Raw genomic sequence first — 57,671 nt, forward strand, 5'->3', positions numbered from 1 at the left:
TTTACTTCTATATCCATAGGAAGAATTGATTTTAAAGCGTGAATAGTCCCGTTTAAAATAGTTTGAAAGTACTTCGAATTACTCATCATTACCGCATCCTTTTTCCGACTTTTCTACATCTTACCATGTAAAAAGGGTAAGATGAAAGTATGTCTTGACGAATTAACAGGAAATTTATAATATATTAGTGAGAATGATTTTCAAATTCAATGTATTGATCTGAAAGCCAAGAGAAAAACACTAAATTTATATGAAAAGGAGCGGTCAGCAATGACATTCGTATTGATTGGAACAGCTGTAGCCATATATATTGGAGTAGGGAAATACGTCATGAAACAGGCGACTGCACATTTGAAATAAGAAATTATACAAGAAAAAAACGTTAAAAGCATGGTCCGAGCACTTGGGACCATGCTTTTTTGTATTTTTCGAAAGGTAGGAAGATTTCTTGCTGGTTTATAAACGTAGTTAATTGTTTTTTCGGAATAATTATAGTAAATAGAATTTTTATTTTTTTCTGAAAACTATTGAAATAACCTATTAATCTCTGATAAGATTTTAAAAAATGGAATCGCGTTTCATAATATGGAACGGAGGGGGAAAAATGGGATTGAATATTTTAGAAGTAAAGGATTTGAAAATAGGTATTCAGCAAAATAAAAAGGATATTTCCATTGTGAATGGGGTGTCATTTCAACTTGAAAAAGGCAAAACATTGGGGATTGTAGGGGAATCTGGTTGTGGAAAGAGTATGACATCATTATCTCTTATGGGGTTATTGCCTTCTGGGGTTGAATGGCAAAGTGGAGAGATTTACATAGATCAACAACAAATTCATAAAAAATTGAAGAAGGAATGGCGAAAGATTCGTGGGAAAAAAATCTCAATGATATTTCAGGAACCGATGAGCTCCCTTAATCCAGTATATAAAGTTGGCTCCCAAATCATTGAAATGATTCATAGCCATGAAAATATTTCAAAAAAAGAAGCGCATGAGCGAGCAGTTGATATGCTTCGTCTTGTTGGTATTCCACGTCCCGATAAAGTGGTTAATGAATATCCACACCAATTATCTGGCGGTATGAGACAACGAGTAATGATTGCCATGGCATTGGCTTGTGGACCAGAAATATTAATCGCAGACGAGCCTACTACAGCATTAGATGTAACTATTCAGGCACAAATTTTAGAGTTAATGAAAGATATACAAGAAAAACTGGACATGTCCATTATTTTAATTACCCATGATCTTGGAGTTGTTGCTGAAATCTGTGAGAAAGTGATTGTGATGTATGCGGGTGAAATAGTTGAAGAAGCAAATGTATTGGAATTATTTGATCATCCGCTCCATCCCTATACTAAAGGGTTACTAAACTCATTGCCGGATATTGAGACAGAACAAGAGTATCTTCCGTCTATTGATGGTGTGGTACCATCACCATCCGATATGCCAGCAGGTTGTAGATTTTTCGATCGATGTGAATTTGCAACTGAAAAATGTAAAAGTAAACCAGAGCTATTTACTACGTCCATTGGTAGCACAGTTAGATGCTGGTTATATGAAAAGGATGATGTGGGAGGGGGAATTGTAAATGAGCAGTCCATTGTTAGAAGTTAAACACTTAAAAAAATATTTTCCAGTGAAAGGATCACGCTCGGGAAATTTAAAAGCAGTAGATGATGTTTCATTTTTTGTAAACGAAGGTGAAGTTTTAGGAATAGTAGGGGAATCTGGTTGTGGAAAATCCACAATGGGCAAAACACTCATTCAACTTCTAACAGCTACTGAGGGCGAAATTTTGCTGAACGGAGAAAATATAGCCACACTTAGCGCCAAAGAGGTCCGCCAAAAACGTCGTGATATGCAAATCATTTTTCAGGACCCTTTTTCGTCCCTTAATCCTCGTATGAAGGTTTTCAAAATAATTGAAGAACCTTTAGTGAATTTTGGAATCGGTACAAAGGAAGAACGGAAACAACGTGTTTATGAGGTTGCCAAACAAGTTGGGCTTACAGAAAAGCAGCTAGATCGTTTTCCACATGAATTTTCAGGCGGCCAAAGACAGCGCATTGGAATTGCGAGGGCACTAGTATCCAATCCAAAATTGATTGTTGCAGATGAGCCGGTATCGGCACTAGATGTATCCATTCAGTCTCAAGTGCTTAATATTATGAAAGATTTAAAAAGGGATATGAATCTTACCTATATTTTTATATCCCATGATTTAAGTGTCGTGCATCATTTTTGTGATCGTATAGGGGTGATGTACTTAGGTAAGATAGTGGAATTAGCTGACAAACATGAATTGTTTAATAATCCGAAACACCCTTACACGAAAGCATTACTTTCTGCATTACCGAAGTCCCATCCTTCAAAGGTTAAAGAACGAATTGTCCTTAGCGGAGATGTGCCAAATCCAGCAAATCCGCCATCAGGATGTACCTTCCATACGCGGTGTCCAAACTGTATGGAGATTTGTAAAGTGACACCCCCAAAATTAAAAAAAATTAGTGATCAACATGAAGTTTCTTGTTTACTTTATGAAGAACAAATGGAGCGATTAATATGAGCAAAACATTGGAAAAAGGGATCAATATTTTAACGTTATTTACGGAAGAAAAACCTTCTTGGCGGTTAGACGAACTAGCTATAGAAACTGATATTCCTAAACCGACCTTACATAGATTTCTAAAAACATTTACGGATTTAGGCGTATTAAAACGTCCATATGTTCAAAGTGGCGGACAGGTAGTATTAAGTGATCATTATTTACTGGGGAATAAACTAATTGAATTAGGGGCAATAGCTGCTAATTCAATAGAGATTCGTTCGTTAGCCATTCCGTATATGAAAATGTTACAACAGAAATTTGATTTGGCTGTTCAACTAGTAGTATTGGATGAAACTGATGGCCTTTATATAGAAAAAATAGAAAGTCTAAAACCGGTTCTGTTATATACAAGAGTCGGAAGAAGAGCACCACTATACGCAGGTGCTTGCTCACGTATTCTTTTATCTTTTCAAGGTGAAGAGAAAATTAACGAGGTCCTTCATAAACCTCGAAAAAAATATGCGAGCGGAACCCCTCATACGGATAAAGAAATTCATGAATTAATTGAATTAGGTAAGAAAAATGGCTATGCCTACAGCGTGTCAGAACTAGAAGAAGGAACTGTATCAATAGCGGTGCCGATTTTTAATAGTGATCGAAAAGTAGAGTACTCCATTAGTATTGCTGGTATAGAATCACTACTTCCACAAGAAAAAATAACTATGTTTTTAGAGGGACTGTGGGAAACTGCTGCGTTAATTTCGGCTGAACTAGGTTATTCGATGCCATATCCTTATGGCGTATAAATAGCACAAATATAAAAGGGGATGAACAATAATGAAGAAACAAAAATGGCTTGCGCTATTACTAGTATCCATGATGATTATTTTATCAGCATGTAGTGGCGGTACATCAACAAAAGAGGACAGTAAAAATAATAGCAAAACTTCTGGAGAAAACGCTGCACTCACAAGAGGTAATGAATTAGTTATCCGTGTGGCAGGAGATCCTCAAAACTGGGACCCTATTGATACGTTTTTACTGTCTTGGAGTACAGTAGCAACATCTGTATTTGAAGGATTAGTCAGTCGTTCTTTAGATTTAGAAATTCAACCTGGGTTAGCGGAATCTTGGGAATATAAAGATGACAAAACAATTGTCTTTCAATTACGCCAAGGCGTTACCTTCCATAATGGTGAACCATTTAATGCGGAAGCCGTTAAATTTACTTTTGATCGTCTGCTAGGGGATGAAGGTCAAAAAGGTCCTCAATATTCAAATTACACTTCCATCGACAATGTTGAAGTAACGGGTGAATATGAAGTAACTATGCACTTAAATTCGATAGATCCAGTATTACTCACAAAACTATCAGGTTATGGTGCTGTAATCGTGCCACCTAAATATATTCAAGAACAGGGAGCAGAGAATTTTGATATGAAACCTGTTGGTACAGGTCCATTTAAAATGACAGATTATCAACGAGATAAACAAGTGGTAATTGAACGTTATGCAGAATACTGGAATAAAGATGCTATTAAACTAGATAAAGTTACATTTAAAGTAATACCGGAAACAGCAACAGCACTTGCAGAATTACAAACAGGCAATATTGATCTTATGACACGTTTGGAAGTTTCCCAAGCTGCAACAGCAGAAGGAACTGACTTTATTGAATTAATGGAAGTGTCTACACCTACAGCTTATTCAATTCGTTTTGATACGGCGCAAAAGCCAGTTGATGATGTACGTGTCCGTCAAGCTATTAACTATGCTATCGATAAAGAAACGATTGTAAAAGAAATTTTAGGTGGCTATGGAAATCTTATAAGCTCATTCCAAAGTGATTTATCATTTGGCTATAACAACGATTTAGAGCCATATCCATATGATCCTGAAAAGGCAAAAGAATTATTGGCTGAAGCGAAAGTCCCTGAAGGTACTACATTAGATTTCTTTATTCCAGGTACAGATGGAACATTTAAAGAGATTGCACAAGCAGTAGCGTTTTATTTAGAGGAAGTCGGAATAAAAGTATCTATTAATAGTGTGGAAAATACGACATTCCAATCAGAGTTAATCCCTCAAGGAAAAGCCGGCCATATGTATAAAAATGGCTGGGGCGGATGGACGCTGGACTTTGATAATACAGCTTATTTAATGTATCACGAGGGAGAATTCTGGAACCCATCCTATAAAAATGACAAAGTTGAACAATTATTAGCAGCAGAGCGTTCCACTATTGATAATGACGAAAGACAAAAGGTTTTTAAAGAGCTTACAGAAGTATTATATGAAGATGCAACTGAAGTCAACTTATATTCCGAAGTTGAAATATACGCAGTGAATAAACGAATAAAAGGCTTCCAACCACCACATGATGGCCGCTTTAATTTTGCAGGTGTCACTGTCGAGTAAGTAAAAAATTATGAGATAGTATGCTAGCATACTATCTCTTTCATTTCACATTAGGAGGATGGAATTATGCTTTCCTATATTCTACGACGTTTGTCGCATACCGTTCTGGTAATCATTGCGGTTTCATTAATTATATTTTTCTCCATTCGTTTGACAGGTGATCCCGTAAGTATAATGTTTGGGGCTGGTGAACCTTCACAGCAGGCAGTAGAAGAACTGACAGCAAAACTCGGTTTAGATAAGCCTGTTTGGGAGCAATACATCATATTTATGAAGGATTTAGTCACACTTGATTTTGGCACTTCCTATCGTTCCAATAGCCCAGTTTTAGAGATGTTACTCGAACGAGCGTGGCCGACAATTGCACTTGCTTTAGGGGGGATGGCAGTGGCATTGTTAATAGCTGTTCCGTTAGGTATTCTATCCGCTATTTATAAAGGAAAATCCATTGATGTGTTTAGTCGTATTTTTTCTTTGTTAGGTATTTCTTTTCCTAATTTTTGGTTGGCGTTCATGCTAATTTTAATTTTTGCTGTTCAACTAAAATGGCTGCCAGTATCCGGCTTTGATGGGGTTAGCTCATTAGTTTTGCCATCCGTTGCCTTAGGACTTATCCTATCTGGTATTTTAGTTCGATTAATTCGTACGTCTATGCTGGAAGTACTTAAAATGCAATACGTCACAACTGCACGGGCGAAAGGAATAAGAGAATGGCTAGTTATCATTAAACATGCTTTCCGCAATGCCTTATTGCCAACTGTAACATTTGTTGGTTTACAGTTTGGGGGGCTATTAGGAGGTGCAGTTATTGTCGAGCAAGTCTTTTCTTGGCCTGGAATTGGAAGGTTAATTGTTGATTCTATTAATCAACGAGACTATCCAGTGGTCCAGGGAGGAATCATACTTTTAGCACTTATTATGATTTTAGTCAATCTAATCGTTGATTTATGCTACTCATTGATTAACCCGAAAATAAGAACTGGAAGAGGTGAGCAATAATGACTCAAATAATGGAAACAGAAGCAATCGAAATAAAAAAAGCCAATAAAATAGTAACCGTTCTTAAATTCATGAAGAATAATCCAACGGGCATAATTGGCTTATTATTGGTTGTCACTACGATACTATGTGCTATATTTGCGCCTTATATTGCTCCCTATGATCCGGGGGCGGCTAGCTTAGGACATCGGCTTGACCTACCCAAATGGCTAGATGATACTGGTAAATCCCAATACTTACTCGGAGGAGATCAGGTTGGGCGTGATTTGCTAAGTAGAATTATTTACGGAGCACGTATATCTCTATTAGTCGGGATTTGTGGCGTAATTATTTCATTAGTACTTGGTACATTTCTGGGAATTATTTCAGGTTACTTTGGGAAGTGGATGGATGATTTAATAATGCGGTTAGCCGAAGTTCAAATGGGGTTACCGTTTATTTTACTAGCCATCGTAATCATGAGTGTTTTTGGAACAGGTATTGAAAAAATTATTATTATCCTAGGACTTACATATTGGGTTAGTTTTGCGAGATTAATTCGAGGAGAGATTTTGGCTTTAAAGGAACAAGAGTATATCCAAGCAGCAAAGGCAATTGGTGGGACACATTTCAAAATAATCATTAAGCATATACTTCCTAATGTTGCTTCCTCCATTTTAGTGTTAGCAACGATGTGTATTGCAGAGTTTATTTTATTGGAGGCCTCTTTAACATTTTTAGGTTTAGGCGTGGAGCCTACAGTACCTTCATGGGGAGGAATGTTAGCGGATAGTCGAAATTATATGACCTCTGCTTGGTGGATATCTGTTTTCCCAGGCGTTGCTATTATGCTAACTGTTTTAGGCTTTAATTTATTGGGAGATTGGTTGCGAGATCGCTTAGATCCAAATATGAAAGTTTAGGTGATATGATGAACTCAATAATTTTTTCTAGTTTATTTCAAAAGAACGAAACGAAAAAAAAGCCTTCTTTATTTATAGATTTACCTAAAGATTTAGTTCCATTAGGATTAATTGATTTTTGTTTACGCTTAGGCTTTGAATCAAATGAATTAGACTTTGATTTATTTCAGCCAGTTAATCAGTCCTATACAATGAAGTTTTTACAACATACTAGCACATTTATTTCAGAAGAAGAGTCTACATGGATCATTTATTATGAGAGTGAATCAGCACTTTCTACATTGTTAAGTGCAATAGCCAGTGAAGATATGGTCGAAACTAAAACGGACAGCCCATTAACGTATTATGAAAATTTAAGTCATCTATGGTCAGCCTATGGCACGGGTGAAAAGGATGAGGCACATCCCCAGCAACATGTAAGTGTGAAAATGGATATACAAGAAGAATTAAAGACTAATGCTCTGTTAAAAGAAGTTTGCTATCTTGCTTTGCGTTTAGGCTTATATGCCACATCTATTTCATTACCAGCTATAACAACAAAAGAGCGACATGTAACCATTTCATTTAAGCACGAAAACGAAAGTTATATGGAATTGACCGCCAAAAACGCCATTCAAATCTGTGGTAGGAAAGAAAGCCTTCCAGCCGTTGTTCATTCCGTTGCAACAGCAAAGCATGTGTCTGAGGGTGGGCTGCTTGGAGTTTGGGAGCTAAACGAAAAACAAGTGAATGAAGCGGCTATTTTAATGGAAGAAAAATGGAGCGATGAATCTGAGGCTTCATACATTATAAAAGCATTAGAAAAAGAACCAGATAGAGCGTTAGAGGCTGAAATTTATATGACGGCCACTAAAAAAAACCGTGATCAATTCAAGCTAGATTTATATGAAAAATTTTCAAATTTGACAACAATTAAAGTTCGCTCTGCCTTTAAAACAGGTTTATACTGGATATTAGAGGAAGTTCTTCCATCTGTGGAGGGCCGCTTTGAAAACGTAAAAATAGTTTGTAAGGATGGGGTAAGTGTAGACGGCTTAGAGCAACATAATCGCTGGATTATGGAGCTATATCCTGTGGATGAAATGATTGAAATGCAATATGGCATACCTAAAGAGCAGGTACAATTTGAGCTTTCAAGCACCCAACAATATGTGTATAGAGTATTTGTAGATGATCAGTTAATGGCTGAGCTCAATCCACTTATTAGTGAAGTGGATTATGTTGATGGTCAGAAAAAAGCTTATCCAACTACCGCTGGGTATAGACTATTCAACAAGATAGAGCGAGTGCAAGAGAACATCATATTTTCTGATCGTGAACGTTTCTATAAATACTATGTGAAAGAATTATTGCCACGCATGGTGAAAAAGTTAAAAATAGATACCCATAATGTTAATCAAGGACAGCTATTTCCATTATTCGATCGAATTGAAATTGACTTTACTTCTTCTGGAATCGAAGACGAAATCGACGTTCAGCAAGAAGCAAACTCATCGTTTGAGGCGTTATACGAGGATTTATACTTTAATACTTTAGACTATTTTCATGAGCTTGGCCGTCAATTAGTAAATCAGCCTTACAAAGCTCCAGGTGGCGTAATTCCTTATATTCATATAGAACAAGATTTGTATAAGCCTATTAAAAGTGCCATAAAGGTTTACCAGTGGAATGACAAGCCGATGACTGAACCAGTTATAAAGCGAATCTTGTTTAATCAAGAAGGACAGTTTGAATCTGTAGAAATGTCTATAGGTAATGAACTGAAAGTAACTGAGGCAAAAACCATTTTAAAACACAGCATGAAAAATACATCTCCATTATTAGAACGTTTTAAACAATATTCGGAGGTCAAATCAAATTATGGAGATATATCTTATAAAGGTACTGTCATTCCATTTTTCGAAGTGACTGAACCTATTACGAGTGAATATTATTCAGGTCTAAAAAAATCAGATGAAAAACATACGATTGTTTTTGAAGCTGGGCATCATCCAAATGAAGTATCTAGCACTCCTGCAATTTTAGCGCTAATGGAAGATATTATTTGTCATCATCCAGAAATATTAAAAAAAATGAATGTCATTATTATCCCTTTAGCGAACCCTGATGGCTATGAAATCATGGAATGTTTGACAAAGGAGCATCCAAAGTGGAAGCATCATGCTGCGAGATTTAATGCGGTGGGATTAGAATTTGCCCATGTGAAATTCCGAAAAAGTGTGTTCGGTGAGGCAAATGTATTACCACTTATCTTAAAAAAGTGGGCTCCAGATATTGTTATTGATGACCATGGAATACCTGCTCGTGAGTGGGTTCAACCGTTCGCAGGTTACGCCTGTCCACCTATTTTCCCAGTTTCTTATACGCTTCCAAGTGCCAAAATTTATGGAATTGGTCGTTATGCAGATGATCATACGAAGGAAATCCAGGCCCAAAATCTGGAGCTAGTAGCGGAAAGAGTTAATAGGATGTTTGAAGGATCAACGTTTGCTCAAGAAAATGCGTATTGGCGCGATCGATACTATAAATATGGAACAAAGTGGGATCCAAATAAATACCCGATTGAGGGAATGGGTAATATTAACTTTTATCGTAGTATGGAAGTAACGCCTACGTATTCATCAGTTAGTATTTTACGTTATCCTCAGTGGGTCGCTTTAGATATAATTTCGGAAGTTGCAGATGAAATCGTTTATGGTGAGGAATTACTTTCGTGTATGGCAGCCCATCAATTATTTAATCAGGCAATTTTAGAAGCTGCACTTGCTACTCCAGTAAATAAACAAAAACAATCTGGACGCTACATAAAAAAACGTCCGATAGAAATTAGGTGACTAACATGACAAAAATATTATTAACGGGATTTGAGCCATTTTTGGATTATAAGCTTAATCCAACTATGCAAATTGTAGAAAACTTAAATGGTGAAAAGATAGAAGATTATCATATTATAGGAAGAATTTTATCTGTAGATTTTCAACAATCTGCCGAGCAGCTAAAGCGACATATTGAGGAAATAGAACCGCAAATCATTATTTCGTTAGGGCTGGCAGGGGGGCGTTATAAACTAACGCCTGAACGAATTGCTATTAATGTGAAAGATGGGGAGCCCGATAATAACGGCTACACACCTGTTGATGAGAGCATTCAAGAGGAGGGGGCAGATGCTTATCTGACGAATTTACCAATTCGCCAGATGGTTAATCGCCTACAAGCAGAGGGCTATCCGGCTGAAATCTCTAATACAGCAGGTACTTACTTATGTAATAACATTATGTATGAGGGGCTTGTGTATGCGCAGCAACATGAAGGGGTACGTGCTGGCTTTATTCATATACCTGCTTCCTTTGAATTAGCCATTCAACATGGCAAAATCCCAGGCTGGCATATTCGTGATTTAATCGCTGCTGTGAAGCTTTGCATTGAGGAGACAATACGTGCAGGTAATCATTGAATTTCCTCAGTCAATGTGGATTAGCAAGAATACGATTCGTTTTTCCTTTAAGGAAGAAATATCCCACCAAAACTTTTATGCAGTACAAGCATTTAATCGATTTCTGAAAAAACAACTACGACATCATCTTGTCGAGTGTGTTGCAAGCTATCATACAGTTACAGCTTATGTGAAACAACAAATAGATATAGACCTTTTAAGAAGGCAATGGCTGGACAGTCAAACATCCACAACCATTGATGACAGAACGAATAGACTATTAAAAATCCCAGTTTGCTATGATGAAGAATTTGCCTTAGATAGGCAACGAGTGATGGACTATACAGGTCTATCATTTGAGGACATGAAAATGCTACACATGTCCAAAAGCTATTATGTTTATTTAATTGGCTTTTTACCAGGCTTTCCGTATCTTGGAGAACTTGATTCTAAATTATTTGTACCTCGCTTAGAGAAGCCGAGAGCGTCGGTGTCTGCAAGTTCTGTTGGAGTTGGAGGTGGACAAACAGGAATCTATCCTGTCGATTCACCTGGTGGCTGGAATATTATCGGAAAGACGCCATTTGAGCTTTTTAATGTCAATTGTAAAGAGCCATTTCTATTTGAACTTGGTGATGAAGTTCAGTTTTATGAAATAACTAAGCAACAATATTGGGAAATGAAAAGCAAAGGAGTGTAGCGATTGAAGCCACTTCTGCTCATAACAAAACAAGGGGTTTATGGTAGCTTACAAGATAAAGGAAGGTTTGGCTATCGAGCATTTGGTATTCCGTTATCTGGACCAATGGATCATGTTTCATTTCAAACGGCCCAGCTGATTTTACAAAATCATCATAACCAAACTTCTTTCGAAATGTTCGTGGGTGGTTTTGAATTTGAGGCATTGGCTGATGGGCTCTATGTTTTAACAGGCGGTCATGGTGTATGCATGATCAATGATGCAGCCATTGAAATGTGGAAAACATTCCACTTAACAAAGGGCGATAGGTTAACGATTAAGAGTGTGAGTCAAGGCTCTATCATTTACTTGACACCGCTTGGAGGGTTTACTTCAACATTGGAGCTTGGTAGTACCTCATACCTCTCTCAGGGGAATCTAGGTACGGAGATGACAAAAGGAAGTATCTTATATGGACAAATAGCCTCTCCGTTAAAATATAATAGAGGTCTTTATGCTCCATATCGACCGACTTTTGACAATACGATTACTGTTAGAATTTTTAAGGGTCCTCATTTTCATTTATTTACGGGAGAGAGTCAGCAACAATTTTTGCAAAATCCTTTCCAGTTTAGCGGTGGTAATCGAATGGGCTATTATTTAAAAGGCCCTGTTTTACAGCTAAAAGAAATGAAGGAAATTCTATCTGAAGCGACACAGTTTGGCTCAATCCAAGTGCCTCAAAATGGGAATCCCATCATCTTAATGGCCGATGCTCAAACAGTAGGAGGCTATCCTATTATGGCCACTGTTCATGAAGATGATTTACATAAAGTAGCCCAAATGCGTATGTTTAACACAATACATTTTGCACTGGAGGAAATGTGATACGAATGGATATTAATTGTGATCTAGGAGAAAGCTATGAAGCGTTTTTGACGGGAAGAGACGAAGAGATATTAGATTATGTGACATCAATCAATATTGCGTGTGGCTACCATGCGGGTGATCATTCCATTATGCACCAAACAGTTCGTCATGCAATTGGCAAAAATGTTCATATTGGTGCACACCCAGGGTATCCTGATCGTGAAGGATTCGGACGAAGGGATATGGCGTTTAGTCCAGCAGAAATTTACGATATGATTGTCTATCAGGTAGGGGCACTGCAAGCGTATGTCCATATCGAAAAAGGGACATTACATCATGTCAAGCCACACGGAGCACTATATAATCAAAGTGCAAATGATAGGGAGAAAGCTTCAGCCATTGTTCATGCGGTGTACGATCTCGATCCTCAGCTTATTTTATATTGTTTAGCAGGTAGCCAGATGGCAGAAATCGCAAGGGGTAAGGGTCTTCAAGTATATGAGGAGGTTTTTTCTGATCGCCGTTATCACTCTGATGGCACATTAGTGAGCAGACAGGAACTGAATGCCTTAATACAAACTGATGAAGAAATGCTTGAGCATGTAAAAGGTATTTTAATGGCAAATGAAGTATTGTCTGTACAGTCTCAAATAATAAAAATAGCGGCGCACACCTTATGTATTCATGGAGATGGTCCTCATGCATTGGATTTTGCTAAAAAGATTGCAGCACTTAGAAAGCAGCTACATCAACAATAAAGTAGATGGCTTCATGCATAACGGATTAAAACGCAAAAAAGTTCGCATAAAGAGCGAACTTTTTTGATTGGAAGAGCATTATTATTTCACATACATTTTCCTGTGATTTTTGGAGTCTTCAAAAAGACGAATGAGCCACATCACTATGTAAGTTACCCCTAATCCAATACAAGCACCTGCTAACACATCTAGCGGGTAGTGTACACCGATAAAAATTCTCGAAAATGCCATGATGCTGGCCATCAAGATGAGTACAGCTCCAATTTTTCTTCGTTTCCAAAACAAAGCAAACGCTAAGGCAAATGCACCTGCCGCATGATTACTTGGAAAGGATGGGTCTAGATTTGATTTTTCAAGTAACAATATTACGCTATGATTGACGAATGGACGTGGTCGAAAATACACCATCTCAATGATTTTATCGATACCAAGTGTAAGAATAGCAATCGTTACAGCGTATACTACTATTTTTCTATTTTCAAGCTGATTTTGAGAGTTTGAAAACCATAGCCATATCAAAATTAGTCCAAATAGGATAGGGCCATATTTTGAAAATAAGAGGACAAGTTGATCTAAAATAGGGTATTGTCCAGCAAATTGGTTGAGTAGTTTAAAAAGTTGATAATCTATCGTCATATTTTCTTTAAGAGGAAACTCCTTCTAGTTTAGACATTTGTACATCATCCTCAGTGGATAAAAACTTTTCTAATTCACTTTTATTCTTTTCCAAATCAATATCTAGTACTGCGCCTACATTTACATGTCTGTTTTCAAAAGAACTGGCAACTGGAATCCGTAAAGTATTTACCCCATTAGAGTGCCCATCCATTAAACCTTTCCCAATCGCAAGAATTGTTTTTTTGTCAACATTTGTATCGATGTATGCCTCTGCCACACCTAATATTTTCGGTAAATTCATGAAGCTTTGAAAGCTAATTTGATCTTTAACCTTTGTCATAATTTCCTGCTGACGTTCCACTCGTCCAAAATCACTTAAACGATCGTGACGGAATCGTACATATGCTAATAACTGGTCACCATGTAAAGTTTGTTCTCCCGGAAATAATGTCATGCCAATGCCATATGACATTTCATAAGGAATGTCGACATCAATCCCATTGGGTGCTAAAAGATCTACAATTTTAGGGAATCCTTCAAAATCAACGATAGCATAGTAATTTACATCAATATCAAAGTTTTGCTTAATGGTCTTCCTAACAAGTTCTGGACCTCCAAAAGCAAACGCAGCGTTTATTTTATTCTTTCCGTAATCTGGGATATCAACATACGTATCTCTCATAATGGAAACGATTTTTACTTGATTCGTCGTTTGATTATAGTGTCCAATCATTAAGGCATCAGATCTACCTTCATCGCCTCTAGTATCACTACCTATCAATAGGACATTAATCTCCCCAAATTGTAGGTCTGCGCCTTGGAATGGCTCAAAAGTTTCTTCAGCCTCAGCTTCATTTTTACTGTCGTCTTCTGCCATGGCCAATCCACTATTGTACTGATAAAACCAATAAATAATCCCCAATATGATCATCAATACGAATATGAAACATGAATTTTTTAGCCATCTACGGCTTGTTTTACTACTTTCCATAAATTAATGAATCCACCTATCCGTTATTTTTCAACAAAGATTTTCCGGTAAGTTGTACAGCTATTGCATCATCCAAATAACCAATAGGAAAAACATAATCCGGAATTACATCTACAGGAATAATAAAATATAATAATGTGCTTCCTATTATTGTTAATTCAAATAGTGTACCTTTATCTGTTGTAAATTTTTCATATAACTCTTTTAACTTATTTATAAATGGACCAACACTACCTACTTTTTGAATCTTTTCATTAAAACTCGTATGAATGGTATGTTTGCCTTCTTCCGTTTGAGAAAATAGACCATAATCGTCTAATTTTTTTTCAACATCCTGCACTGAAAACTGGTTGTCGTACACATTTGATGCCTTAAGAAAGGTTTGTATGGCATCAACAGAGGTATGAATATCTGATTGTGACTCTTCTTGTCTTTGTTCCATAGGATATCCCGCTGCTTCAAATAGCTGAATAAAAGGAACACCAAGGCAGTCAGCGAATTTTTCTAAATGTTGTGGGGTAGCTTTGCGTTTATTGTTGATAATCCGTGAAATCGTAGCCGTATCGATTCCTGTTAGTTCACTAAACTTCCGCATAGATAATGAACGTTCTTTCAATAGCTCTTTCAACAATAAACCTAGAGTCGTATTTTCTTTCATTTCCGTCATATTCGATTCTCCCTTCTTCATGTAAAAAGATCATTGAACAGAAGTGTATAATGATGTTGACGAAATGTCAACACTTAGCGATTATAATACTGCCATATAGTAATAACAGTAGCATGCCTGCATTTGATTAGTTAAAGGTTTATTAGCATTTTGGAGCGTCTTCAATTGCGGTGATAGCCTGATAAATCTAGAAAGGATGCACTTAATTGTAAGAAGCGGATAAGCTTTATATTCAGACTTTTCTAAAGAAAACAAAAGTTTTTTCATCGGATTTTGTCGGATTCTATAAGTATCTCTTATTATTAGGCAAGACAAAAAAATAATATTAGGAGGTACGAAGGATTGAAAAAGATATTTAAAATTAGTTTAGCCAGTCAAATTTTAATCGGTTTGATTTTAGGGATTATTGTTGGCGGTATTTTTTATGGAAATCCTAAAATTGAAACCTATTTACAACCATTAGGGGATATTTTCCTGCATTTAATTAAGATGATTGTGGTGCCGATTATAATTTCGACGTTAATCGTAGGTGTTGCTGGTACTGGAGACATGAAACAGCTTGGACGATTAGGCGGGAAATCCATTATTTATTTTGAAATTATTACAACAGTAGCTATCGTAGTTGGATTACTTTCCGCGAATATTTTCCAGCCTGGCGCAGGTTTAAACATGAACGAGCTTTCTCAAGGTGATATTTCGAAATACGTGTCAACTACAGAAGAAGTACAGCATGAAGGACCGTTTGATATTATTGTAGGCATTGTACCGACCAATATCATTCAGTCAATGGGTGAAGGCGACATGCTTGCGATTATATTCTTTGCTGTTATTTTTGGTTTAGGTGTTGCGGCCATTGGTGATCGGGGTAAACCAGTTTTAGACTTCTTCCAAGGGGTTGCAGATGCGATGTTCTGGGTAACTAACCTTGTGATGAAATTTGCACCACTCGGGGTATTTGGGTTAATTGGTGTAACCGTTTCCAAATATGGATTCGCCTCTCTAATACCTTTAGCTAAACTGGCTATCCTTGTTTACGCTACAATGCTATTCTTTATATTTGTTATTCTTGCACTAGTTGCAAAATTCGTAGGTGTCAATATATTATTTTTAATTAAAGTATTAAAAGATGAGCTCATTTTAGCATTCTCGACTGCAAGTTCAGAGGCTGTGTTGCCACGAATTATGTTGAAAATGGAGAAATTAGGGGCTCCGAAGGATATTGTATCCTTTGTTATCCCAACCGGTTACTCCTTTAACTTAGACGGATCAACGCTGTACCAAGCGATCGCTGCATTATTTATAGCGCAAATGTACGGTATTCACCTAAGCATTGGTGAACAAATTACGTTAATGCTTGTATTGATGGTTACATCGAAAGGGATTGCAGGTGTTCCTGGGGTATCTTTCGTAGTACTTCTAGCCACTTTAGGTACTGTCGGCATTCCATTAGAAGGTCTAGCATTTATCGCTGGTATTGACCGTATTCTTGATATGGGACGTACAGTTGTTAACGTAATTGGTAACTCATTAGCGTCATTAGTAATGGCGAAATGGGAAGGCCGTTTTGATACAGTTAAAATGAAAAATTACTTTAAGGATAATGAAAATTTAGCCTAAACTTTATCACAATGTTTAGCGTTAGTTAACATAGAAAACACCTTTCGTCGATAAATGGTTTTTAACCATTATCAATCAACGTAAAGGTGTTTTTCAGTCTACTTGATTAGTATTGCCTATAGACTTTAAAAGATTAAACTTAATCTCTTTTTCAATAGTTGGAATTATGTTATGTGCATCCTTCATCTGCTACATTTCTTTTTACGTTCACTGGATTTACCATGACGGAAGAGGATGACTCACATAAACCCCCTAATTTCTCTAGATAAAGTTTTCACGCTCTCCATATTAACTCCAGATAGGTCAAATATATTTGAACTACCAAGGAGGTAAGGAAATGAATTTTATCAAACGTGCATTTTTAAGTGTGCAGGCAAGGAAAGGGAAATCGATTATATTATTTACAGTATTTTTAGTAGTTTCCAATTTAGTATTAGCCGGTTTCGCCATACAAAATGTGTCACAGAAGGCGAATGACCATGCTAGACAAACATTAGGTGTAGACGTAAGTCTTCGAATGGATGAAGAAAAGCTTATGGAAAACGTCGCAAAGCAGCGACAAGAAAATCCAAACGGAAAAATACAACACCCTGAGCTTTTTGCAGATGATGCAGATCAGTTAGCTAAATCACCATATGTAATAGACTATAACTATCTTAAAAGTGACATGGTTATAGCAGATGATTACACACCTATTAACGATGCTGAAGGTGATGATGGGGTAAGCGGTGCAGTCGGTAGTAGTGTCTCTGGAAATATGAAAATGCCTAATACGTTTCTTCAAGGTGTGAGAAGTTCTGAATTATTACAAGAATTTACGGATGGAACACATGAAATAATGGAAGGTCGTTCAATTACATCTGAGGATAAGAATAGGAAAGTAGTGCTAGTTGAAAAGCGATTAGCAGAACAAAACGAGCTTCAAGTTGGTGATATGATAAAGGTCCAATCAATGGAAGGGACAACTGAAGTAGAGTTGGAAATAATAGGGGTATATAAAAACTCTGGTATAACTGACTTCGAGGAAAACTTACCAGCTATGATGCATCCATCTAACAAACTATACACAAATTATGACTCGACGAAAGAAAGCGATGAAAAAAATTCAGTCATTAATGAAGCAATCTACTACTTAAATGATCCAGAAAATATAGCAGATTTCAAAACCGACGCAAAGAAAAGCAATATTGATTTTGATTTGTTCAAGTTAGATGCACATGATGCTTTATATCAGAAAATGGTTGGTCCTATTGAGAATATTGCTGCTACTTCAAAATGGATGGTCTATTTAGTATCCATTACAGGATCAATTATTTTAGCTCTTATTATTATGTTAACAATAAAAGAGCGACGTAAAGAATTAGGCATACTCTTAGCAATCGGTGAGAAAAAGAGAAAATTAATTGGTCAATTATTAGTAGAAGTATTATGTATAGCCGTACTAGCATTTGGTATTTCTACAATTACAGGTGAAACAGTATCTCAAAAAATGGGAGATAGTTTATTACAGCAAGAGGTTATTGCCTCTCAAGAAAATCAACAAGAATCTAATAATTTAGGATTCTCATTTGGCATGATGAATAAGCAAGATAATGATGTGGAGCCTATCGATGATATTGATGTAAGTATAACTTCACAAGATGTGTTGAAGTTAGGTGGATTAGGACTGTTAATTGCCATATTATCAACGCTTCTTCCAGCACTATCCATTCTTCGCTTAAATCCAAAAGAAATACTATTAAAAGATGAGTAGGAGGAGTCCCACATGGACACAATATTACAATTTAAAAACCTATATTATTATTATGTAAGCAATAACAGGAAGAATATTTTACTGGAGAATGTGAATTTTACGTTTGAGAAAGGCTGTTTCTATAGCGTTTTAGGTCCTTCAGGCTCAGGAAAAACCACAGCACTTAGTTTGGCAAGTGGCTTAGATAACCCGAAGGAAGGACATGTGCTCTATAAGGGGAAAGATATAAGGAAAATTGGTTTAGATAAATATAGAAATAAATTTGTATCGGTTATTTTTCAATCCTATAATCTGATAACGTACATGACGGCCCTTCAAAATGTAGTAACAGCTATGGAAATTACAGGGGTTAAAGTAAAAGATAAAAAGAAAAGAGCTCTCGAATTATTAGAAATGGTAGGCTTGACCGAATTAGAAGCAAAAAGAAAGGTTTTACAGCTTAGTGGTGGTCAACAACAACGTGTAGCTATTGCTCGTGCATTATCTAGTAATGTGGATTTATTAATTGCGGATGAGCCGACGGGTAATTTAGATGAGAAAACCTCGGCTGAAATCGTTGAACTATTTCAGGAATTAGCCCATCAAGAAAATAAATGTATTATTGTTGTGACGCATTCACAGGAAGTGGCCAAACAATCTGATAAGATTATTTACCTTAAAAACCGCAATTTAGTTTGTGAAAATTTGAATAAGTAAACTTAGCTAATCAAAGAATGGGAGTGGTATAAATGTGGACAAAAATAGTAACCTCATTAGGCTTAGTCTCTATAGGTGTCGCTATTGGAATGCTTACTGGCCTTCAATGGTGACTTAGGTGACAATGAAAGCAATATGTATCAGGATTATAATTCGTATTTAGATGAAATGAATCCGGCTCAGGGGGATTGGGAATCTCCAAATCCGAGAGGTGAACTGACCCCAGAACAATGGGAGGAGTTCACATCAAAATCGGGTGGACAAATGCCTGAGCAGTGGGATCCCTCCACACCTCATTCAGAAGAAAGTATACAAGGTTCTACATCTCCATATTAATTTTCTTTCATAATTATCGTAAAAAATAGCATAAAACCTCCAAAGATTTGATGGATCTTTGGGGGTTTTTGTACCTGAAGGTTACCCTGTTCTTATGAAATGGATGTATGACTTTGATCGTAGGATTCATATAAAATTTTTTAGGAATAATGTAGGTATCTTCACATAAACTACAGATTGCGTGGTTATAATGGCTAACTAGGGGGGATATCTTAATGAACTATAATATTTTAGTAGTAGAAGACGATTTAGAAATTCAAGAATTAATTAAGCAGTTTTTGATGACACAAAATTATACGATTGAAGTGGCATCTGATGGAGTAGAGGGAATAAAAAGATTAAATACACAATCATTTGATTTAATTCTCCTTGATGTCATGATGCCGAATCTCAATGGATTTGAAGTGGCCAAAATGCTACGCAACCAATCTAATATACCCATAATATTTTTAACTGCGCTAGAAGAAGAACAAGATCAAATGAAAGGCTTTGATCTTGGTATTGATGATTATATAACTAAGCCGTTTTCATTTCATGTGCTGATCAGACGAGTACAAGCGGTTCTTAGAAGAAGCAATCATAAAAATTGGGGAAATCATTTAAATTTTAATGAACTGAATGTTGACTGTGACGGGTATAAAGCTTATGTAAATAAGGAGGAAATACCATTAACTACAAAAGAATTCGAAATTTTACAACTACTACTCCATAATGAAAAAAAAGTGCTTACTAGAGAAATCATAGTAGAAAAAGTTTGGGGCTACGATTATTCGGGAGAAACACGGATGATTGATACTCATATAAAAAATTTAAGAAAAAAATTAAATTTACCCTATATTAAAACAGTGAAGGGTATCGGATACAAAATCGATGAATAGGATTGTGAACTTCATGAAGATGAAAAAAATAACCTATAAGCTCTTTATGATTACTTCACTTATATTGCTATCGTTTGCGGTCTTAATTTATTTAACTTTATACTTCTTCCTTCCAACATTCTACGAGCAATATAAAACAAATCAGCTCCAATCCGGCATAGCAGAAATAATTGATAAATCTAAGAGTTTAACAGTAAGAGAAGCGAAAGAGCTATTGGATGAGTACTCCAAAGAAAATAATGCAATCATTTACCTACAAGAAAAGAACGGAAATATTATCTATTCGCCTTCTTTTAATTTTCAAGGAAATACGCAATCATCCATTATTACCGGAAAAACATCACAAAATGAAGAAACTGTTAATGCCTATAATCATTCATTGCCCATACAATTTCTGAATGAACGTAATTTAATGGTTACTGTATTCGCGACATTTCAACCCATCGATGAGGCCTCTCAGGTTTTAGTACGTTTTCTTCCTTATATAAGTATCATTGTTGTTTGTATTGGTTTGGGCAGTGCCTATTTATATTCAAGGTTCATTACAAAACCACTTCTCTATATAAATGAACGTGCACAAAAGATGGCAAATCTTGATTTTTCAGAAAATATAGTAGTTCGTTCTAATGATGAGTTGGAGGAGCTATCTAATAGTTTAAATGAGATGTCGAATAATTTGCAAAAAACAATGGATGATTTACGAATAGCCAATGAACAATTAAAAGATGATATTGAAAGAGAAAGAAAAATCGAAACAAAACGGAGGGAATTTTTTGCTACAGTTGCACATGAGTTAAAAACTCCACTCACTGTAATGAAAGGGTATATAGAAGGGATGATTTATAAAATTGGACCTTATGAAAATCGTGACTTCTATTTAGAAAAAAACCATAAAATTATAGAAGGTATGGATCAACTTGTCCGTGAAATTTTGAGTATGTCCAAACTAGAACAAAATATATTTAAAATACAAATGAAAGAAACAAATCTCTCAAATTTAATTGAGACGATAACGAAAGACCTCGTTTTTTTTGCATCTCAAAAGGAGATTACTGTTATAAATAAAATCCCCCCGAATCTTTACGTATTTTCAGATAATGATTTACTAGAAAAAGCATTTAAAAATATTATCCATAATGCAATTATGTATTCACCACAAGGAGAAACAGTCTATTTAGAATTGACGGAGGATTCCAAAGAAAATCAAATTCAAATCCAAGTCGTTAATACCGGTGTACACATTAAAGCAGAGGAACTACAACAATTATTTCAGCCTTTTTATAGACTCGAAAAATCAAGAAATAGGAACACTGGTGGGAGTGGATTAGGCTTATATATCGTCAAGCAAATATTTATATCACTCTCAATAAATTATTCTTTTAATAATGTTGAAAATGGCATTCGATTTTTAGTTACATTTCCTCAAATTAAATAAATGGTACGAAGATTGGCGTCTCAGAAGCATACACAGATGACTCAATAAAGTAATTAGATTTATTGAGTCTTATATTAGATAGGAGATCTACTGAAAATGAAGATAAGAACAAAGTTAATTATTATTTCATTGAGCCTATTATTAATCCCAGGTTTAATTATAGGCGTTAGCAGTTATAATTCTGCTAACAAGCACTTGGATGATTTGGGAGAGAGGATGCTAAAAAATAATGTAGAAATGGCACTTCAATTAATTGATTCAATGAATTATGTCGTTCAAATTGGTGAAATAACTTTAGAAGAAGCTCAAGAAAAAGTAAAACAAAATTTAATTGGCGATTTACGAAGTGATGGTACTCGTGAAATAACGACAAATGTTGATTTAGGTGAGGACGGCTATTTTGCCATTTACGGGGCGGATGGAGATAGGATCGCTCATCCATTCTCTGAAGGAGAAAATGCGTGGGAAAGCGTTGATAGTCATGGGGTGTATATGGTACAAAATATGATAAACGCAGCACAAAATGGCGGGGATTTTACATATTACGCTAGAGCAATGCCCAACGACCCTGATGCAGAAGAGGATAAAATAGCCTACTCTGCATTAGATCCGAACTGGGGTTGGGTGGTAAGCGCTAGTAGCTTCATGACATCATTTAATCACGGCATTCATTTAATTCAATATACGATTATCATTACTCTTGGCATCAGTATTTTAATAGGTGGAATCGTTATATTTTTATTTGCCAGACATTTAGCCATTCCAGTTCAAATGGTTACTGATAGAGTTGAAAAGATCGCCAATCAACATTTAACCTTTACGTATTTAAACGTTAAAAATAAGGATGAGTTAGGTATTTTAGCAACAGGAATAAATACGATGACTACAAATTTAAGAGGAATGATTGAAACCGTTTCGAACTCAGCCGAACATGTTGCGGCTACATCTGAACAACTTACTGCGAGTAGTGAACAGACAAGCACGGCTTCAGATGAAATTACGAAGGCTATTCAGCAAATTTCTACAGGACAAGAAAAGCAACTGCTTGGAATGAAAGAAGCGAATCATTCCGTTACAGAGATATCATCGAGTCTTACAGCAATTACGGAAAATATTAAAGAATTAAATGACCTATCCATTGAAACCTCTAAAGTCTCTCTTTCTGGAAATGAAGTGATTACACAGTCCGTTGAACAAATGAATCAAATTAATAAACAGAACATAATGACAAATGAAGCCATGCTATTGCTCGAAAGCAAATCACAAGAGATTGGTGAAATTATTAATGTCATTACTAGCATTGCAGTACAAACCAATTTACTTGCTTTAAATGCAGCGATTGAAGCCGCGCGCGCAGGGGAGCAGGGTAAAGGTTTTGCTGTTGTAGCTGATGAAGTTAGAAAACTAGCAGAGGAATCGGGAAATGCAGCTAACAATATTTCTACTCTAATAGGTGAAATTCAACTTCATACACAAAATACAGTACAAATTGTCAATGAAGGACAAAGTGTAGTTGAAACAGGGATACGTTATGTTGCAAACGCTGGGAAAACATTTGATGTAATAGCAGCTGATGTAGACATGATTAACAATAAACTTTCATCCGTCTCTACTGAAATTCAAGAAATTAATGCTAATACAGAGAACTTAGTAAATGAAATACTGAAAACCCAAGATGTTACTGATCAGTCATCGAGTTACACCCAACAGGTTGTTGCAGCAGCGGAAGAACAGTCCGCTACTATGATTGAGATGACATTTGCTTCTCGTTCTTTAGCAGAGATGTCTCAGGAGCTTCAAAATCTAGTATCAAACTTTAAAACCAAAGAATGAATCATTATATTTGGCAAGGTTTATAAAAGTAGAGACATATTCTTATGGTAAAAAGAGTATTGGGCTAGCAAATTTATGAACATGTAAATTTGTTAGCTTTTTTAATAGAGTTCTAAATGGTATCCATTGATACTCCACATAAACTTCATACGACATTCATACAGACTACAGATTAGCTTTATAAAATAATTTAATAGTAATTTTTTGATAAAAGATGGAGGTTGAAACGACCTATTGGAGGAATTAGGATGGAGACCGGTATTACATTATTTGAATCAAATCGAAAATCTGTTTTAAAAAGTATTGAACATAAAAAATCTTTCGCATTAGTATACATTACGATTATTAGTTGGCATGAATTGGATCTTTCTAAATGTATAGATGTGGTTATGAGAAAGCTAACTTTGTATCAACCAAAAGTGGAATGGTATAGAGTATTTGATAAGGAATATCTATTAGTCTGTCATGCTAAGTCCCAAGCTCGTTTAATTAGTCAAGAACTATCAAATATTGAATATTTAAAGATAAACTATCTATATGTCCAAGATAGAAAACTTCCTGCGTTAAATTACGTTAGACAAGTCTATTTGCAAAACACAAATAGCGATGAAATAAAAGAGTGTAGTTCACAGAAAGGTTTAGTAACTGAAGAGTTTGAAATAGTCTTCCAACCGATACTACACCATAATAGGCAATTATCCTTTGAAGCACTAAGTAGATGGCGGTGGGAAGAGATGGGTTCTATCTCTCCGGGTATATGTATTCCAATTTTAAATATAGAAAGTTTAATAGAATTAACTAAGAATATTATCAAAAAAGCTGTTGATTTATTGAGTAGATATAATGAAATCGTTTATGTTTCTATTAATTTATCAGCGTCATTAATCAAAGATATTACTTGGTTAATCGAACATCTAGATGAAATTGGTATTACTAACAATAACCGAATTGCTTTTGAAATAACTGAGGAAACTATAATGGGGATAGAAGCTAGTGAAAATCTAAAAATTATACGTGATCGAGGTCATATTATATTTATTGATGGTTTCGGTTCTGGTTCTGGAAACTCGAACTTCCAATATATGTCCTTACTGCCCCTCAATGGAGTGAAATTAGATAGGTTGTTTATTAGTGGGAAATCAAATAAAAAGGTAATGGAGCTGCTGACAAGTATTATCAAGGCCTTAGATTTGGAAGTAATAATAGAAGGTGTAGACAATGTTGAGCATCTTAATACCTTATCTGATGCCCAATACGATTCAATACAAGGCTATTACATATCAAAACCACTAACAATAAATGAATTGACGAAATTTATGAATGACAATTGCTAGACTAAGTATTGTACGATAACAAAAGTATACCCTGTAGACAGAAGGGGATTTTCAGAAAAATAAAACGACATCATAAAAACGCAATACCCTTATAGGGCGTTGCGTTTTTTGCTATATAAAACCTTTTCTATCAGTAGAGGTGAAGGTGAACAATAAGAAAGAAGGAAACTCCAGATAATCTCCAGGAAATCTCTAGAAATTCTCCACTCTATTTCCATATGAACTACAGATAATGCCTCTATTATAAAAGCTGTAAGACAAAATACATCTTAAAAGGAGAATAAGAACATGAAAAAGAAAAAGAGATTAGCTGCTACTACTTTAGGTGCAGTATTTGCACTATCCACGATGGGGTCTGCATTTGCAGCAGAGGTACCAACTCAAGTGAGTGAGAGAAGTGAATATGTGGTAGGTCAAGTAAGTAAACCAACGAAATTTGATGAAATTTCAAAGGTAAAGGTACAAGCCATTTTTGATCAAGCAGAAGCGGGTACACTAACGAAAGAAGAAGCGATGAAGCAACTTGATGCTGCGCTAGGGCTGGACGGAGATAAAAAACCTACAAGTAAACCATCGAACGCTGATGAAATCTCAAAAGAAAAGGTGCAAGCCATTTTTGATCAAGCAGAAGCGGGTACACTAACGAAAGAAGAAGCGTTGAAGCAACTTGATGCTGTGCTAGGGTTGAACGACGATAAAAATAAAGTGAGTGGGCCAGCAAGTAGTAAGAATACAGAAGCACCGATACATGCGTAGTTTTTTTACATGTATTGGTGCTTTTTAGATGATGGATTGGAGCTTTCGGTTTTTCAGCAGTCCTAACTAAGAAACAAACTTTTAACAGCTATCTGTTAGAAATACCCGTTCCTTACACAAAATAATTGACTATAGAAATGCCACTAATTTACGCCCTTTATTGTCTTTATTTTATGGTGAAGCCTAATGATTCAATTATGATGGGCGTTCCTCTAAATAATGTGCCATCGTAAGGAGTAATTGTTAAGGCTGTGCTTGATAGGGAATAAATACCGCCCTCTTGCATAACAGCATTAATATACAAATTGACATAGCCATTTGGTGAAAAAATTACGAATTCAGTAATGGGATCTGTATGATCATTCCAAAAGAGAGTAGCGGGTAGGATTGCTCCGTTTGTTAAATCAAGATCGCTTGTTAAAATGTGAAAATATCTATTAATCGTTGGAATGACTACGCCTTCTGGGACAACTTCTGAGGGAGGGGCGATTGGACCGTAAGACGCTTTTATACGGGGCCAAATAAATCGATCCTCATTGCTACAATCACAGCTTTTATTACTTATTTGACCATGCTTATGGTTGACCATGTGTTATCACACTCCATTTTTGTAAATTTAACCTTTGCCCCAAATTCAGTTACTATAAAATATGAAGAAAATAAAATTTAATCTAGTTGAGCATCTATCATTCGATAAGGATTATTTCTGACAAACATGCTTTTTTTATAAATACTAGTCGGATAGAAGCGTTGGCATACATGCTTTTTACCGTAAATTAGTGTTATACTTTGCTAGTTGAATAAGGTAGAATACTAATTATGAATAATTAACGAAAAAGGGGTTACTGGTTTCATGAAAGATTTTGATCAACAATTGGAGGGGCTACTAAAGCAAGCCGCTTTGCAATACATAATATATCAGCATAATGGTGATACGGAGCGCATGGATAAAACATCACTTTTTGCTCGAAAAATTCAGCAAAAAGAGTATGTGATTGGTTTTGCAGGCCATTTCTCAGCCGGGAAGTCGAGTATGATTAATGCGCTGTCTGGCGAGAATTTATTAGCATCTAGCCCGATTCCAACAAGTGCAAATATCGTTAAAGTGCATAAATCAGAGGAAGACTTTGCGATTGTTTATATGCACAATGAAAAGCCTGTTAAATTTGAGGCAGGCTATGATTTTAAAACGGTCAAAGAGCTTAGTAAAAATGGGGATTTGGTATCTCAAATTGAAATTGGTCATAGTGCGTCAACACTACCGTATGGCGTTACCGTGATGGATACACCTGGAGTAGACTCAACTGATGATGCACACCGCATGTCGACGGAATCTGCACTCCATATTGCCGATATCGTATTCTATACAATGGACTACAACCATGTGCAATCCGAGTTGAATTTCCAATTTACGAAGCAATTAATGAAATATAATCCAAATGTTTATTTGATTGTTAATATGATTGATAAGCATAAAGAGAATGAATTGAGCTTTGAAGAGTTTAAAGCAACCGTTCATAATTCCTTTGCGGCATGGGGCGTTGTGCCGAAAGGTGTATTTTTCACATCATTGAGAGAGCCTGACCACCCACATAACGATTTTGAAGCCGTAAAGAAAATTGTTATGGATAGTATGAACGATTGGCAGGACCAGCTTGTCCAAACAGCAACAAATACATTACGTTTATTGCAAAGCGAGCATGACAATTATTTAATGGAAGAAAAAGAGGATCGTCTCGCGTTAGATGAAGAGATTTTAAGTGCCGATGACTGGGCAAACCACCAAGATATTTTAGAGCAATACAACAAATTAAATCGTCAGGTAGAACTGTTCTCTGTCGAGGCGTGGAATGAAACATTTGAGGAGCAGCGGAAAGAATTGCTTGCCAATGCTGCCATTATGCCAGCTGACTTACGTGATCGCTTACGTCTTTATTTAGAAAGTATGCAGGATGGCTTTAAGGTAGGCGGGCTCTTTACTGCGAAGAAAAAAACAGAGGAAGAGCGTAACCGTCGTAAAGAAGATGCTTATAGTGCCTATCAAAATGTTGTCCATGCCCAAATTACAGGGCATTTAAAAGGCCTTATGAAAAATGCATTGAAGGACGTCGGTGCCTTAAATGAAGAACGTGCGTCAGCTATTGATGCTTATCCATTCGACCTACCTTTTGCATTGATTGAACAGCAAGTTCAAACAGGTGCACTGTTAACCGGTGATGCAGTATTAAACTTCGCCAACCGTGTGGCAGAGGCAACAAAGCGCTATTTTATTCAGGAAACAGATAGCTGGAAAAAAGCACAAGCGACAACATTAGAAGCGGTGGCAACAGAAACAGCGGCTCCTTCGAAGTTAAAAATGGCAGGCATGCAGGACAAAGTGGATGCTATTAGGGCTGTACTTGAAATCGAAGGCTACCAACAATATAGTGCGAGCATTATGCATCAAGCGAGCAATGAAATCCGGAAAGTTGCGAATGAGCAGCTAACAAATTGGGAAAATTCCTTTAAACAGGATTTAGCAGAGATTCGTTTGTTTGATGAGTCCATGCTACAACCAAAAGAACAAGTCATTCAGCACGAAGAAGCTCAGCAAACTGTTAGTGCGACGAGTTTGCCAATAGATGGAGTTATTAATCGTGCTCTGCATACTGCCAATTCTGTAAAAGAAGTACAAGGTTTTGCTGAAGTTGCTCAATATCTAGAAAATAAAGTGGAACGCCTACAGAAAAAAGACTTTACGATTGCTTTGTTTGGGGCATTTAGTGCTGGGAAGTCATCCTTCTCGAATGCATTAATGGGAGCGAAGGTATTACCTGTATCGCCAAACCCAACAACCGCAGCTATCAATAAAATTCGTCCAGTTACACCGGAGCATCCTCATGAAACGGCCGATGTCCAGCTTAAAACAGCTGATCAAATGTTAGAGGATATTGAAGGGTCATATGCAGCGATTGGCTTATCCGTTCATTCATTGGAGGAAGCGTATAATCGAGCTGATGAAGGGCTTGCTGTCCAGTTGACAGATGAGCGTTTAAATGTGCACAAATCATTTATTCGCGCCTACAAGGAAGGGTATCCAACGTTCAAGTCTGAGCTTGGAACTATTATACGAGTGGATCGCGTTGAATTTGAAAAATTTGTTGCGCAAGAAAATAAATCATGCTTTGTGGATAATATCGACTTCTATTATGATAGTCCATTAACGCGCATGGGCGTTACATTGGTGGATACGCCAGGAGCTGACTCCATTAATGCTCGACATACAGGTGTAGCTTTTGAATATATTCGGAATGCGGATGCCATCCTATTTATTACGTATTATAATCATGCATTTGCCAAAGCTGACCGTGAGTTTTTAATTCAGCTTGGTCGTGTAAAAGATGCATTTGAACTGGATAAAATGTTCTTTATTGTAAATGCCATTGATTTGGCGACAACAGATGAAGAGCAGGAAGATGTAAAAGGCTATGTTCGTTCAGAATTACAGCGTTTTGGAATTCGATTCCCACGACTGTATGGTGTATCAAGTCTTCTAGCGTTAAATGAAAAGGTAGAAGGTTCAGACTTAGCATCTGGTATGCCACCGTTTGAAAATGACTTCCATACATTCTTAAATGACGAATTGAGTGCATTAGCAGTGCAGGCTCTTGCGGAGGAAGTTGATAAAACAGAGCAACGTTTAGCGGATTTAATTGCACAAACAGAGGAAAACCTAAAACGTAAGGATGAGCGTTTAGAGGAATTAACAGTACTTGAAAAGCATATTCAATCGAAGTTTAGTGTGCTTAATACAAGTATGCTGGAAAGTGAGACAAAGCAAGAGCTTGATGAGCTTCTCTATTATGTTCTACAGCGTGTCTACTATCGTTACCCTGAATTCTTTAAGGAAGGGTATAATCCTTCAACATTTGCGGCTATGCCAGCACAGCAAGCATTGGAGCATGCATTGAAGGAAGTGATGCAAAGCTTACGTTTCGACTTTACACAAGAAATGCGCGTTACCAACTTCCGTTTATCTCAGTTTATTAGCAAAAAAATGCAGCATCGCTTTAAAGACGAAGTACGTGAGCTAAAAGAGCTTAACCGTAGCTTCTCGTTCTTAGCATTTGAATCTTCTGAGCCAAATTTACTTGATTTTGAAGGGCCATTTAGCGATATTTCAAAATATGCTAGCGTAAAATCTCACTTCCGCAACCAAAAAGCTTTCTTTGAGAAGAATGAAAAAGTGAAGCTGAGCGAGGCACTAGAAACTTTAACAAAACCAGATGCACAGGATTATTTAGATGCACAGAAAGTTTCTCTCATGACATGGGCCATTACGTTTATTGCAGAGGAAGCAGAAAAATTACGTTTATATATTTATCATCAAGCGCTTGAGCAAATTGAAACAGAAAGATTGGCGCTTCAAGAAGAAAGCCGTTTAGCTTCTTGGAAAGCGATTTACGCACAATTACAATACGCATGAGGTGATTCCTATGGGAAAAGTATTCAAATCAGTGGATGAAATTCAGTTTGATGGTGTCCGTTTTATCGATGCTCGTTTTGATTTACAAGACAAAGAAGCTGGAAAAAAAGCATTTGAAGAAGGTCATGCAATAGGAGCAATCTATATTGATTTAGAGCAGCAGCTATCTGATATGGACAGTAAAGACGGTCGTCATCCAATGCCGAACAAAGAAAAATTGATGTCGGTATTTCAAGAATTAGGCTTGCGTTATGAAGATCAAATTGTTATCTATGATCAAGGAGCAGCCCCATTCGCTCCACGTGCTTGGTGGATGCTGACGTATGCTGGTTTCCCAAATGTGGTCATTATTAATGGAGGCGCATCTGCATTGGAAATGAAAATACCATTTACAAAAGATGTCGTTAAATACCCACCAACCATCATTGATTTTGATTGGAAGGATGAGCTTTATGCTCCACGCCAAGCGGTAAAGGCAATTGTGGACGGTGAAGTCAAAGCGACTTTACTAGATGCTCGTGCGGCTGAGCGTTACCGTGGAGAAGTTGAGCCATTAGATAAAGTAGCTGGCCATATACCAACAGCGAAAAACTTTGACTGGGAGCAATTAAAGACAGATGGTCAATTGCAGGCCAACGATGCATTGCGTCAAAAAGTTGCACCAGATGAACATGTAGTTGTCTACTGTGGCAGTGGTGTAACCGCATCCCCACTCTATGCCGTATTAGCAGATGAAGGCTATGAAAACATCCAATTATATGTAGGTAGCTTTAGTGATTGGATTACACAATACGATGTTGAAAAAGGTACAAATGAATAAGGATCGAAGCAAAAACGCTCACTTAGGTGAGCGTTTTTTTTGTGGAGGTGGCTCGGTGCGGGGGAGATTGGTGGAAAGGAAGTTGGAGGTGACGGATAGAAGTTGGAAAGTGACGGATAGAGCCAAAAAAGCGCCGAATAGCTCGCTCGAAACAAATTTTGATTGAGTTGCTGGATCTATAGCTCGAATGCCAGAAGCAGCCGGATAGCATGCCCCAAAACAGCCTATAGAAATCAAAATGACTCATCATTCATTTTATGCTACACTCTTTTAAAAGGGGGAAAGTGGATGTTTAAACGGGAGACGAGCATTGTTGTTCAACGCCATGGTGATGTACAATGTGCGCTTGGAAAGGTAGCACTGCAGGGGTTTGCTATGAGTGTGTATAGCTTTTTTGTGGATGGTTTATTAATTGATACAGGCTCTAATTCTCTGGCACAGGAGTTTCAATCATTTTTTAAAGATTTGCCAATGGAGCAAATCGCCTTAACTCATGCGCATGAGGATCATGCGGGTAATGCGGCGTGGCTTCAGCAGCAAAGGGATGTTCCTATTTATCTTCACCACGAGTCTCTTCAGATTTGTACGCAGGATGGGGATTATCCTTTGTACCGTCAAGCGTTATGGGGGGAGCGGCCAGCTTTTCTAGCGCAGCCGATAGGGACTACATTGCAGACGAAAACAACTGTCTGGGATGTTATTGAAACACCTGGACATACGACAGATCATCTGGCTTTTTATAATCGTCAAACAGGTGCTATGTTCACAGGAGATTTATACATTCAAACGAAAACAAAGGTAGTACTCGATGAAGAAAATATTGTACATACCTTAGCATCCTTAAAGAAATTATTAAACTATGATTTTAACGAAATTTATTGTTGTCATGGAGGCTATCTAGCAAATGGCCGAAATAGAATACTAGAAAAAATAGCGTATATTGAAGAAATGGAAGAGAAGGTTCGTCAGTTGTTTCAACAAGGTTATTCAGTAGAGGAGATGACGTCTAGTATTTTCCCTCGAGAATATCCCATTGTTAAAGTGTCTGGCGATCAATGGTCTTCTAAACATATAATCAATGCATTTATCCGTCACTTTACACAAGAGTCCTTGCAATAGGGCTCTTTTTTTAGTGGGCTTAAAAGCTGTAACAGCAATAATAAAAAACTTTGTGAAAAATTGTGGATAAATTGTGACAAACTCAATTGGCTCAATGGGTGCGCTTACATAAGTTTGTGAAAAAATTCTCATTTACACAAGAAAAATACTATGTGAAATGTTGAACAGCTTGAAAGGCGATAGTTGTACAATTCCCACTATTCATGACCTGATATTAACTATTTTAAGATAATTGATTGTGAAAAGTTTAATTTGACAGAAAAATGCATAAGAAGTCTTATAATACTGCGTTTTCGAAAGAAAAAATAAATTGACAGAAAATTCATTGACTATATTTTCACAAAGTAATATGATTCTAAAATATAATGAAAAACAAAGGGAAAAGGATGGGATGGAATGGATGTCATGAAGAAAGCTTTAGAAATGCATGCACACTATAGTGGTAAATTAGAGGTGATTTCAAAAGTACCAGTACAGGATTCTTATGATCTAAGTCTTGCTTATTCACCTGGAGTGGCTGCACCGTGTGTGGAAATTGAAAGAAATCCATCGTTGGTTTATGACTATACAATGAAGGGGAATATGGTGGCAGTTGTGTCAGATGGTACAGCAGTTTTAGGGTTGGGGGATATCGGACCTAAAGCTGCATTACCAGTTATGGAAGGGAAAGCGATTTTGTTAAAGCGTTTTGCCAATGTTGATGCTTTTCCAATATGTTTAGATACAAAAAGCACGGATGAAATCGTCAGCATTGTGAAGGCGCTTGCCCCTACTTTTGGGGCGGTAAATTTAGAGGATATTTCAGCACCTAGATGTTTTGAAATTGAGGATCGGCTGCGTCAGGAATGTGATATCCCAGTATTTCATGATGATCAACATGGGACAGCGATTGTAGTAGGGGCCGCTATGATTAATGCCAATCGTATCGTGCAAAAGGATATTGCGACAATGAAGGTCGTCATCAATGGCGCTGGTGCAGCAGGGATCGCAATTTTGCGAATCCTTGTGCAAATGGGCTATAAAAATATTTTTATGTGTGATACAAAAGGTATTATTTATGAGGGACGTAAAGAAGGGATGAATCCGATTAAAGAGGCGGTTGCTCATTTAACAAATCCGGAGAAAATACATGGTACGCTGAATGATGCGCTCGTTGGTGCAGATGTCTTTATTGGTGTTTCGGTAGCTAATCTATTAACAGAGGTGCATATTGCGTCTATGAATGAAAACCCAGTGGTCTTTGCATTAGCTAACCCAAATCCAGAAATTACGTATGAAAATGCTAAGGCGTGGGGAGTACGGGTTATGGGTACGGGTCGTTCGGATTATCCAAATCAAATTAACAATGTCCTTGCCTTTCCTGGCATTTTCCGAGGTGCATTAGATGTACGTGCGACGGATATCAATGAAACCATGAAACTAGCTGCAGTGGAAGCAATTGCTTCTCTTGTGAGTGATGAGGAGCTAGCGGAGGAATATATTGTTCCGAAATCTTTGGATGAGCGTGTCGTTGCAATTGTCTCTCGTGCAGTTAGCGGAGCAGCAGTCGAATCTGGAGTGTCAGAACTATTCCAACAAACTACTGCGCTATCAGTTTAACAAATAAAAGATATTGAAGTACAACAGATGTAGAAAAGCAAAGATATGCTTTTCTGCATTTTTTTATCGAATTTGCTCGAAAAATGTTGTTGTTTGGTTTTTTATGTACTAAAATTGTTGAGTATAAGGTAATGTCTTGTGCAATTGATTGTAAAGTATAAATACATAATGTTGTACTATTTTTAAAGGAAAATAGGTCTTAGGTCTGTTAAAAAGAGGAGATAAAATACATGAAAACATTCGTTCAATTTCGGTCCATTAAAGCCAAGCTAATTGCTTTCTCTTTATTGCTTTTAATGATTCCCCTTATTACTTTAGGTTATCTAAGCTATCAACAAAGTAAATCAAATTTAGAGTCGGTGGGAAAAGAAAATTTAAGAAACAGTGTGGAAATGACCATTGCTATGATTGAACAGTTTAATCAAGAGGTAGAGGCAGATAATTTATCTTTAGATGAAGCGCAAGAGAAAGTGAAGGTCGCTATTTTAGGTGAAATGGATAGTGAAGGAAAGCGACCTATTAATAAAAATATTAAACTAGGTGAGAATGGTTATATCTTTGTTGTGGACCAAAAGGGGAACTCTATTGCGCATCCAAATATCGAGGGAAATAATGTCTGGGATGAGCAGGATGACAATGGGGTTAAGTATATGCAGGAAATCATTGCTAAGGGGAATGAAGGTGGTGGATTTGCCTCCTATTCGTGGCCATTACCAAATTCAGATCAACTAGAAGAAAAAGGGGTCTATGCAGAAACGGATCCGTATTGGGGATGGGTTATTGGTGCCAGTACATATTTAGCAGACTTTAATAAGCCAGCGGAGAGTATATTGAAATTAACGGTTATTGTGATTGGTGTGGCTATTATTATCGGGATATTTGTTATTTGGCAATATGCGAATAGTATGGCTAAACCAATTAACCGAGTGGTCCAAGCGATGGAGCGATTTGCGGAGGGTGATTTGACGCAAGAAAGTATGTCTATTCGCTCAAAAGATGAAATTGGTAAACTGGCAAACGCTATGAATCAAATGCAAGCAAAATTGAAGGACATGATACACAATATTGCTCAAGCGTCTGATTTAATCAATACATCCAGTAAGGAGCTATCACAATCAGCTAATGAAGTGAATATGGGTGCTGGGCAAGTGGCTATTACGATGAATGAATTAGCATCTGGTGCGGAGGGACAAGCGCATCATTCTAACGAATTAACTTCCTTAATGGAACGTTTTACTGCGGATTTACGTGAAACAAATCAGCATGGGGAGCATATTCATCAATCTTCTGTTGAAGTATTAGGTTTAACCAATGAAGGAAGTCAGCTCATGACATCTTCGAATTCTCAAATGAGTAAGATTGATGGCATTGTACAAAATGCCGTAGAGAAAGTAAAAAAATTAGATGCTCAAGCACAGGAAATTTCAAAATTGGTCGTTGTTATTAAAGATATAGCCGATCAAACGAATTTATTAGCTTTAAATGCCGCGATTGAGGCTGCTAGAGCTGGGGAACATGGCAAAGGATTTGCGGTAGTGGCAGATGAAGTACGTAAGCTTGCAGAACAAGTAGCCTTTTCAGTCAATGATATTACATCGATTGTCACAAATATTCAGCAAGATTTTGATGTCGTTACGAGCTCATTAGAGGACGGCTATCAGGAAGTAAAAGAAGGTACCAATCAAATTAAAGCTACGAGTGAAACGTTTACGACGATTAGTAATTCTATTAATGATGTTGTAGATAGTGTTCAATTGATTTCCAGCAATTTATCAAAAGTAACCGAAGATGGTCAAAAAATGAATAGCGCAATTCAAGAAATTGCTGCGGTCGCAGAGGAATCTGCGGCAGGTGTGGAGCAAACGACAGCGACAACAGAACAGACAAGTAGCTCAATGGACGTTATGGCGGGGAAATCAGCCCAATTATCAACATTAGCTTTAGAATTAAAGACATTGATTGCCCAATTTAAACTATAAAAAAATCTCCCACTCTCTTAAATGAGAGGGGAGGTTTTTTTACATCATGCCAACACCAATAATCCCAACGAGAATAATGAAGAAAAGAACGAAGAACAAGATGAATAAAATAATTCCAGGAATAAAGATAGTGAAAAAGGCCATCCAATTAGAGATTTGGTGTGCTTCTGCTACCACACCGACTGAAATGACGAAAGACCAAATCGTTACAACAATAGAAGCTAAAATAGCTGGCCAAAAAATCCATGGCAGTGAGCCCATAAAGTTTGGATCAAGTAAAGATTCTGGTGAAGTGAATAACCATATTAAATAAAATGGAATAAGCACTATAAATGGTACAGCTGTAAGGCTCAGCCCTTTAAATAAGTCTGAATACGTGCCAGTACCCTTAAATAGTTTACCAAATAGCCATGTGATTAGAGCGGATATAGCTGTCCCGATAATACCAGCGATTGGAGCAAGAATTACACACAGTAAAGCCAATAACCAAGGGGAAAGATCAGTGAAAAACTCCGAATCCGTCAGCCCTGACATGATAGAACCGATATAACCGATGGACATAATCAAAATAGCAAAGCCGATTGATTTTTCGTTAATCATATAGCGAGCGGTTTGCTTTGGATGTAACCAAACGGATATAAACGGATTCACCTTTGGCCTTTCTTCTTTCTGTGTGTCATTAAAGTTTTCCATCAAACTACCTCCAAAATAATAGAATAATTGCATGTTACGCATAGTTAGTATACGAGTGATACAGTGAAAAGTTTCGTAGAAAGTAAAAATAAGTTATTTTCATAACAAAAGAGCCGCACAAAGGCGACTCTTATTAGTGACTTAACATCATTTTTTCAAGCTCTAATGGTTCAATATATTGCTCACCTTTGTAAGCACGCATATTACCACCAGAAATTTCATCGATTAATAAAATTTCATTAGTTTGGGCATCACGGCCGAATTCCAACTTAATGTCATAAAGCGCTAAGCCCTTTTTAGCAAGCTCAGTTCCTACAAATTTAGAAATTTCAATTGTACGTTGTTTTAAAATGGCATATTCTTCGTGTGTTAACAGGTTTAACATAGCTAATGCATCTTCAGAGATCGGAGGATCTTGGCGATCATCATCTTTAATGGTAACTTCCACAAAGGCATCAAGATCTTGGCCTTCCTTCACATAGGCACCGTAGCGTCGTAAGAAGGAGCCAACTGCTTTAAAGCGGCAAATTACTTCCAAACCGTTTCCAAAAACTGTTGCAGGTTTTACAGTCATTGTTGCATCATCAAAGTTTGCATCTACATAGTGAGTAGGTACACCTTGTTCATTTAATTTAGAATAGAAATAAGAAGTTAAGCGTAGACCCGCTAAGCCAGCACCATCAATTGTTAAGCCAACCGTATTAGCGCCTGGGTCGAACACGCCGTTTTCACCTGTTACATCGTCTTTAAATTTTAATAAATAATGACCGTCTTCTAATTTGAACACATTTTTCGTTTTCCCTGTATACATTAATTCCACAAAAAACCCTCCAATATTCATAGTACTCTAAAATTATAACACGAATATTTTAAATAATTAATATGAAAAATGTTCGTTTTGTGTGTTTGTTTCTATCATTTATTGCTAATTTACAATAAAAACACAAGTTGATGACGAATAATCGTCATCACCTTGTGTTTTTGAAATGCTCTGTAACTGGATGGTGGATTTGTGATAGATAGCTAGGACAGTAATTAATAAATGCCTTCAGCAAGCATTCCATCTGCCACCTTAATAAAGCCAGCGATGTTTGCCCCCATAACTAAGTTGCCAGGGAAGCCATATTTTTCAGCAGCGGCTTTACTATCTGAATAAATATCTTTCATAATTTGATGAAGTTTCGCATCTACTTCTTCAAATGACCAAAATACGCGGCTTGAATCTTGTGCCATTTCAAGAGCAGATACGGCAACTCCTCCAGCATTCGCTGCTTTTGCTGGTCCGAACAATACACCAGCATTTAAGAATTCATTAATTGCTTCAAGATCAGAAGGCATGTTGGCACCTTCGCCAATTGCTTTGACCCCATTAGAAATTAATGTACGAGCTGACTCACCGTTAATTTCGTTTTGAGTAGCACATGGTAGAGCGATGTCACAAGGAATAGTCCAAATGCCAGTGCAGCCATTTGTAAAAGTAGCATTTGGTCGGTAAGTTACGTAAGTTGAAATACGATCACCTTTAACTTCCTTAATTTCCTTAATGACATCTAAATCTAAGCCTTCTGGGTCATAAATATAGCCTGCGGAATCAGAGCAAGCAACTACTTTTGCACCATATTGTTGTGCTTTCTCAATCGCATACGTCGAAACATTTCCAGAACCAGAAACAACCACTGTTTTTCCTTCAAATGAATCGTTCGCATCTTTTAACATCTCATTGACGAAATAAACTGTACCGTAACCCGTTGCCTCTTTACGTGCTAAGGACCCACCATAACCAGGAATTTTCCCAGTTAATACACCTGATTCACTAGCTTTAGTTAGACGTTTATATTGACCCCATAAATAACCTACTTCACGAGCACCTACACCAATATCACCAGCAGGAACATCGACATCTGGACCAATATGACGGTATAATTCAGTCATGAAGGCTTGGCAGAAACGCATGATTTCTGAATCTGACTTACCTTTCGGATCAAAGTTAGAACCACCTTTACCGCCACCGATTGGTTGCCCTGTTAATGCATTTTTAAAGATTTGTTCAAAGCCTAGGAATTTAATGATGGATTCATTTACAGAAGGGTGGAAGCGTAAACCGCCTTTATAAGGCCCCATGACATTGCTATATTGTACACGATACCCACGATTTACTTGCACTTGGTTCGTATCATCTTGCCAAGCGACACGGAAGGAAATGATGCGATCCGGCTCAACAATACGAGATAAAATATTGGCCTTAATGTATTCAGGATGTTGGACGAATACAGGTACTAATGAAATGAAAATTTCTTCAGCTGCTTGTAGAAACTCCGCTTGATGACAGTTCTGTTGTTTAAGTTGCTCGAATACGCCATCTACGTATTCTTTAGCTAATTGTTCGTTGCTAACAGTTGTGATTGTCATAGTAAAACCCCCATTTAGTTGATAGGTGTATCGTATATTTATTTTTCAAACTATTCAATAAAATACTTTTTTAGTTTGTGAAAAATTGAGCAAGAAGGGTCAGAAAAATATTATTTTGAAATAATGTTAAGTGTGTGTATTCATCTAATTATGAGAAAGGAATGATGCCTTATTGTGAAGGTTCTTATAGACGCTGATGCCTGTCCAGTAGTGGATTTGGCGCTATCTGTATCATCTGAGTTTGAGATTGAAACTATCTTATTTTGCGATACATCCCATCGTGTAGAACGTGATAATGTAATAACAATTATCGTGCCGAAAGGTCCTGATTCGGTTGATTTTACGCTAGTGAACGCGCTTTCAAAACACGATATTGTCATTACACAGGATTATGGGCTAGCGGCAATGGTGTTAGCAAGAGGAGGGTATCCAATTGATCAAAATGGACGAGAAATGTCTAATGAAAATATCGAACGCTTGCTCGATATGCGCCATGTTGGTCAAAAAATTCGACGAGCAGGTGGACGCACCAAGGGCCCTAAAAAAAGGACACAAGAAAACAATATTTCGTTTGAAATGAAATTTCGACAAATTTGTGAACGAGCGATTTCTGCACAAAAAATGGAGGACTCTACAGGTGAAAAATGAGCATAAGCATGATCTTTTAGAGCAATTTCCACAGTTAAAATCGATGGCAGCTAAAGATACTGTACTTTGGGAAAATACAAATTGGGTAAAACGGCCGGAAACGTCGTTCTTTACGATGGAAGAAGTAAAGGAAGCAGAGGAAACGTTACAACGCTTTTCTTCATATTTAATAGTGGCATTCCCTGAGCTTGTGGAAAGTAATGGACTAATTGAATCAGACATTCTAGAAATTCCTGCTTTGAAAAGTGCGCTTGAAAATAAATATGGTGTGTCGATAGAAGGTCAGTTGCTTTTAAAATCGGATCATGCTTTACCTATCTCAGGCTCCATCAAAGCACGAGGAGGCATTTATGAGGTCTTAAAGCATGCTGAAAGGCTGGCATTAGCAAGTGGGAAGCTTCTAAAAACAGATGATTATGGGCGTTTAGCATCAGTGGAGTTTCAGTCCTTCTTTCAGCAATATACCATTGCGGTTGGCTCTACAGGAAATTTAGGTTTAAGTATCGGCATTATAGGCAAGAAGCTCGGCTTTAATGTCGTTGTACATATGTCGAGTGATGCGAAGGAATGGAAAAAAGCTTTACTCAGAGAAAAAGGTGCCACGGTAGTTGAATATGAGGCTGATTACAGTGTTGCCGTTGAACAGGGGCGTCAAGAAGCAGAATTAGATCCTATGTGTCATTTCATTGATGATGAAAATTCAAAGGATTTGTTTGCAGGCTATGCAGTCGCAGCAATGCGTTTAAAAGGGCAATTAGAAAACATGAATGTTGCTGTCAATGCCACATATCCATTGTTTGTGTATTTACCGTGTGGGGTGGGGGGAGGACCAGGCGGTGTTGCCTACGGATTACGAGAAATATTTGGCGAACATGTGCATATTTTCTTCGCAGAACCTGTTGCCTCACCTTGCATGACGCTAGGCTTAATGACAGGGCTTCATGATGCTATCTGTGTAGAGGATATTGAATTAGACAATAAAACCGAAGCAGATGGTCTTGCAGTGGGCCGCGCTTCCAAGTTTGTAGGAAAAGTGATGGAGACGTATATAAGTGGCTGCTATACAGTGACAGATGAAGAGTTGTTTACCTCATTAGGTTTAGCTATCGATAGCGAAAAATTATTTTTAGAGCCATCAGCACATGCAGGAATGTTTGGCGCCATTCGCGTGCTCCAAAAAGGTCAACACTATTTAGCACAGCGTGGACTTACAAAGCATATGGCACAGGCAACCCATCTTGTGTGGGCAACGGGTGGTAGCATGGTCCCAGACAGCATGCGTTCTATGTATTTGGCTAAGAGCAGGGATTTAGGTTGAAAATGATAGTACTTTTTTGTTCGAAAAGGGAAAGTCTTGCCCAAATCAAGTTGATCAAAAGCGCAAAAACAGGTGAAGAAAAATTCTTCACCTGTTTTTTTATTAAAGTTGCAATGCTTTACGTTGAGCTACTAAATATACTTCTTGAGCTGCAAGAACCCCTGCGCCTGGCTGGAAGTCATAATTGAAGTCTTGGAGCGCTGCCTCCAATAAGGATACGGCTTGTAGTATATCACTTGGGAAGCAATAGCCCATATGGCCGAATCTGAAAATTTTACCTTGTAGATGACCAAGGCCACCTGCAAAATCTAAGTGATATTGCTGCTTAAGGTGCGTTAAAAATTCACCAAGCTCAATTCCATTTGGTGCCTTAATAGCTGTAATGGTAGGGGAGGCGTATTGATCTTCAGTTAAGAGCTCAATGTGTAATGCTTTCATAGCGCTACGTACCATGTTTTTCATAAGTTCGTGACGGGCAATTGTCTGTGAGAAGCCGCCTTCCTGTTCAATTAGCTGACAAACCTCATGTAGGCCATCAATAAGTGTGATAGCAGGAGTATTTGGCGTCATCCCCTTTTCTGCCCAACTACGATAACTTAATAGATTTAAATAATATGCTGGCGTTTGATTGTCTTCAATGACTTGCCAAGCTCTTTCGCTGACACTGACAAGAGAGAGTCCAGGTGGAAGCATCATCGCTTTTTGAGAGCCTGTCACGAGAATATCAATACCCCAAGCATCCATTTCAGCCGGCGCGCCACCGATGCAGCTTACGCCATCCACGATTACGAGAGCTTCTGTTTCGTCATGAATTACTTGTGCTAATTCAGCAACAGGGTTTAAAATGCCTGTAGATGTTTCGTTATATGTGACAAAAACCGCTTTGATATTTTGTAATGGTTGTAAAAATGCTCGTAGCTCCTCAGGTGTGCAAGCTTGTCCCCATTCTTTTTCAAGCTTGTGTACATGGAAGCCGTATTGCTCACAAATGGAAACGAAATAGTCACCGAATGCCCCAACAGTAATGACCACAACTTCCTCACCAGCGGCAACCGTATTAACTGCCGCAGCTTCTAGTGCAGCTGTCCCGCCTGATGGCAAAAGTAAAATGTCCTGTGTCGTTCCAAAGACAGGCTTTACGGCTTCAATCGTCTCTCGGTATAATTCTACAAATTCTTGACTCCGATGACTAAAAATATCTCGACTCATCGCCAGTTGAACTCTCTTTGGAATCGGTGTTGGCCCTGGATGTCTTAAAATATTTTCATACATATTATCAATCCCCTTTACTTGACAGAAATTCAAAATTTTCTAACTATAATAATAACATACTTCTTGTATGGGCTAGCTGCTTTTTTATTAAATAATGGAAGAGATTATCATGATACTATAATTTGAAAAGGAGACCAAGGATATGGAAACAGTGATGCACTATCCATTTATCTATTTTTTGTACGAACCCAATCAGGTACTTGTATATAAAATTCAAACGCTCGATTACATTACATTAGCAAATGTCTTGGAAAAAGGAGAATGGGAGGGGTATGAGCTTCCGCCATCAGAGCCATTTACAACATTTCGGCATGAACAAAGAGATCCTAAAGAGGGATGGTCTTTTTGGGGTGCGGCGGAACACCTTAGTTATTTGGTCGACATTATTAATGATTACATTGGGCATCAAAGAATGAGTAAGACGACAACAACTGCCGGGGTTGCACATATTGTTTGCTCAGAATCTGCAGCAGGTTCCTTAAGAGTGGCACTTGCTCCGCCTAAATATGTCATTGGCTTTCCAGAGGATTTGTCTATCGGACCGCTGTGGAAGCTTGATGAAGTAAAAGGACAAGCATGCCGCCAAAAGTGGTTAATGGAAAATATTAATGATGAGATGGATGAATTTGTTGGTCATACTACATTAAGAGAGGTGATTCGAGAGATACGGGATATCCCGAGTCACCTACCTGTCTATATTTGGTGTGGGGACAATATAGAAGAACAATGTGGGCTTTTGTTTTTCCTCTATTTATTGCATGATCACCACAATGAAATATTTCTTATACATACAAATGGACAGCAAGTGATTGAACGTCAGTGGAATCCAAATCTGTATGAAAAAAAGAGATTATCAGTAAAGGAACGTCAAAAATTTCTACAGCAATGGGAAGGTCTGGCAGAATCAACAGCAGTGCTTCGTCAATGGAAGCATCAGCATATTCAAGAGGTGCCTGAGAATTTTTATGACTCTCTCATCGTGATGAGGCTAAAAGAAATGCATCAGGAACAGGGAAATGTGGATTTTATTCAAACTGGAATATTTCTTTTAGAGCTACTTGCTAGAATGGAGGAACCGCCAAACATCTTTTATTTAGAATTTAGAATTCGGTATTTAGTCTATAATGGCACCCTAGCATTAAAAGGAATTCCTAAATCTATGCGGCATTATTATGTGAAAATACGCCAAAAAACCTCTTTAGTCTGAAGACTTAAAGAGGTTTTAGGATGGTGAACTAAGCGACGAATGGTCTGTTCATGCGCATTAAACCGTAAATCGCAAAGAACAACCCGCCTGTAATAACCATTAGAATTGTGTAAAGTACAGCCTTACCAGTTTCACCACACCAGCGATAGAATAGGCGGTATGTGAAATACAATGTAAAGCCCACCATTCCTATAGATGCGAGTAAACCGATAACTGGTATAAACGAAACGATAAACAAGCCTGCATAAATAAGGGTATTTTTTAGAGCAGTTGCACGAATCGTTTCTCGATTATCTCCACCAGCAGTCAGTAGGAAAAGGCTGTATACATTAATGATAGGAATCCAAGCAATATAGGCTACATCTCCAAAACCATTTGTTTTAGATGTCATAAAATAAATGAGTGCACTAATAATGTAGGCGATTAGCCCAAGAACAAGAGATGCTAAAATTAGGATAATAAATAAGCCTCCCATGGCTGCATCCAAATCAGAGTTATAATAATTATAGTCCATCAGAAAAACCTCCTTTCTTAAGAAAATACCTCCTAATAATACCAATCCTATTATGTTTAATCTACAACCATTTATATGTAATTTTTAGTAGAAATCGCACAAATGTACTAGATAGAAAATTTCTATTCGTTCTTTTATGATGATTTTTTGAGTAATGAATGAAAGAAATGCAAAAAATATCCTTGGGAAAATGAATATGCTAGTTTTGGAGAATCATTTTTCAAGTTTTTCACCTTGTACTGCTTACAAACATTACTATCCTATGTTTGTAGTGGTATCTGACATGCCATCTTATTCAGAAAAAAGTCACCTTCCCATATAGAAAGGTGACAATTTTACATGTATTACATAAATTTGGCGATATGCTCTAGCTCAATACGTGAAGAATTGTAGGCAGGGGCTGCTGCTTTACCAATCGCAATTAAAATAACGGGTACGATATGATCCGCTAATTCAAAATGTTTGGCGAAGGCTTCTTTATTGAATCCACCCATTGGTACTGTATCGTAGCCCATGTCTTTTGCTAAAAGCATGATTTGCATCGAAATTAGACCAGCATCAAATGTAACGATATTCTTTAAAACCTCCTGAGGAAGCTGAGAATATAAGTTCATAGAATTATTAATCATTAAATCCTTTGTTGCTTCATTAATATAACCAAGATCGAAATTTTTTGTAAAGATTGATTCAGCATTTTCGTACATTTTTGTATCACCTAGGACAGCAATAACAGCTGAGGAAGTTTCCACTTGTTCTTGATTGTTAGCAATGGCACGTAACTCTTTTTTAATTGCCTCATCTTGAATGACTATAAAGCGCCATGGCTGTAAGTTACTTGAAGAAGGTGCAGAAGTGGCTTCTACTAGTAGTTCTTCTAGTTGTCCTTGAGGAATTTTATAATTTTCGTCGTATTTACGAACAGATTTACGGTCATGCATGATTTTATTTAAATTGCTTTTTGTCACTGTCATTTATTTTGACTCCTTCATTATAAGTTGCGTTTTTACTATACGATAAATGATTTCAAATTCCAAGTAAATTGCTCGAATTAAAGGGTCTTGAATATAGGATTTTTTGATGAGGTGGTGATCGCCTCGATGCCATGACGCATCAAGCTCAAAATTTGCAAGAAGCAACAACTGAATTTTTCATGCTTTTAATAGAATCTATCATTGGTCTTAGAAAATATGTGTTGGAACGAAGGGCGGCGAACCTTGCGGGAAAAGCGGGAAGTCGAGGTCATGGATAGAGGGGATATTTTCTATGTGAAATGAAGCGAGGGAAGTAGCTCGACACCGTCCGCCCGTAGTGGAAATCAACAGCTTTGCTTCATTTCATTATTAAAAAGACTATAGATCATCTCAAATTTTTTTGAGCTTGTCTACAGTCTGAAGGGCAACCCCCGCTATCTTAATTTAAATGCCTCCCATTCTATATGGCGAGTAGGAGCGGACGATTTGAAGTGCTTCAGCATTTTTTCGGGTCCACATAGATAAATACTTGTATGAGCTGGTATGGTCATCTGGTCAAAAGTAAGCCTATCCATCTGTGTTGTATCTATAAAAGTGACCGTAAATTGCTCATTAGATTGCGCATAGTTCAGTAGAAAATCTTTATAAACAATATTTTCTACACCATGAAAGGAATAATATAAATGAATTTTTTTAGTTGGTTTTGTTTGTAAATAGGCGATAAATGGCGTAATGCCAATGCCCCCAGCAATCCAAAGTTGTTGATTGGCTCCTTTGGCAAAGTCAAAATGGCCAAAAGGACCATCAATGGCAACAGGGGTATCCACTTGTATTTGATTGTAGACCTGCTTTGTAAAATCGCCGACTGCTTTAATCGTCACCCTAATTTTTTCTCCATCCCCACCAGAAATAGAGAAGGGGTGTGGTGCTTTTTCAATGCCTTCCTGAAAGATTTTTAGAAAGAGAAATTGTCCAGGTCGGAAATGAAGGTTTTTCGTGAGGGTTAGCTCTAATTCAATAACATGGGCATTCAGTTTTTGAATGTTGGAAATAGCTCCGTTATACGGGAAGAACATATCTTGATACATGGTCATCATATACAGGGCAGACATAAATCCAATGGTTGTCGTAAGAGCCGTGAAAATACCTAATGCTGAGGGCTGTAATAAATCATATTCGCTCGAAAAATAAGTATGGTAAATGCCCAATGTATAAGGGAGCAGCAATAAGCGGTGTAGCCAGCGCCAATGCTCATATTTTAAAAATTTTGCTAGGAATGCGAGGGCGATCAGAATAATAAAGCCATATTGTGCGAGCTCACCAAGCTCTTTCGCCCATTCACGAAAAGATGTTTGTGGCAGATCTTCATCGGGAACCATCTTTTGCAATTGTCCATGGATAATGATGAACCCAAGTGAAAAAATGGCAAAAACTTTATGATAAAAATTTAGGCGCTCTAGCCCATAGAACCAGCGCTCTAATATTTTCATTCTTGTAGAGAAAAGAAACACAAGGAAGAGTCCTGTAATCGCTAAGCCCCCAATAATATGGGCAAGCCTGTTCAATGGATGAATGGGAGTCATGGGTGTAGCAAAATACCAAAGGCATGCGCTACTACCCATCGCCAAAATAATAATAAGTAGACCTCTATACGCTTTCATAAATAACCTCCATTCCTATTTTTAACCATATATTTTATGGCTATACAATTATTGGACGAAAATATTTCAGATCGTACGTTCGGAATGTATGTTCCTTTTTGGGCATATTTATGTTACATTAAGAAGGTTCGCAAAATGCGTAAGAAGGGTGGAAGTAATTTATGCAAGGGAATACCCATATTGTTGGGGGCATTACAGCAAGTTTAGCCTTTGCACAAATTTCTAATGATAATCCGCTTGTTTTGGTAGGGGCAGGCGTTATCGGTGCATTACTTCCAGATATTTGCCATGGTGGTAGCAAAATCGGAAGGAAGCTTCCCATCATTTCAAAAATGGTTAATTCGCTGTTTGGACATCGTTCCTTTACACATAGTTTACTGTTTTTATTTTTGATGGGGATGCTACTACATACATTTATACCGTATAAATCCATTACAATAGGTATTTTATTAGGGATGGCAAGCCATATTTTACTGGATATGGGGACCAAAAAGGGTGTTAAGCTATTTTTCCCAGTATCCATTTCGGTGCGTCTACCGCTTACTACAAAAACAGGTAGTAAAGTTGAAAAAGTAGTGTTTACATTGTTAACAATGCTTTCAGTCTTTTTTAGCTATGAAGTTATTGTGCAGCTTCTTGCTACAATTTAAGGAAAGAAACCCACTAAAAGTGTAAGATGATGCTCCCTTTAAGTAGCAGTTTATCTAAGGGGAGTATCTTTTAGTGGATTGAAGCTTTGTGCAAGCAGAAAGTGTGCGTACCAATGGGGGTTTGTCCGTGATTTTTATGGAGTTTTATCTGAAACTAGCTACTGATCTTTGCGTAACACAAACCTTTATAATAAGTGCTGCTCAAAAAGAAACCCCTGTACGAGAAAATTCTCATGCAGGGGTTTTATTGTTTTTGCTGGGTCATGCTAGAAATGCAAGCCACCCATTAGTCAGCCTGTACCTCTTCAACCGTTTGTTCAACCTCTGTTCGTGTTATTTTTTCACGACCATCTTGCATGGCTTTCAATGTTTTATGCGCTAATGCAAGTGGTAATCGACAGAATAATAATACGGTGCGTTTATTAATATCTTTCATATAAAGATCAGCTTTCGCGAGATTTTCCTCTGCATAAGCAAATAAATCCTCTCGTGTCCAGCCGTCAGGAACGAAACTTACGCCACGCTCATCCATATCCTCATGCTGATTGCGTAAAATATTGACAGCCTGGAGACCTCGACCATAGCCAATTGCTAAATCGCGATCTGTTTGAATGTCTGCACCCCACGCCCAAAGCTCAGACAGCATTGTCCCAACAAGCCCTGCTACGTAGTATGTATAATCATCTAAATCCTCGCGTGTATGCACCTGCCAATTAGCTTTAGCCCACTTCGCCATACCATAAGCCATTTCACTTGTAGAAGCTTGGACAATTTTTCGAGATTCCGCAGGGCAGAATGTTAGCCAATCTGCTAAGCGGAGGGATACCTCAGGTAACTGTTCAGCATAAGGCGCTAACAACTCTTGGTATGCCTCTTCGTTAAAAGTGTCCTTTAAAAGGTCGCTAGTTGCTGATAATAAATCAAACTTTACATCATTGGAAAGCTGTTCATGATCTTCTATTTCATCAATGGCACGCATTGCTAAATAGGCAGCTGCTACCGATACCTTTAAATCTTTTTTTAAAAAAGTGATAGGTATATAAAAAGTACGACTTGTGTCTTTTAAAACTTGCATCGCCTCTTTATAAAGTCTTTTTTGATCTTTCACTTGTATTCCTCCGTTCAAATGGTTCCACATCTATAGTATATCGTATCGTAAAAATGGGGAAAGATAAAACAGATTGTTCATGAATAAGGAGATATTCTTTGAAAACGGTTACTAAAAATGATATAGTTTAACAGTAAACTATTTAAACCTATACTTTCGTTGTGGTCTAAAAGGGTCGGTTTATACTAGTACGACAGACAAATTTTAAGTGAGAGGAAGTATAAAGTAATGGGACGTTTAAATAATAAAATCGCAATGATTACAGGTGGAGCATCTGGAATGGGGGCAGCGATGGCAAAATTGTTTGCACAAGAAGGTGCTACAGTCATTGCAGCTGATATTAACGAGGAGAACCTAGCGAAAATTTCAGAACTCGAAAATGTAGAAGGGATGAAATTAGATGTTTCTTCTGACGAAAACTGGGCAGAAGTGACAAAAGCAATTGTCGAAAAATATGGTCGAATTGATATTTTAATTAACAATGCTGGTATTTCTTCAGAAAAAGGTCCCGATGAAATTACACAAGCGGACTGGACAATCATGCATAATATCAATGCTTTTGGTCCATTCCTGGGCATTAAACATGCAGCTAAATATATGAAGGAAGCAGGGAAAGGCTCAATCGTTAATACATCATCTTATACAGCGATTATTGGTGCAGGCTTCAATGCATATACGGCATCTAAAGGCTCTTTACGTGCGATCGCTCGTGCAGCAGCTTCAGAGCTTGGTGCTTTCAATGTCCGTGTCAATACAGTATTCCCAGGTGTTATTGAAACACCGATGACAGCAAAATTATCGGAAGCAAAAGAAGCTATGGATATGTTAGTAAAAACTACGCCAATGGGACGTCTTGGTCAACCAGAAGAAGTAGCGAACGCAATCTTATTTTTAGCATCCGATGAAGCCTCTTATATTACAGGTGCTGAGTTAGTCATTGATGGTGGTTATTCAGCTCGTTAATTAATAGTAAAGAATAAGAAAGTGGAAATGCCTGTATTCAAGCAGTGCATTTTCACTTTTTTTGTTTTTTTAGTAGAATGATGTTAAAGTATTATAATTCGTCAAGATTCCGCTGTTGATTAGAAAAATTTTGATAATTTTCGTGTTTTTTTCATGATTGTTTATGAAGTTATTGCACAATCATTTCAACAGCGTTAAAGTTTAGAAAGGGCGAAAATGTCATTACAAGATTTGGGGGACTGTACGAAGCATTATGGTTTCGTATAATAACTAGTTAGTCAGGATTTTGGCACACCAAAAACTCCTTGCAAAATCCTTGACACCAATGAAGGCATGAAACTTAAATAGTTGCCTGACTACTAGCGTAATGGTCATTAGGTATATGAGATTACGTAATAAACACAAAGGAGAATAGTATGCCAAAGGCTATAGGTATTGATGTAGGTGGCACATTGACAAAGGTTGCTTATTTAGACGAAGAAAATGAACTTATTCTAACAACCTTCCCGTCAAATGATTTGCTATCTGTGAAAAATTGGATTATTGATCATCCAGATATTGAGGATATTGGTGTGACGGGGGGACGTACAGAACAATTACTTGATGTCATTAAAACAATGAAATCGATTCATTATATAGTAGAATTTGAAGCTACATTAAAAGGTGTTCGTTTTTTATTAAATAAAGAAGGCTACTTGTTTGAACGTAGTATGATTACTAATATCGGAACGGGAACTTCTATACATTATATGGAAGATAATACGCATATACGCGTTGGTGGGACAGGCGTTGGTGGCGGTACATTAATAGGATTGTCAGCGCTTACAACAGGCATTACAGACTATAATGAAATTCGTGAAATGGCTGCTAATGGTAATCGAGAAGGTATCGATTTATTGGTCAAGGACATTTATCAAGGAATGGACACACCGATTGATGGTCATTTAACTGCCAGTAATTTTGGTAAAGTGGGCATTACACAATCATTGAAGCATCCTGCTGAGGATATTATTGCCACTGTACAGGGACTTGTTGGCGAAGTGATTACAACATTAAGTATTCAATATGCCGAGGAAAAAAATACACAGCATATCGTCTATATTGGATCGACTCTCAGTAATAATGAACATCTTGCCCGCGTAATCGCCAATTATACACGCACGAAAAAGCATACACCTGTCTTTATTAATGATCATGGCTTTTCTGGAGCTGTGGGAGCATTACTAAATATAACGGAATATACAATTGTCTAAAGACAGATAAGAATGACCATGACTAACTTGAGTTAGTCATGGTCATTTTTTTTTTTACAAAAATGCCCGAAAAAAAGATCTCATATAAACGGTAGTACCTGAGCAAATTATATGTAGGAGGTGATAACTGTGGGCAACCGTAATAATAAAAACAGCAAAAAAACAATGAATGCCAGAACGCATAATCCTTTTGGCACCTACAAAAGCAAAGACCTCGATAGAAGTAATAGTAATAATAACAACCCGAATGACAACTTGAACGAGGAGTTCGCGGCAGATTTTGATGCGAAGGCCAAAAATAAAAACAATAAAACGAATCATGATAAAAATCAACAATCCAATAAAAAGAATTAATTATTATTTGGAGGTGTGAGCAATGGCGAAGAAAAGAAAAACAAGCTTTAAAAAGAAAAAGAAAGAGGATACACATAAAAAGAATGATCGGGAAGAATACTCAGCAGAGTTCAACCAAGTCATTCACAATAATCCTCAACAGCCAAAACAATAAACACTCCAGCTCCATAAGTAAAAGCTTTTGGAGCTCTTATTTTTTACTTAGTTCATCATTCTATACCGTCTAATGAGGAGGGTTTTCTGTGAAAAAAGTGTATGTAATGCTTGGACTTCTGTTTGCCGTGCCATTACATATCCCTGAGATGGTTTTGGCACAGCAAGAAACACCTGCCTATGCGAAGTGGGGAAAGCTGGCGGTAGAAGAAGTGAAGGGGAAGTATCCTCATGCAAAGATTGTGGATTATTTACATGAGGGCAAGGAAGTACATGGGGCGTCAACCATTGAAAAATTTAAGCTTTGGCTCAAGCAACCTGACAAAGAATTTGGAGTTCATGTAAGAATTAGCTATCTAACCTCAACGCAAGAAGTAGAAAAAATTGAATTACAGGAAAGCCAGTCATAAAAAAGGGGATGCCTATACTCAGGCATCCTCAATGCTTATCCCTCTAATTTTTGAATAAATTCACGCATAAGCCCTGGTAAATCTGGCCAAGCATGTCCGCTTATTAAGTTTCCATCTGTGTGAAGATTGGCATCAATATAAGTGGCTCCTACTACTTGAACTTCAGGCTTACAAGCAATATAGGCTGTCAGTTCGCGCCCTTTTAGTATATCGGGGATGGTTGCAAAAATTTGCGCTGCGTGACAAACAGCGGCAATCGGTTTATTGGTTTCAAAGAAATGGCTAACAAGTGTCGGTACATGTTCATTTAAACGGATATATTCTGGCGCCCTACCACCTGGAATTATTAATCCATCAAATTGTGATGGATCAACATCTGCAAAAGAAGCATGCGCCTCTAAGCCATAGGCAGGACGCTCAATATACGTATCGACGCCCTCTACAAAGTCATGTAATACAGTTTGTAATTTCTTTGCGGATGGTGCAGCAATTGTGACATCAAAACCTGCCTCTAGACAACGATAATAAGGATAAAAAATCTCTAAAGCTTCTACTGCATCTCCTGCTAGTATTAAAACCTTTTTCCCCATGATTCCATCTCCTTTTCATTGTGAATCTCCTTGCTTAATTCGACATAAGCAAAAAGTTTCCTGCAAACATAGAATAACCTTTGCCAAATTAGTTACTTTACAAAGAAAAAAATGAAGCGTATAGTTTATTTAGCTAGGTAAATAATTTTAGGAGGTAGACCATATGAATCCAATATTCCATGCTTTATTCCAAAAAAGCCGGTATTTAACGAACTGCTTAAATGAAGTTTTGAAGCAGCATCATTTATATAGCTCACAGTGGACCATTTTATATTGCTTACATAAAAACGGTCCTATGACCTTAACTCAAATATGGAAATATTTAAATGTAGAGGCGCCAAGCATCACAAGAGCTATCACACGATTAGAATCTTTAGGCTGGGTGGAACGATTAGACGGGGAGGATAAGCGTGAAAAAATTGTAACCTTAACTGCGCAGGCTAACGAGCGTTTACCAGCCATTACAGAAACGATTTTAGCGTTTGAGGAAGAAATGGTAGGATCACTTACGGCTGAGGAACAGCAGCAGTTTATGATTTTACTGGAAAAAATGAAAGGTTGATTGACATGCAGCAAGAGGAAAATACACAAATATGGACAAAGCGGTTCATTAGTCTCTTTTTAACAAATATCTCTGTCTTTTTTGTTTTCTATGGGCTTGTAACGACTTTGCCGCTTTATGCCATCGGTGAACTACACCAAACGGATAAGGAAGCTGGCTTATTATTGTCAGGTTTTTTACTTTCAGCGATTATTGTTCGTCCGTTTTCAGGTAAATTACTAGATGTGTTTGGGAAGAAAAAATTACTAGTGCGATCCATAGCCGGCTATTTTATTTGTACTGTCTTATATTTATTCGTACATCCATTTGGACTTTTACTTGGTCTTCGTTTTATTCAGGGGATATTCTTTAGTATTATTACAACAGCCGCAGGATCATTAGCTGCAGATATTGTACCAGCTAAGCGAAAAGGGGCAGGCTTAGGTTATTTCACGATGTCTACCAATCTAGCTGTTGTCATTGGGCCATTTATCGGCCTATTATTAATTCAATATAGCACTTTTAACGTGTTATTTATTGTCATGAGTATTTGTATTCTAGCTGGGGGCATTTTAGCATTAACGGTTAATACCGACGATTTACCGCAGCCAACATATAAAGGGAAATTAACGTTCACATTCCGTGATTTATTTGAGCGTAAGGCATTGCCCGTAGCAGCAATCGCTAGTTTAGTAGCTTTTTCATATGCAAGTGTTTTATCATTTTTATCGGTCTATGCACAGCAGAAAGATTTAATGGCGGTTGCAAGTCTTTTTTATGCCGTGTTTGCAGCAGCTATGTTAATTACACGCCCATATACAGGAAAACTTTATGATACAAAGGGGCCACAATTTGTCATACTTCCTGGTATTATCTCTTTTGCTATCGGACTTATCATGCTAGCCTTCGTTGAAGGACCCATCCTATTTTTAAGTGCAGCTATTTTTGTAGGCTTTGGCTATGGAGCGGTGACAACTAGCTTACAAGCTTTAGCTGTTCAATCAACAGCCATCCAACGAAGTGGTTACGCAACAGCAACCTATTTCACGATGTTTGACCTTGGTATTGCCCTAGGTTCTTATATATTAGGAATGGTAGCCGTACAGGCAGGATATGCTTCTGTTTACTTATCAGGAGCCGGATTATTAGGAGTGGTTTTTATCATTTATCTCTTACGTTTTGCCAAGATAAAGCCAAAAAAAGTAGTGAATATATAGTAAAACAGTTGGGATGCACCCAACTGTTTTTTGCTTTATAAACGGCCATAGCCAACGAAATGTTTTTTCCAATAGGCGTTATTGATATTAGCAATAGTAACGCCTTCATTACTAGCATTGATCATTTGATTATTGCCAATATAGATGCCGGCATGAGAAATTCCTGCTTTATATGTATTAGCAAAAAACACTATATCTCCGACCTGAGGTGATCTTACTTTTTTTGCAGATTGATAAAACCCTGCTGCCGTTTTACGTGCTGTTGACTTACCAGCTTGATTAAAGACATATGTGATATAGCCTGAGCAGTCAAAGCCTGTGCTGGGTTTTATCCCACCAAATGTATATTTGACACCTAGTTGTTGCTTGGCGACCTGTAGTAATTTGGACGACGTGTTCGGTGGGGTAGAAAGTTGTTGATTGATTGTTAATTTTTGTCCAATATAAATATTGGAAGACGTTAAATGATTTAAGTTCATTAATGTTTGATAGGATACCCCGTGCTGATTGGCAATCTTCCATAAAGAATCACCAGATTGAACGGTATAGGTCGCAGCTGATGCCGATTCTACTGTTGAAAAAAGTACGGATGAGCTTAATGCCAATGCCGCTAATTTCATGCCCCATCTATACTTTTTACTGCTCTTCATGCTTTCTTTCCTCCTACAATGTTAAAATTTTGTACGAAAATGATTTTAACATCATATTATTACAGTTAGATGTCAATAAAATAACAATGTGGAGACTCTTTTAGAATGGGATTAACATGGTCTTTTTCTGATGATTTAGGGCTATATGAGGGGAGACAATGACCTACCGAAGTTTGAGAGATGCACTAATCTGATTGGATGAACAAATGGCTTAATAAGAAGAGGGAAAACCAAATAACCAGATACTCAAATGAGTACCTGGTTTGATTTTATTCTAATCCTAATTGGGTTTTGTTCATTAATTTACCACCTTGGAACATTAATGAAGCATTGGCACCTAAGGATTTACCATTATAAGTATACATAACGATATCCCCTGATTCAGAAAGAACCGCACCTTCACCACCAAGGATATCGAATACTTGTTCTTTTGACATTCCATTTTCTAGCTTGTTGAATTGTTCAAGAGTAATTTCGATATCAGACGTTTCAACACCAAATTGTGCTTTATTGATTAACTTACCACCTTGGAACATCATTGTAGAAGATGACATGACTCCATCTGTTTCAAATTCATACATAACAGTGTGGTGAGGTTCACCAGCTGAACCTGTTTCAGACATAATATTACCTTCAGCACCAACAATCTTTACAACTTCTTCGTATGTCATGCCATCTTTAATTTGTTTGAATTTTTCTTCAGTCAATTTACCTTCTTCTTTTGCAGCTGGTGCTGATGCTTCTTGTTTAGAATCATTTGTTGATGCATCCTTTGTAGCGGTCTCTCCACATCCAGCTAAGCCAAGGCTAAATAATAGTGCTGTGCTAAAAATGAGTTTTTTCTTCATAATGAATTCCCCTTTAATTAAAATTATTGTTAAATTGTATCAATAATAGTAGGTATTGTCATTGTGTAGAAAAACATCTTATTTTTATCGAGCATATCAGGGATAATTAATATTTTTCTTTAGGCACAATGGAGGTTTCAATTCCATTACTCCATGTTTTGAATAGCATGATGGCAAGAAATAAAGCAATGATTACTGCACCCAATCCTATCCAATTCAAACTTAGGACAGAAGTATGGCTGATGACAAGCCCGCCTAATCCAGAACCTAGCGCAAAACCAAATTGAATAAAGGACGTATTAATGCTTAGGGCAATGTCTGGATTTCGAGGTACCAAAGTGACCAAAAATAACTGCTGAGCAGGGGAAATACTCCAAGTTGCTAGCATAAATATCATTAGAACCAAGATCAAAACAAAGAGATTGAAACCTGCTAGAGTGAATAAAAGGAGGGTTACTCCCTGTAAGAACAGTCCGAAATAAATGGTGAATTTTGAACCTTTTGCATCTGCTAATTGCCCGCCGATTCTTGATCCAATGAAGCTACAAATTCCTGCTAGAAATAGAATGCCGCTAATTTCAGTTATGGAAAGGGTGGATGTGGCTTGCAAGAAAGGCGTAATATACGTGAATAGAGTAGAGTATCCACCGATATAAAATAAAGTAATTGCCAGAGCAGTAAGAATTTTTGGATCTTTTAAAATAGAGAGCTGCATTCTAAGGGTAACCGTTTCTTCTTCTTTGATTGCTGGAACCCTCTTATAAACGATCAGCAATGGGAGAATCGTTAATAAACCGATCAAAATAAACAAAACTCTCCATCCAAACATCTCACTAAAAAAGGTGCCGATCGGAACACCAAGCACGAGTGAGCTACTTAGACCCATCAAAATAATACCGATAGCACGGCCTCTTTTCTCTTTTTCAACTAGTCGAGTAGCTACTGCCATGGCTACCACTGTAGCAATTCCTCCGCTAATCCCTTGCATAATTCGTATCCATAGAGCTGCTTTATAAGCAGGACATATAAACATTAGTACGTTGCTGACAATAAACACACCTATAGTTATAATGAGTAACTTTTTACGGTCCATGTTGATCGTGAGGGCGATTAGAATGGGCGCGATAATAGCCGCAGCGAGGGCAAATACAGTCACCAATAACCCAGCTTCAGAAACGGTTACTCCAAAGTCCACGGCAATCATTTCAATTACTCCTGTAATAATGTACTCAACAGTTCCAATTAGAAAAACAACAAATGCTAATATATAGATAATCATATTATTTTTCAACTCAATTCACTCCGCCTTTTTAGTTTCTCTCTATAATGGGAATCTGTATTTCCATTAATTGCGCACCCTGTGAGGTAGATAACGGTAAATATATTTCCCTACCAGGTTCGTTTTCTTTAATCTGATAGTTATTTTTTACAATCCATTTAGCTAAATCTACACAGGCTGTACTTGCAAAATGAGAATCCGAGCGAAAGGTCATGGTGGCCATCATTGGCTCAGGAGGAAGGGTTCGTAATTTAAATGTATCTGGATATAATGGGAGCTCCCGGCTTAAAAAATAACCGACTTCAAATTCGAACTCATCTTCTTTGTCCTCTATTTCTTTCCATAAAACGACCTGAGGACTTTGAGCTAATTGGCGGGCTTCCTTTGGCAATATGTGATTAAATGTCCGAAATAGATCCGGAATGTCTTCTTCTCTCCCGTGCGCCTTCAAAGAAAGGAACTGCTGGGCATCTTCAGCTTTAATCCTGATTTCTTGTACGGTTTCCACTTGCCCCTCATTTTCTAAAAGCTGCATACGTTCCTCAATCCGAGCAAGCTTGGCTTGTTCCATATTGATAATGCGTTGGATTTCATTTTTTTTCAGCTTAAACATCCCTTGAATATCCTTTAATGTAATATCCTCATGGAGCAAATGAATGATTTGTGGCAAAGTGAATCCTAATTCCTTATAAATAAAAATTCGATTAATTTCAAGTAACTGGTCTGCCGTGTAGTACCGATAGCCGTTTTCATGATCCACCTTTCTTGGCTTTAATAGGCCGATTTGATCATAGTAGCGCAATGTTTTTAAGGATACTTTGCTTAGCCTAGAAAACACACTAATTTTAAACAAAATATCACCTCCAATCTCTATCATAATGGAAGTATATAGTTTCCCGTGCAGGGGAAAGTCAAGAGGAAGATAATTTTTATTCAAGAAGGAAAATTTTTAAATTTTTATCTATAAATTCAGAATCTGGTTCATGCTGTCCAATCCCTGCACAATGTCCCCACTTCGATTCAATAGGGAGGAAGCACGCATTTGGCATATGTAGTGCATCATAGTTATTGTCCTCTGGGGGAAAGAAGAGATCAGTACTTCCTGGCATGACCAATGCACGAGCTGTAATCTTGCTTAATGCAAGCTCGAAATCGCCATCATACGTCGAATTGGCACTAATATTTCCAGTAATGCCAGTACGTAACATAGAGATCAGATCATTGGCGTCAAAGCTTAAAAACACTTGATCCCAGTAATCCACGAGGTATTCCTCCAGTGTTTCATAGCCTTCTTGCTGGTAGAGCTGTTCTAAATAATAAGCCTGTGAGAAGCCCCAAGCTGCATAGACGCGCCCCATGGCTGCCAATCCCACTTTAGGTTGCTGAGTGTAAAAACCATTTTTCCAGCTAGAATCAGCTTGAAGGGCAGCAATCATTCCTTCAAATACAACCTTG

General features: G+C 37.4%; 55 protein-coding genes (2 of these 55 only partly in view). 36 read left to right on the forward strand and 19 right to left on the reverse strand.

The window, feature by feature from the left end; genetic code table 11:
- Positions 1 to 86 carry the start of a chemotaxis protein CheX gene (locus MKY88_RS07960; RefSeq protein WP_069480787.1) on the reverse strand. 376 nt of this gene lie to the left of the window's left edge, so the window shows 86 of its 462 coding nt (coding positions 1-86); its start codon is at positions 84 to 86; its stop codon lies beyond the left edge, outside the window.
- A gap of 518 nt (positions 87 to 604) precedes the next feature.
- On the opposite strand from MKY88_RS07960, the gene MKY88_RS07965 reads away from it, so the two are divergent.
- The 11 genes from MKY88_RS07965 to MKY88_RS08015 all read left to right on the forward strand — a co-directional run bounded on the left by MKY88_RS07965 (position 605) and on the right by MKY88_RS08015 (position 12,611).
- The gene (locus MKY88_RS07965) at positions 605 to 1,618 is read left to right on the forward strand and encodes an ABC transporter ATP-binding protein (RefSeq protein WP_175423002.1); all 1,014 of its coding nucleotides are present in this window, start codon (positions 605 to 607) and stop codon (positions 1,616 to 1,618) included.
- Positions 1,593 to 2,570, forward strand: a complete 978-nt coding sequence (locus MKY88_RS07970) for an ABC transporter ATP-binding protein (protein ID WP_328202226.1) — start codon at positions 1,593 to 1,595, stop codon at positions 2,568 to 2,570. The genes MKY88_RS07965 and MKY88_RS07970 overlap by 26 nt, the downstream gene beginning before the upstream one ends.
- Positions 2,567 to 3,358, forward strand: a complete 792-nt coding sequence (locus tag MKY88_RS07975) for an IclR family transcriptional regulator (RefSeq protein WP_069480789.1) — start codon at positions 2,567 to 2,569, stop codon at positions 3,356 to 3,358. The genes MKY88_RS07970 and MKY88_RS07975 overlap by 4 nt, the downstream gene beginning before the upstream one ends.
- Before the next feature lie 31 nt (positions 3,359 to 3,389).
- Positions 3,390 to 4,970: an ABC transporter substrate-binding protein gene (locus tag MKY88_RS07980; protein WP_193831483.1), complete on the forward strand. Its 1,581-nt coding sequence runs from the start codon at positions 3,390 to 3,392 to the stop codon at positions 4,968 to 4,970.
- 66 nt (positions 4,971 to 5,036) lie between these two features.
- A complete protein-coding gene (nikB, locus tag MKY88_RS07985; RefSeq protein ID WP_193831484.1) occupies positions 5,037 to 5,969 on the forward strand; it encodes a nickel ABC transporter permease in 933 nt (310 codons plus the stop codon).
- Positions 5,969 to 6,871 carry an ABC transporter permease gene (locus MKY88_RS07990; protein ID WP_193831485.1) on the forward strand — a complete coding sequence of 301 codons (903 nt, stop codon included), beginning with the start codon at positions 5,969 to 5,971 and terminating at the stop codon, positions 6,869 to 6,871. Before nikB ends, MKY88_RS07990 begins: the two co-directional genes overlap by 1 nt.
- A gap of 5 nt (positions 6,872 to 6,876) precedes the next feature.
- The gene (locus MKY88_RS07995) at positions 6,877 to 9,705 is read left to right on the forward strand and encodes a M14 family metallopeptidase (RefSeq protein WP_340813345.1); all 2,829 of its coding nucleotides are present in this window, start codon (positions 6,877 to 6,879) and stop codon (positions 9,703 to 9,705) included.
- A 5-nt stretch (positions 9,706 to 9,710) separates the two neighbouring features.
- The gene (locus MKY88_RS08000; RefSeq protein ID WP_193831487.1) at positions 9,711 to 10,325 is read left to right on the forward strand and encodes a pyroglutamyl-peptidase I; all 615 of its coding nucleotides are present in this window, start codon (positions 9,711 to 9,713) and stop codon (positions 10,323 to 10,325) included.
- Complete coding sequence (gene pxpB / locus MKY88_RS08005; RefSeq protein WP_340813346.1) at positions 10,309 to 11,004, forward strand: 5-oxoprolinase subunit PxpB; 696 nt, start codon at positions 10,309 to 10,311, stop codon at positions 11,002 to 11,004. The genes MKY88_RS08000 and pxpB overlap by 17 nt, the downstream gene beginning before the upstream one ends.
- A 3-nt stretch (positions 11,005 to 11,007) precedes the next feature.
- Entirely contained in the window at positions 11,008 to 11,871 is an 864-nt protein-coding gene (locus MKY88_RS08010; RefSeq protein WP_328202215.1) for a 5-oxoprolinase subunit C family protein, read from the forward strand.
- Positions 11,868 to 12,611 carry a 5-oxoprolinase subunit PxpA gene (locus MKY88_RS08015; protein ID WP_340813347.1) on the forward strand — a complete coding sequence of 248 codons (744 nt, stop codon included), beginning with the start codon at positions 11,868 to 11,870 and terminating at the stop codon, positions 12,609 to 12,611. The genes MKY88_RS08010 and MKY88_RS08015 overlap by 4 nt, the downstream gene beginning before the upstream one ends.
- 81 nt (positions 12,612 to 12,692) lie before the next feature.
- On the opposite strand, the gene MKY88_RS08020 is transcribed toward MKY88_RS08015, so the two are convergent.
- From MKY88_RS08020 to MKY88_RS08030, 3 genes are read right to left on the reverse strand one after another with little or no spacing between them, the layout of a single operon-like run.
- Positions 12,693 to 13,247 carry a phosphatase PAP2 family protein gene (locus MKY88_RS08020; protein ID WP_328202211.1) on the reverse strand — a complete coding sequence of 185 codons (555 nt, stop codon included), beginning with the start codon at positions 13,245 to 13,247 and terminating at the stop codon, positions 12,693 to 12,695.
- 7 nt (positions 13,248 to 13,254) lie between these two features.
- The gene (locus MKY88_RS08025; RefSeq protein ID WP_069480798.1) at positions 13,255 to 14,220 is read right to left on the reverse strand and encodes an LCP family protein; all 966 of its coding nucleotides are present in this window, start codon (positions 14,218 to 14,220) and stop codon (positions 13,255 to 13,257) included.
- Between the two features lie 16 nt (positions 14,221 to 14,236).
- Positions 14,237 to 14,887, reverse strand: coding sequence for a helix-turn-helix domain-containing protein (locus MKY88_RS08030; RefSeq protein ID WP_193831493.1), 651 nt, complete (start codon positions 14,885 to 14,887; stop codon positions 14,237 to 14,239).
- 342 nt (positions 14,888 to 15,229) lie between these two features.
- Between MKY88_RS08030 and MKY88_RS08035 the strand changes: the two genes are divergently transcribed.
- From MKY88_RS08035 to MKY88_RS08075, 9 genes are all read left to right on the forward strand, one after another.
- Entirely contained in the window at positions 15,230 to 16,504 is a 1,275-nt protein-coding gene (locus tag MKY88_RS08035; RefSeq protein WP_083244635.1) for a cation:dicarboxylate symporter family transporter, read from the forward strand.
- 337 nt (positions 16,505 to 16,841) lie between these two features.
- Positions 16,842 to 18,257: an ABC transporter permease gene (locus MKY88_RS08040; protein WP_328202205.1), complete on the forward strand. Its 1,416-nt coding sequence runs from the start codon at positions 16,842 to 16,844 to the stop codon at positions 18,255 to 18,257.
- Positions 18,258 to 18,269: 12 nt separating this feature from the next.
- The gene (locus MKY88_RS08045; RefSeq protein WP_340813349.1) at positions 18,270 to 18,953 is read left to right on the forward strand and encodes an ABC transporter ATP-binding protein; all 684 of its coding nucleotides are present in this window, start codon (positions 18,270 to 18,272) and stop codon (positions 18,951 to 18,953) included.
- 84 nt (positions 18,954 to 19,037) lie between these two features.
- Entirely contained in the window at positions 19,038 to 19,289 is a 252-nt protein-coding gene (locus tag MKY88_RS08050; protein ID WP_340813350.1) for a hypothetical protein, read from the forward strand.
- Positions 19,290 to 19,504: 215 nt separating this feature from the next.
- Positions 19,505 to 20,167, forward strand: coding sequence for a response regulator transcription factor (locus MKY88_RS08055; protein WP_008176378.1), 663 nt, complete (start codon positions 19,505 to 19,507; stop codon positions 20,165 to 20,167).
- The gene (locus tag MKY88_RS08060; protein ID WP_340813352.1) at positions 20,160 to 21,602 is read left to right on the forward strand and encodes a sensor histidine kinase; all 1,443 of its coding nucleotides are present in this window, start codon (positions 20,160 to 20,162) and stop codon (positions 21,600 to 21,602) included. Before MKY88_RS08055 ends, MKY88_RS08060 begins: the two co-directional genes overlap by 8 nt.
- A gap of 96 nt (positions 21,603 to 21,698) precedes the next feature.
- Positions 21,699 to 23,435 carry a methyl-accepting chemotaxis protein gene (locus MKY88_RS08065; protein ID WP_340813353.1) on the forward strand — a complete coding sequence of 579 codons (1,737 nt, stop codon included), beginning with the start codon at positions 21,699 to 21,701 and terminating at the stop codon, positions 23,433 to 23,435.
- 248 nt (positions 23,436 to 23,683) lie between these two features.
- Positions 23,684 to 24,769 carry an EAL domain-containing protein gene (locus MKY88_RS08070; protein ID WP_340813354.1) on the forward strand — a complete coding sequence of 362 codons (1,086 nt, stop codon included), beginning with the start codon at positions 23,684 to 23,686 and terminating at the stop codon, positions 24,767 to 24,769.
- 288 nt (positions 24,770 to 25,057) lie between these two features.
- Entirely contained in the window at positions 25,058 to 25,525 is a 468-nt protein-coding gene (locus MKY88_RS08075) for a hypothetical protein (protein ID WP_340813355.1), read from the forward strand.
- A 166-nt stretch (positions 25,526 to 25,691) separates the two neighbouring features.
- Here the strand turns inward: MKY88_RS08075 and MKY88_RS08080 are convergent, their stop codons facing one another.
- Positions 25,692 to 26,114, reverse strand: coding sequence for a DUF4183 domain-containing protein (locus MKY88_RS08080; RefSeq protein ID WP_340813356.1), 423 nt, complete (start codon positions 26,112 to 26,114; stop codon positions 25,692 to 25,694).
- A 264-nt stretch (positions 26,115 to 26,378) separates the two neighbouring features.
- On the opposite strand from MKY88_RS08080, the gene MKY88_RS08085 reads away from it, so the two are divergent.
- From MKY88_RS08085 to MKY88_RS08105, 5 genes are all read left to right on the forward strand, one after another.
- The gene (locus tag MKY88_RS08085; protein ID WP_340813357.1) at positions 26,379 to 29,990 is read left to right on the forward strand and encodes a dynamin family protein; all 3,612 of its coding nucleotides are present in this window, start codon (positions 26,379 to 26,381) and stop codon (positions 29,988 to 29,990) included.
- Between the two features lie 10 nt (positions 29,991 to 30,000).
- Positions 30,001 to 30,810: a sulfurtransferase gene (locus MKY88_RS08090; protein ID WP_258268271.1), complete on the forward strand. Its 810-nt coding sequence runs from the start codon at positions 30,001 to 30,003 to the stop codon at positions 30,808 to 30,810.
- 288 nt (positions 30,811 to 31,098) lie between these two features.
- On the forward strand, positions 31,099 to 31,929 hold the full coding sequence (locus tag MKY88_RS08095; protein ID WP_340813358.1) for an MBL fold metallo-hydrolase: 831 nt from the start codon (positions 31,099 to 31,101) through the stop codon (positions 31,927 to 31,929).
- 396 nt (positions 31,930 to 32,325) lie between these two features.
- A complete protein-coding gene (locus MKY88_RS08100; protein WP_340813359.1) occupies positions 32,326 to 33,528 on the forward strand; it encodes an NAD(P)-dependent malic enzyme in 1,203 nt (400 codons plus the stop codon).
- A 230-nt stretch (positions 33,529 to 33,758) separates the two neighbouring features.
- Positions 33,759 to 35,507 carry a methyl-accepting chemotaxis protein gene (locus MKY88_RS08105; RefSeq protein WP_340813360.1) on the forward strand — a complete coding sequence of 583 codons (1,749 nt, stop codon included), beginning with the start codon at positions 33,759 to 33,761 and terminating at the stop codon, positions 35,505 to 35,507.
- Between the two features lie 39 nt (positions 35,508 to 35,546).
- Here MKY88_RS08105 and MKY88_RS08110 read toward each other — a convergent pair whose 3' ends face one another.
- The 3 genes from MKY88_RS08110 to gdhA form a co-directional block, all read right to left on the reverse strand.
- A complete protein-coding gene (locus MKY88_RS08110) occupies positions 35,547 to 36,200 on the reverse strand; it encodes a Yip1 family protein (protein ID WP_193831500.1) in 654 nt (217 codons plus the stop codon).
- A 133-nt stretch (positions 36,201 to 36,333) separates the two neighbouring features.
- On the reverse strand, positions 36,334 to 37,020 hold the full coding sequence (locus tag MKY88_RS08115; RefSeq protein ID WP_258268274.1) for a phosphoribosylaminoimidazolesuccinocarboxamide synthase: 687 nt from the start codon (positions 37,018 to 37,020) through the stop codon (positions 36,334 to 36,336).
- 215 nt (positions 37,021 to 37,235) lie between these two features.
- Positions 37,236 to 38,609, reverse strand: a complete 1,374-nt coding sequence (gene gdhA, locus MKY88_RS08120) for an NADP-specific glutamate dehydrogenase (RefSeq protein ID WP_193831502.1) — start codon at positions 38,607 to 38,609, stop codon at positions 37,236 to 37,238.
- 174 nt (positions 38,610 to 38,783) lie between these two features.
- Here gdhA and MKY88_RS08125 point away from each other — a divergent pair, with 174 nt between their 5' ends.
- Positions 38,784 to 39,257: a YaiI/YqxD family protein gene (locus MKY88_RS08125; RefSeq protein ID WP_031419490.1), complete on the forward strand. Its 474-nt coding sequence runs from the start codon at positions 38,784 to 38,786 to the stop codon at positions 39,255 to 39,257.
- Entirely contained in the window at positions 39,247 to 40,575 is a 1,329-nt protein-coding gene (locus MKY88_RS08130) for a D-serine ammonia-lyase (RefSeq protein ID WP_340813362.1), read from the forward strand. The genes MKY88_RS08125 and MKY88_RS08130 overlap by 11 nt, the downstream gene beginning before the upstream one ends.
- A 102-nt stretch (positions 40,576 to 40,677) precedes the next feature.
- Here MKY88_RS08130 and MKY88_RS08135 read toward each other — a convergent pair whose 3' ends face one another.
- A complete protein-coding gene (locus tag MKY88_RS08135; protein WP_340813364.1) occupies positions 40,678 to 41,847 on the reverse strand; it encodes a pyridoxal-phosphate-dependent aminotransferase family protein in 1,170 nt (389 codons plus the stop codon).
- A 142-nt stretch (positions 41,848 to 41,989) separates the two neighbouring features.
- Here MKY88_RS08135 and MKY88_RS08140 point away from each other — a divergent pair, with 142 nt between their 5' ends.
- Positions 41,990 to 43,054, forward strand: a complete 1,065-nt coding sequence (locus MKY88_RS08140) for a DUF1835 domain-containing protein (protein ID WP_340813365.1) — start codon at positions 41,990 to 41,992, stop codon at positions 43,052 to 43,054.
- Between the two features lie 28 nt (positions 43,055 to 43,082).
- On the opposite strand, the gene MKY88_RS08145 is transcribed toward MKY88_RS08140, so the two are convergent.
- The 3 genes from MKY88_RS08145 to MKY88_RS08155 form a co-directional block, all read right to left on the reverse strand.
- Positions 43,083 to 43,568: a hypothetical protein gene (locus MKY88_RS08145; protein ID WP_069480821.1), complete on the reverse strand. Its 486-nt coding sequence runs from the start codon at positions 43,566 to 43,568 to the stop codon at positions 43,083 to 43,085.
- 344 nt (positions 43,569 to 43,912) lie between these two features.
- Positions 43,913 to 44,539 (reverse strand): nitroreductase family protein, encoded by a 627-nt coding sequence (locus tag MKY88_RS08150; protein WP_069480822.1) that lies wholly within the window; start codon positions 44,537 to 44,539, stop codon positions 43,913 to 43,915.
- 434 nt (positions 44,540 to 44,973) lie between these two features.
- Positions 44,974 to 46,200: a ferredoxin reductase family protein gene (locus tag MKY88_RS08155; protein WP_340813366.1), complete on the reverse strand. Its 1,227-nt coding sequence runs from the start codon at positions 46,198 to 46,200 to the stop codon at positions 44,974 to 44,976.
- Positions 46,201 to 46,361: 161 nt separating this feature from the next.
- On the opposite strand from MKY88_RS08155, the gene MKY88_RS08160 reads away from it, so the two are divergent.
- On the forward strand, positions 46,362 to 46,850 hold the full coding sequence (locus MKY88_RS08160; RefSeq protein ID WP_340813367.1) for a metal-dependent hydrolase: 489 nt from the start codon (positions 46,362 to 46,364) through the stop codon (positions 46,848 to 46,850).
- Positions 46,851 to 47,136: 286 nt separating this feature from the next.
- On the opposite strand, the gene MKY88_RS08165 is transcribed toward MKY88_RS08160, so the two are convergent.
- A complete protein-coding gene (locus tag MKY88_RS08165) occupies positions 47,137 to 47,958 on the reverse strand; it encodes a squalene/phytoene synthase family protein (RefSeq protein ID WP_232540491.1) in 822 nt (273 codons plus the stop codon).
- A 228-nt stretch (positions 47,959 to 48,186) separates the two neighbouring features.
- Between MKY88_RS08165 and MKY88_RS08170 the strand changes: the two genes are divergently transcribed.
- From MKY88_RS08170 to MKY88_RS08190, 5 genes are all read left to right on the forward strand, one after another.
- Complete coding sequence (locus MKY88_RS08170) at positions 48,187 to 48,921, forward strand: SDR family NAD(P)-dependent oxidoreductase (protein WP_008181884.1); 735 nt, start codon at positions 48,187 to 48,189, stop codon at positions 48,919 to 48,921.
- 416 nt (positions 48,922 to 49,337) lie between these two features.
- Positions 49,338 to 50,174, forward strand: a complete 837-nt coding sequence (coaW, locus tag MKY88_RS08175) for a type II pantothenate kinase (protein WP_340813368.1) — start codon at positions 49,338 to 49,340, stop codon at positions 50,172 to 50,174.
- Between the two features lie 129 nt (positions 50,175 to 50,303).
- A complete protein-coding gene (locus MKY88_RS08180) occupies positions 50,304 to 50,528 on the forward strand; it encodes a hypothetical protein (RefSeq protein WP_340813369.1) in 225 nt (74 codons plus the stop codon).
- A gap of 22 nt (positions 50,529 to 50,550) precedes the next feature.
- Complete coding sequence (locus tag MKY88_RS08185; RefSeq protein ID WP_004269370.1) at positions 50,551 to 50,682, forward strand: hypothetical protein; 132 nt, start codon at positions 50,551 to 50,553, stop codon at positions 50,680 to 50,682.
- Between the two features lie 88 nt (positions 50,683 to 50,770).
- Positions 50,771 to 51,091: a DUF3889 domain-containing protein gene (locus MKY88_RS08190; protein WP_244294731.1), complete on the forward strand. Its 321-nt coding sequence runs from the start codon at positions 50,771 to 50,773 to the stop codon at positions 51,089 to 51,091.
- Between the two features lie 35 nt (positions 51,092 to 51,126).
- On the opposite strand, the gene MKY88_RS08195 is transcribed toward MKY88_RS08190, so the two are convergent.
- Positions 51,127 to 51,681: a DJ-1/PfpI family protein gene (locus tag MKY88_RS08195; RefSeq protein ID WP_340813371.1), complete on the reverse strand. Its 555-nt coding sequence runs from the start codon at positions 51,679 to 51,681 to the stop codon at positions 51,127 to 51,129.
- A 163-nt stretch (positions 51,682 to 51,844) separates the two neighbouring features.
- Here MKY88_RS08195 and MKY88_RS08200 point away from each other — a divergent pair, with 163 nt between their 5' ends.
- Both MKY88_RS08200 and MKY88_RS08205 read left to right on the forward strand, forming a co-directional pair.
- Positions 51,845 to 52,243, forward strand: coding sequence for a MarR family winged helix-turn-helix transcriptional regulator (locus tag MKY88_RS08200; protein WP_258268282.1), 399 nt, complete (start codon positions 51,845 to 51,847; stop codon positions 52,241 to 52,243).
- Between the two features lie 5 nt (positions 52,244 to 52,248).
- Entirely contained in the window at positions 52,249 to 53,439 is a 1,191-nt protein-coding gene (locus MKY88_RS08205; RefSeq protein WP_340813372.1) for an MFS transporter, read from the forward strand.
- Positions 53,440 to 53,474: 35 nt separating this feature from the next.
- Here the strand turns inward: MKY88_RS08205 and MKY88_RS08210 are convergent, their stop codons facing one another.
- The 5 genes from MKY88_RS08210 to MKY88_RS08230 form a co-directional block, all read right to left on the reverse strand.
- Positions 53,475 to 54,089 (reverse strand): C40 family peptidase, encoded by a 615-nt coding sequence (locus MKY88_RS08210; protein ID WP_328202157.1) that lies wholly within the window; start codon positions 54,087 to 54,089, stop codon positions 53,475 to 53,477.
- A 269-nt stretch (positions 54,090 to 54,358) separates the two neighbouring features.
- Positions 54,359 to 54,937, reverse strand: coding sequence for a DUF3862 domain-containing protein (locus MKY88_RS08215; RefSeq protein WP_340813373.1), 579 nt, complete (start codon positions 54,935 to 54,937; stop codon positions 54,359 to 54,361).
- Between the two features lie 106 nt (positions 54,938 to 55,043).
- Positions 55,044 to 56,228, reverse strand: a complete 1,185-nt coding sequence (locus tag MKY88_RS08220; RefSeq protein ID WP_340813374.1) for an MFS transporter — start codon at positions 56,226 to 56,228, stop codon at positions 55,044 to 55,046.
- Positions 56,229 to 56,247: 19 nt separating this feature from the next.
- Positions 56,248 to 57,069, reverse strand: a complete 822-nt coding sequence (locus MKY88_RS08225; RefSeq protein ID WP_340813375.1) for a MerR family transcriptional regulator — start codon at positions 57,067 to 57,069, stop codon at positions 56,248 to 56,250.
- 76 nt (positions 57,070 to 57,145) lie between these two features.
- Positions 57,146 to 57,671, reverse strand: partial view of an alpha/beta fold hydrolase gene (locus MKY88_RS08230; protein ID WP_340813376.1) — the 3' portion only. Its footprint extends 485 nt past the window's final position; 526 of the gene's 1,011 nt are visible here — the last part of the coding sequence; its start codon lies off the right edge, out of view; its stop codon occupies positions 57,146 to 57,148.

Source organism: Lysinibacillus sp. FSL R7-0073, from assembly GCF_038009065.1.
In the GTDB taxonomy this organism is placed as follows: Bacteria; Bacillota; Bacilli; order Bacillales_A; family Planococcaceae; genus Lysinibacillus; species Lysinibacillus fusiformis.

Excerpts from the sequence above, each read along its gene's own strand:
- MKY88_RS07965 (WP_175423002.1), top strand. The coding sequence starts at position 605 with ATGGGATTGAATATTTTAGAAGTAAAGGATTTGAAAATAGGTATTCAG.
- MKY88_RS07970 (WP_328202226.1), top strand. The coding sequence starts at position 1,593 with ATGAGCAGTCCATTGTTAGAAGTTAAACACTTAAAAAAATATTTTCCA.
- MKY88_RS07975 (WP_069480789.1), top strand. The coding sequence starts at position 2,567 with ATGAGCAAAACATTGGAAAAAGGGATCAATATTTTAACGTTATTTACG.
- MKY88_RS07980 (WP_193831483.1), top strand. The coding sequence starts at position 3,390 with ATGAAGAAACAAAAATGGCTTGCGCTATTACTAGTATCCATGATGATT.
- nikB (WP_193831484.1), top strand. The coding sequence starts at position 5,037 with ATGCTTTCCTATATTCTACGACGTTTGTCGCATACCGTTCTGGTAATC.
- MKY88_RS07990 (WP_193831485.1), top strand. The coding sequence starts at position 5,969 with ATGACTCAAATAATGGAAACAGAAGCAATCGAAATAAAAAAAGCCAAT.
- MKY88_RS07995 (WP_340813345.1), top strand. The coding sequence starts at position 6,877 with ATGATGAACTCAATAATTTTTTCTAGTTTATTTCAAAAGAACGAAACG.
- MKY88_RS08000 (WP_193831487.1), top strand. The coding sequence starts at position 9,711 with ATGACAAAAATATTATTAACGGGATTTGAGCCATTTTTGGATTATAAG.
- MKY88_RS08020 (WP_328202211.1), bottom strand. The coding sequence starts at position 13,247 with ATGACGATAGATTATCAACTTTTTAAACTACTCAACCAATTTGCTGGA.
- MKY88_RS08025 (WP_069480798.1), bottom strand. The coding sequence starts at position 14,220 with ATGGAAAGTAGTAAAACAAGCCGTAGATGGCTAAAAAATTCATGTTTC.
- MKY88_RS08030 (WP_193831493.1), bottom strand. The coding sequence starts at position 14,887 with ATGACGGAAATGAAAGAAAATACGACTCTAGGTTTATTGTTGAAAGAG.
- MKY88_RS08040 (WP_328202205.1), top strand. The coding sequence starts at position 16,842 with ATGAATTTTATCAAACGTGCATTTTTAAGTGTGCAGGCAAGGAAAGGG.
- MKY88_RS08045 (WP_340813349.1), top strand. The coding sequence starts at position 18,270 with ATGGACACAATATTACAATTTAAAAACCTATATTATTATTATGTAAGC.
- MKY88_RS08055 (WP_008176378.1), top strand. The coding sequence starts at position 19,505 with ATGAACTATAATATTTTAGTAGTAGAAGACGATTTAGAAATTCAAGAA.
- MKY88_RS08060 (WP_340813352.1), top strand. The coding sequence starts at position 20,160 with ATGAATAGGATTGTGAACTTCATGAAGATGAAAAAAATAACCTATAAG.
- MKY88_RS08065 (WP_340813353.1), top strand. The coding sequence starts at position 21,699 with ATGAAGATAAGAACAAAGTTAATTATTATTTCATTGAGCCTATTATTA.
- MKY88_RS08070 (WP_340813354.1), top strand. The coding sequence starts at position 23,684 with ATGGAGACCGGTATTACATTATTTGAATCAAATCGAAAATCTGTTTTA.
- MKY88_RS08075 (WP_340813355.1), top strand. The coding sequence starts at position 25,058 with ATGAAAAAGAAAAAGAGATTAGCTGCTACTACTTTAGGTGCAGTATTT.
- MKY88_RS08080 (WP_340813356.1), bottom strand. The coding sequence starts at position 26,114 with ATGGTCAACCATAAGCATGGTCAAATAAGTAATAAAAGCTGTGATTGT.
- MKY88_RS08085 (WP_340813357.1), top strand. The coding sequence starts at position 26,379 with ATGAAAGATTTTGATCAACAATTGGAGGGGCTACTAAAGCAAGCCGCT.
- MKY88_RS08090 (WP_258268271.1), top strand. The coding sequence starts at position 30,001 with ATGGGAAAAGTATTCAAATCAGTGGATGAAATTCAGTTTGATGGTGTC.
- MKY88_RS08095 (WP_340813358.1), top strand. The coding sequence starts at position 31,099 with ATGTTTAAACGGGAGACGAGCATTGTTGTTCAACGCCATGGTGATGTA.
- MKY88_RS08100 (WP_340813359.1), top strand. The coding sequence starts at position 32,326 with ATGGATGTCATGAAGAAAGCTTTAGAAATGCATGCACACTATAGTGGT.
- MKY88_RS08105 (WP_340813360.1), top strand. The coding sequence starts at position 33,759 with ATGAAAACATTCGTTCAATTTCGGTCCATTAAAGCCAAGCTAATTGCT.
- MKY88_RS08110 (WP_193831500.1), bottom strand. The coding sequence starts at position 36,200 with ATGGAAAACTTTAATGACACACAGAAAGAAGAAAGGCCAAAGGTGAAT.
- gdhA (WP_193831502.1), bottom strand. The coding sequence starts at position 38,609 with ATGACAATCACAACTGTTAGCAACGAACAATTAGCTAAAGAATACGTA.
- MKY88_RS08135 (WP_340813364.1), bottom strand. The coding sequence starts at position 41,847 with ATGTATGAAAATATTTTAAGACATCCAGGGCCAACACCGATTCCAAAG.
- MKY88_RS08140 (WP_340813365.1), top strand. The coding sequence starts at position 41,990 with ATGGAAACAGTGATGCACTATCCATTTATCTATTTTTTGTACGAACCC.
- MKY88_RS08145 (WP_069480821.1), bottom strand. The coding sequence starts at position 43,568 with ATGGACTATAATTATTATAACTCTGATTTGGATGCAGCCATGGGAGGC.
- MKY88_RS08150 (WP_069480822.1), bottom strand. The coding sequence starts at position 44,539 with ATGACAGTGACAAAAAGCAATTTAAATAAAATCATGCATGACCGTAAA.
- MKY88_RS08155 (WP_340813366.1), bottom strand. The coding sequence starts at position 46,200 with ATGAAAGCGTATAGAGGTCTACTTATTATTATTTTGGCGATGGGTAGT.
- MKY88_RS08160 (WP_340813367.1), top strand. The coding sequence starts at position 46,362 with ATGCAAGGGAATACCCATATTGTTGGGGGCATTACAGCAAGTTTAGCC.
- MKY88_RS08170 (WP_008181884.1), top strand. The coding sequence starts at position 48,187 with ATGGGACGTTTAAATAATAAAATCGCAATGATTACAGGTGGAGCATCT.
- coaW (WP_340813368.1), top strand. The coding sequence starts at position 49,338 with ATGCCAAAGGCTATAGGTATTGATGTAGGTGGCACATTGACAAAGGTT.
- MKY88_RS08185 (WP_004269370.1), top strand. The coding sequence starts at position 50,551 with ATGGCGAAGAAAAGAAAAACAAGCTTTAAAAAGAAAAAGAAAGAGGAT.
- MKY88_RS08195 (WP_340813371.1), bottom strand. The coding sequence starts at position 51,681 with ATGGGGAAAAAGGTTTTAATACTAGCAGGAGATGCAGTAGAAGCTTTA.
- MKY88_RS08200 (WP_258268282.1), top strand. The coding sequence starts at position 51,845 with ATGAATCCAATATTCCATGCTTTATTCCAAAAAAGCCGGTATTTAACG.
- MKY88_RS08205 (WP_340813372.1), top strand. The coding sequence starts at position 52,249 with ATGCAGCAAGAGGAAAATACACAAATATGGACAAAGCGGTTCATTAGT.
- MKY88_RS08210 (WP_328202157.1), bottom strand. The coding sequence starts at position 54,089 with ATGAAGAGCAGTAAAAAGTATAGATGGGGCATGAAATTAGCGGCATTG.
- MKY88_RS08215 (WP_340813373.1), bottom strand. The coding sequence starts at position 54,937 with ATGAAGAAAAAACTCATTTTTAGCACAGCACTATTATTTAGCCTTGGC.